At 38.0% G+C, this 57,671-nt stretch carries 40 protein-coding genes; 22 read left to right on the top strand and 18 right to left on the bottom strand.

Going from position 1 to position 57,671, the window contains the following annotated elements; genetic code table 11:
- Positions 1–53 precede the first annotated feature (53 nt).
- Complete coding sequence (locus OM074_RS14660) at positions 54–377, top strand: hypothetical protein (RefSeq protein WP_301200743.1); 324 nt, start codon at positions 54–56, stop codon at positions 375–377.
- Between the two features lie 68 nt (positions 378–445).
- Complete coding sequence (locus OM074_RS14655; protein ID WP_301200741.1) at positions 446–685, top strand: hypothetical protein; 240 nt, start codon at positions 446–448, stop codon at positions 683–685.
- Positions 686–1,166: 481 nt separating this feature from the next.
- Here OM074_RS14655 and OM074_RS14650 read toward each other — a convergent pair whose 3' ends face one another.
- The 4 genes from OM074_RS14650 to OM074_RS14635 all read right to left on the bottom strand — a co-directional run bounded on the left by OM074_RS14650 (position 1,167) and on the right by OM074_RS14635 (position 11,287).
- Positions 1,167–3,098 carry a sialate O-acetylesterase gene (locus OM074_RS14650; protein ID WP_301200738.1) on the bottom strand — a complete coding sequence of 644 codons (1,932 nt, stop codon included), beginning with the start codon at positions 3,096–3,098 and terminating at the stop codon, positions 1,167–1,169.
- A 6-nt stretch (positions 3,099–3,104) separates the two neighbouring features.
- A complete protein-coding gene (locus OM074_RS14645) occupies positions 3,105–5,408 on the bottom strand; it encodes a glycoside hydrolase family 2 protein (RefSeq protein WP_301200736.1) in 2,304 nt (767 codons plus the stop codon).
- Positions 5,409–5,436: 28 nt separating this feature from the next.
- A complete protein-coding gene (locus OM074_RS14640; protein ID WP_301200734.1) occupies positions 5,437–8,070 on the bottom strand; it encodes a glycoside hydrolase family 76 protein in 2,634 nt (877 codons plus the stop codon).
- Positions 8,071–8,137: 67 nt separating this feature from the next.
- Positions 8,138–11,287 carry a family 43 glycosylhydrolase gene (locus tag OM074_RS14635; RefSeq protein WP_301200733.1) on the bottom strand — a complete coding sequence of 1,050 codons (3,150 nt, stop codon included), beginning with the start codon at positions 11,285–11,287 and terminating at the stop codon, positions 8,138–8,140.
- A gap of 365 nt (positions 11,288–11,652) precedes the next feature.
- On the opposite strand from OM074_RS14635, the gene OM074_RS14630 reads away from it, so the two are divergent.
- From OM074_RS14630 to OM074_RS14610, 5 genes are all read left to right on the top strand, one after another.
- Positions 11,653–12,477, top strand: a complete 825-nt coding sequence (locus OM074_RS14630) for an alpha/beta hydrolase (protein ID WP_301200731.1) — start codon at positions 11,653–11,655, stop codon at positions 12,475–12,477.
- Positions 12,478–12,777: 300 nt separating this feature from the next.
- Positions 12,778–13,923, top strand: a complete 1,146-nt coding sequence (locus OM074_RS14625) for an aldose epimerase family protein (RefSeq protein WP_301200729.1) — start codon at positions 12,778–12,780, stop codon at positions 13,921–13,923.
- 22 nt (positions 13,924–13,945) lie between these two features.
- Entirely contained in the window at positions 13,946–15,763 is a 1,818-nt protein-coding gene (locus OM074_RS14620; protein ID WP_301200727.1) for a glycoside hydrolase family 2 protein, read from the top strand.
- A 294-nt stretch (positions 15,764–16,057) separates the two neighbouring features.
- Positions 16,058–16,966: a type II restriction endonuclease gene (locus OM074_RS14615; RefSeq protein WP_301200725.1), complete on the top strand. Its 909-nt coding sequence runs from the start codon at positions 16,058–16,060 to the stop codon at positions 16,964–16,966.
- Positions 16,966–17,949 (top strand): Dam family site-specific DNA-(adenine-N6)-methyltransferase, encoded by a 984-nt coding sequence (locus OM074_RS14610; RefSeq protein ID WP_301200723.1) that lies wholly within the window; start codon positions 16,966–16,968, stop codon positions 17,947–17,949. Before OM074_RS14615 ends, OM074_RS14610 begins: the two co-directional genes overlap by 1 nt.
- 426 nt (positions 17,950–18,375) lie before the next feature.
- Here OM074_RS14610 and OM074_RS14605 read toward each other — a convergent pair whose 3' ends face one another.
- Together OM074_RS14605 and OM074_RS14600 are read right to left on the bottom strand one after the other, a co-directional pair.
- The gene (locus OM074_RS14605; RefSeq protein WP_301200721.1) at positions 18,376–21,789 is read right to left on the bottom strand and encodes a PA14 domain-containing protein; all 3,414 of its coding nucleotides are present in this window, start codon (positions 21,787–21,789) and stop codon (positions 18,376–18,378) included.
- A 204-nt stretch (positions 21,790–21,993) separates the two neighbouring features.
- Positions 21,994–22,866 (bottom strand): AraC family transcriptional regulator, encoded by an 873-nt coding sequence (locus OM074_RS14600; protein WP_301200719.1) that lies wholly within the window; start codon positions 22,864–22,866, stop codon positions 21,994–21,996.
- Between the two features lie 122 nt (positions 22,867–22,988).
- Here OM074_RS14600 and rhaT point away from each other — a divergent pair, with 122 nt between their 5' ends.
- The 6 genes from rhaT (at position 22,989) to OM074_RS14570 (ending at position 30,621) form a co-directional block, all read left to right on the top strand.
- Positions 22,989–24,017: an L-rhamnose/proton symporter RhaT gene (rhaT, locus tag OM074_RS14595; protein ID WP_301200717.1), complete on the top strand. Its 1,029-nt coding sequence runs from the start codon at positions 22,989–22,991 to the stop codon at positions 24,015–24,017.
- Between the two features lie 108 nt (positions 24,018–24,125).
- Complete coding sequence (locus OM074_RS14590) at positions 24,126–25,391, top strand: L-rhamnose isomerase (RefSeq protein WP_301200715.1); 1,266 nt, start codon at positions 24,126–24,128, stop codon at positions 25,389–25,391.
- Between the two features lie 152 nt (positions 25,392–25,543).
- Positions 25,544–26,665, top strand: a complete 1,122-nt coding sequence (locus tag OM074_RS14585; RefSeq protein WP_301200713.1) for a class II aldolase/adducin family protein — start codon at positions 25,544–25,546, stop codon at positions 26,663–26,665.
- Positions 26,665–28,029, top strand: coding sequence for an FGGY-family carbohydrate kinase (locus OM074_RS14580; RefSeq protein WP_301200711.1), 1,365 nt, complete (start codon positions 26,665–26,667; stop codon positions 28,027–28,029). Before OM074_RS14585 ends, OM074_RS14580 begins: the two co-directional genes overlap by 1 nt.
- Before the next feature lie 26 nt (positions 28,030–28,055).
- Positions 28,056–29,210, top strand: coding sequence for an iron-containing alcohol dehydrogenase (locus tag OM074_RS14575; RefSeq protein ID WP_301200710.1), 1,155 nt, complete (start codon positions 28,056–28,058; stop codon positions 29,208–29,210).
- A 112-nt stretch (positions 29,211–29,322) separates the two neighbouring features.
- On the top strand, positions 29,323–30,621 hold the full coding sequence (locus tag OM074_RS14570) for a class II aldolase/adducin family protein (RefSeq protein ID WP_301200708.1): 1,299 nt from the start codon (positions 29,323–29,325) through the stop codon (positions 30,619–30,621).
- An 83-nt stretch (positions 30,622–30,704) separates the two neighbouring features.
- Here OM074_RS14570 and OM074_RS14565 read toward each other — a convergent pair whose 3' ends face one another.
- A complete protein-coding gene (locus OM074_RS14565; RefSeq protein WP_301200707.1) occupies positions 30,705–31,424 on the bottom strand; it encodes a GntR family transcriptional regulator in 720 nt (239 codons plus the stop codon).
- A gap of 162 nt (positions 31,425–31,586) precedes the next feature.
- Here OM074_RS14565 and OM074_RS14560 point away from each other — a divergent pair, with 162 nt between their 5' ends.
- From OM074_RS14560 to OM074_RS14520, 9 genes are all read left to right on the top strand, one after another.
- Positions 31,587–32,924 (top strand): dihydrolipoamide acetyltransferase family protein, encoded by a 1,338-nt coding sequence (locus tag OM074_RS14560; protein ID WP_301200705.1) that lies wholly within the window; start codon positions 31,587–31,589, stop codon positions 32,922–32,924.
- Between the two features lie 17 nt (positions 32,925–32,941).
- Positions 32,942–34,303, top strand: coding sequence for a dihydrolipoyl dehydrogenase (gene lpdA / locus OM074_RS14555; protein ID WP_301200703.1), 1,362 nt, complete (start codon positions 32,942–32,944; stop codon positions 34,301–34,303).
- Positions 34,304–34,469: 166 nt separating this feature from the next.
- Positions 34,470–36,938 carry an alpha-ketoacid dehydrogenase subunit alpha/beta gene (locus OM074_RS14550; RefSeq protein WP_301200701.1) on the top strand — a complete coding sequence of 823 codons (2,469 nt, stop codon included), beginning with the start codon at positions 34,470–34,472 and terminating at the stop codon, positions 36,936–36,938.
- Positions 36,939–37,170: 232 nt separating this feature from the next.
- Positions 37,171–38,388, top strand: coding sequence for a PHP domain-containing protein (locus OM074_RS14545; RefSeq protein ID WP_301200700.1), 1,218 nt, complete (start codon positions 37,171–37,173; stop codon positions 38,386–38,388).
- Positions 38,389–38,397: 9 nt separating this feature from the next.
- Positions 38,398–39,534, top strand: coding sequence for an SDR family NAD(P)-dependent oxidoreductase (locus OM074_RS14540; RefSeq protein ID WP_301200698.1), 1,137 nt, complete (start codon positions 38,398–38,400; stop codon positions 39,532–39,534).
- Between the two features lie 27 nt (positions 39,535–39,561).
- A complete protein-coding gene (locus OM074_RS14535) occupies positions 39,562–40,212 on the top strand; it encodes an HAD family hydrolase (protein WP_301200696.1) in 651 nt (216 codons plus the stop codon).
- Between the two features lie 2 nt (positions 40,213–40,214).
- Positions 40,215–41,495, top strand: a complete 1,281-nt coding sequence (locus OM074_RS14530; protein ID WP_301200695.1) for a zinc-binding dehydrogenase — start codon at positions 40,215–40,217, stop codon at positions 41,493–41,495.
- A gap of 142 nt (positions 41,496–41,637) precedes the next feature.
- Positions 41,638–42,303: a transaldolase family protein gene (locus OM074_RS14525; protein WP_301200693.1), complete on the top strand. Its 666-nt coding sequence runs from the start codon at positions 41,638–41,640 to the stop codon at positions 42,301–42,303.
- A 145-nt stretch (positions 42,304–42,448) separates the two neighbouring features.
- Positions 42,449–43,972, top strand: coding sequence for a phosphohexomutase domain-containing protein (locus tag OM074_RS14520; protein ID WP_301200691.1), 1,524 nt, complete (start codon positions 42,449–42,451; stop codon positions 43,970–43,972).
- 199 nt (positions 43,973–44,171) lie between these two features.
- Here the strand turns inward: OM074_RS14520 and OM074_RS14515 are convergent, their stop codons facing one another.
- The 11 genes from OM074_RS14515 to OM074_RS14465 all read right to left on the bottom strand — a co-directional run bounded on the left by OM074_RS14515 (position 44,172) and on the right by OM074_RS14465 (position 57,149).
- Positions 44,172–45,359 (bottom strand): acetyl-CoA C-acetyltransferase, encoded by a 1,188-nt coding sequence (locus OM074_RS14515; protein ID WP_301200689.1) that lies wholly within the window; start codon positions 45,357–45,359, stop codon positions 44,172–44,174.
- Between the two features lie 142 nt (positions 45,360–45,501).
- Positions 45,502–46,230, bottom strand: a complete 729-nt coding sequence (gene kamE, locus OM074_RS14510) for a lysine 5,6-aminomutase subunit beta (RefSeq protein ID WP_301200686.1) — start codon at positions 46,228–46,230, stop codon at positions 45,502–45,504.
- A 47-nt stretch (positions 46,231–46,277) separates the two neighbouring features.
- Positions 46,278–47,831 carry a lysine 5,6-aminomutase subunit alpha gene (gene kamD / locus OM074_RS14505; RefSeq protein WP_301200684.1) on the bottom strand — a complete coding sequence of 518 codons (1,554 nt, stop codon included), beginning with the start codon at positions 47,829–47,831 and terminating at the stop codon, positions 46,278–46,280.
- Positions 47,832–47,881: 50 nt separating this feature from the next.
- Complete coding sequence (gene kamC / locus OM074_RS14500; protein ID WP_301200682.1) at positions 47,882–49,480, bottom strand: lysine 5,6-aminomutase reactivase ATPase KamC; 1,599 nt, start codon at positions 49,478–49,480, stop codon at positions 47,882–47,884.
- Positions 49,470–50,336 (bottom strand): hypothetical protein, encoded by an 867-nt coding sequence (locus OM074_RS14495; RefSeq protein ID WP_301200680.1) that lies wholly within the window; start codon positions 50,334–50,336, stop codon positions 49,470–49,472. Before OM074_RS14495 ends, kamC begins: the two co-directional genes overlap by 11 nt.
- Positions 50,337–50,421: 85 nt before the next feature.
- Positions 50,422–51,702, bottom strand: a complete 1,281-nt coding sequence (gene kamA, locus OM074_RS14490) for a lysine 2,3-aminomutase (RefSeq protein WP_301200678.1) — start codon at positions 51,700–51,702, stop codon at positions 50,422–50,424.
- 27 nt (positions 51,703–51,729) lie between these two features.
- The gene (gene kdd / locus OM074_RS14485; protein WP_301200675.1) at positions 51,730–52,773 is read right to left on the bottom strand and encodes an L-erythro-3,5-diaminohexanoate dehydrogenase; all 1,044 of its coding nucleotides are present in this window, start codon (positions 52,771–52,773) and stop codon (positions 51,730–51,732) included.
- A 146-nt stretch (positions 52,774–52,919) separates the two neighbouring features.
- On the bottom strand, positions 52,920–53,747 hold the full coding sequence (gene kce, locus OM074_RS14480) for a 3-keto-5-aminohexanoate cleavage enzyme (protein WP_301200673.1): 828 nt from the start codon (positions 53,745–53,747) through the stop codon (positions 52,920–52,922).
- A 214-nt stretch (positions 53,748–53,961) separates the two neighbouring features.
- A complete protein-coding gene (locus OM074_RS14475; protein WP_301200670.1) occupies positions 53,962–54,741 on the bottom strand; it encodes a CoA-transferase subunit beta in 780 nt (259 codons plus the stop codon).
- An 80-nt stretch (positions 54,742–54,821) separates the two neighbouring features.
- Positions 54,822–55,805, bottom strand: a complete 984-nt coding sequence (locus OM074_RS14470) for a CoA transferase subunit A (protein ID WP_301200668.1) — start codon at positions 55,803–55,805, stop codon at positions 54,822–54,824.
- Positions 55,806–55,883: 78 nt separating this feature from the next.
- Positions 55,884–57,149: an aspartate aminotransferase family protein gene (locus OM074_RS14465; protein WP_301200666.1), complete on the bottom strand. Its 1,266-nt coding sequence runs from the start codon at positions 57,147–57,149 to the stop codon at positions 55,884–55,886.
- Positions 57,150–57,671 lie beyond the last annotated feature (522 nt).

The following is a 57,671-nucleotide window of genomic DNA, read 5'->3' as shown; positions in this document are numbered from 1 at the left end:
TCATATTAGCAGGCATTGATGCATAAAATACAATAAATCAAAAAAACATAACCATGAAAAATTGTCCCAATTGTAATTCAGAAATAGAAGAAGGTTTTGAACTATGCTGGAATTGTAACTACAGTTTAACAGAGCAAAAAGTAATTGATATAAAAGACTTATCTGAAAATAAAAAACAGATTGACTGTCTTAGGTGTAAGATACCAATGTTATTTTCCGGAGAATTTAAATTTCATGAAGGTCCAAGAATTGGTTTTTGGGGGAATTTGTTTGAGGCTTTTGTAAACCGCGAGGCATTTGATTTATATGTGTGCCCCAAGTGTGGCAAAGTAGAATTTTTTGCCCCCATAAATAATAGTGAATTTAAACAATATTAACACCTATACAAACAATTATGAAATCATTTTTATTTTTTACTTTCCTAACAGGCATGGCAAAATCCATAATGATCATCTTATTAGGGATATTAATTAAAGATTACATTGAAACTTTTATCTCCATGATTATTCGAAAACCAATTCCTGATAATTTGATTGACGAACAGAGATATAATAGTATTCATAGGGTAATTAAATGGATAGGGATTATGATTATTCTTTGTGGTGTGGGAATGGCACTTTTGTCATTATCAACCTTAATAATGGGATTCAATATGCCGATGAATAATTTTAATTTCAAGTTCTAATAATTGAGCTATATAGTGTTGGCAAGAAGGGTTCAATTTCTTCCTTCCTTACATCCTCTAACTTCCTAAATAATGCTTGCAAGAAAACTCGATTTTATTCCAACCCGCACCCTCCAACTCCCTAAAGGGAGAGTCTCATCCCGCACAGTGCGAGTGGCTTCCCCTTCAGGGGACGAGGGGTTAGCGGAGGGGTTCACTATAAAACAGGAGTTTTCTTGCAGAGACTACAGGGAGAACCTGTCAACCCTCATAGAGCGAGGGATTTCCCCTTTAGAGCCTGTCCCGAACTTGTATTCGGGAGGACTGAGGGGTGAGCGATTGGAGCTTTAATTATTTTAGTAGTTTTCCAGCTGTTACTATGTAGAAATTAACTCAATAAAAAATCAAAGAACACTAAAATTTCATAGTGTTCTTTGATACTTGGTGGTATAACTGAGTTTTAAATGCCCTCAGGTTGTATTGATTTATCCATATTTCACTGCTACCAATCATCCGTTCTGAAAGGAACAGCGGGAAGCCCTTCTGAATTAAATAAATTTAAGTCATCTGGATTGTCGGCCCACCCAAAACGAACAGCAACAGGATCTGCAACTTTATCAGAATAAATAATCACTTTGTTATCATCCAGAAGCTTTCCTTTTGCCCAATGGAATTTTTTATCAGCTCCGGCAATAGCAAAGGCTTTTAAATAGCCATATCTGTCTTTTAACATTAAGCCATTAGCCGTTTCTTTAAAATGGATGATGACAGTACGGTCTTTTATTTCCATGAAATCATACATGGGTCCCGAATGAACTATGTCTTTTGCGTAGGCTGTTTTTAAGGCGTTTAATGCCAGTCTTTTCCCCACATCCTGTTTGTTTCTTGGGTGAATATCAAAAGCGTTCCCTATGTCTATAGCTGAAGCCATACCTGTATTTGCTAGTTCTAATGTCATGGTTTGCGCTTCCCTGAGTTCGGCCCAGTCGCTGTCTTCAGGTTGATCTTTTGCCTGCATAAAGTTGGCCAGCTGAACCCAGAAAAACGGAAAATCGCCCAATTGCCATTTGTTACGCCAATCATTAATCAGGGTCTTAAAAATCCTTCGGTATTGCATGGCCCTGTCGGCATTGGATTCCCCCTGGTACCAGATAGCACCCTTTATACCATATGAGATAATGGGATCAATCATACCGTTATATAAAAGGGTTGGGTATTCGTTGGGATTCAGGTTTTCGTATGTGGGAAACACTTCTGTAAACTTTACTTCCCAGTTACCAGCTAATGAGATGTTTTTTGATCCGGTTTTGACTTGTAATTGACTGTTGTTGCCATAGATGCCTCCTAAACCACCGGTGTCCTTGATTCTTATCAAGATTACATTCTCACCTTCTTTCAGGATGTTTTCTTTGACGTTATAAATCCGGTCGATATTGTACGATTGGGTGGTACCTACAAATTTGCCATTGACCCATGTTATATCCTGGTCGTCGATTGGACCCAGAAATAATGTGGCAGGAAGCATGGCCTCCTCTGCGGTTAAACTAAAACTTGTACGGAACCAGGCAATTCCATCAATATCATTATAGCCTTTATGTTCCCAAAGGCCAGGTACCTCAATAGTTTTCCATTCCTGATCTTTCAGGTTTATTATGGCTTCAGGTATAGTGTTGTCTTGTATCACATGGCTTTTTGATGGTATCGTGCCGTTAAAGAGTGCAGCAATCTTGTTTTTCTTTTCCTGATTTAGTGTTGAAAGGTCAATTTTCTTTAGCTGAGAAAGTGCAGTATGCATATCGGGGTCTTTTTCAATACTTTCCGGACTAATCCATGTTTCTGCAACAGTACCTCCCCACGAAGAGTTGATCATTCCCACCGGTACATTCAAATCTTTTAACAGGTGACGGGCAAAAAAGTAACCTACAGCACTAAAATGTCCAACAGAAGCAGGCGAACACACTTCCCATTCACCTCCGGCTATATCCTTTGCCGGATGCTGGCTTACATGCTTTTGTACATTAAACATCCTTAGGTTTGGATATTGTGCCTCCTGTATTTCCTGGTCGCTGTTGTTCACGTTATCAACCGTCCATTCCATGTTCGATTGCCCGGAGCACACCCATACTTCACCGATTAAGATATTATCCAGTTTAATCTCATTTTCCCCTTTGATAACCATGTTGTAAGGGCCTCCATAACCTAAAGCAGGTAGCGATATTTTCCACTTGCCGGATTTGTCAGCTTTGGTTTTTATCGTTTTCCCGGCAAACTCCACTACTATTTTTTCGTTTTTATCAGCCCATCCCCATACAGGGTTTTCCAACCCCTGCTGTAATACCATATTGGAGGTGAATATTTTTGCAACGGATACTTTCGCGTTAGCATACTGCAATGTAAAAATGATCGATATTAAGATCAGAATCAGTTTTCTCATAATAGTTTATTTATTAATAAAGTCAATTTCTCTTTGCGTATAAGTGTCCAGTTTTAGCCCCAGGTCAAAATACTGTCCCCCTGTTGTTTGTTTGCAGTGGACGGCTACTACATTTTTTCCTGCTTTTAAAGATTTTAGTGCGTCTTTGCTTATGGCTAATTTTTTGTAGTTCGATACATATCCTGTTTGAGTAGTGGCCAGCACACCGTTAATGTAAATCTCACAATCTTCATCATAATATACCACCATCGATAATTTTTCTAACTCGTCAGCAGAGAGCTCTCGCATATCAAAGGTTTTTCTTAACCAGATATCAGTGGTGTTCCAGTTGGTTTGCTCGTTTGTATTTGGAGGATTTCCGTTTCCAAAACCGCTTATGCCTGTTTCCCATCCAGAATCGTTAAATGTTTCCATGTTCCAGCCTGAAAGAGGTTTTTCCATAGTATATTTCCATTCGCAGGGCGATGTAATAGCATCTTTTATAAAATACTCGGTTTTAGCAACATCCTGATAAATCAATTTTTCGTTCAGAGCCCTGATTTTATCCATGTCTACCTTGAGTACCCTGTCGTAGGTAAGCAAACCGTTAACTTCCTGTTCTACATCAGTAAGCTGTGTAAAAACAGCTCCACTCATGGCATTGTAGGTTTTAAACTGCAATAGCATATGGATATATTCATCATATATTTTCTCCAACTCTTCCTGTGAGTGCACCGTAAGCATTCCAACACCCTCGCCAGGTTTCCATTCATGTCCGGTTACTTCCAGGGCAATGGCGCCAAATTCACCACAAACACCTGCCATCCCATATTGCGGTTCTATAATTTTTGGTGGGGGATAGGAGTGGTAATCTAAAATATCCCCTACATAATCGTGATAGTTGTTATCGCTGGCAGCATTGATTAGTCTGGTTGAATCCAGCTTCCGGGTAAGCTCTACCATATGTCGGGTTGGGTTGATCCCGTCAGCTGTTTTCTGTCCCTGAAGTTCGTTATAGATGATCCAGCTTGTTATGGATGGTACGTTGTAAAGACCTTCAACCATCCTGATATATTCTTGCTGAAACTGTATGGTGTCAATTTTTGGTTTGTGGTGGATGTATGAATTGACAGAAGGCATATCCTGCCATACCATTAATCCCAACTTGTCGGCCCAGTAATACCATCTTTTGGGTTCTACCTTTAAGTGTTTACGAACCATGTTAAATCCTAGTTTACGCTGGATTTCCACATCGTAGCGTAAGGCATCCTCCGTTGGATATGTATATAGCCCATCTGGCCAGTAACCCTGATCTAAAAGGCCATAATTGTATACCGGTTTATCGTTCAAATAAATTTTTGTTTTTCCGTTATCTTCCCTGATGTCAACTTTCCGCATGGCAAAGTAACTCTCCACCTTGTCAATAACTTTGTTTTTTTGTTTAACTACTATATCTAAATCGTATAGGTTAGGGGTTTCTGGCGACCACAGTTTTGGGTTGGGAACAGGAAGTTGCATATCTGTTCCGGGTTGTGATTCGGATACTGATATTACTTTACCGTTCCATTTTACCTGAGCTTCAATAGAGAGGTTTTCCTTATTGGAACCATAAGTATTAACTGAAAGGTTCAGCTTTTTATTATCCACATCAGGAGTTATCCTGAAATTTTCGATGCCGTTTTCATCCACTGCCTCCATCCAAACGGTTTGCCAGATACCTGTAACTGGTGTATACATAATGAGTAAGCCATGTGGAGGGTTTTCTTGCTTACCCCTTGGGATACCTTGTTTTTCTGTAGGGTCAAATACACGAACTATTAATTCCTGCGTCTTACCTTTTTTCAGATAAGGGGTGATGTCTATATCAATTTCATCATATCCTCCCCGGTGGATGCAAATGCTTTTCCCGTTTAAAAAGATTTCTGATTCCCAGTCAATTGCTCCAAAATGAAGGATGACTTTTTTCCCTTTCCAGTTTTTTGGTATAGAAAGTTCCTTGCGATACCATAAGCGGTCGTAGTGTTTTTTTATGCCCGAAATAGCTGATTCAACGGCAAAAGGAACCAATATCTTTTGTGATAGGGTTTGACCAAATGGAGTTTTGTCCCCATTTTCTCCGGGTTTAAATTCCCATAGTCCATTTAAGTTTACCCAGTCCTTCCTGACCATTTGAGGCCGTGGGTATTCCGGCAGAGGGCTGTTGGTGTCGATATCCTTCATCCAACGAGTGGGTAATTCTGCCTTTTGCATGGTCCAATCCTGTGCGGCGGACTTAAAACTCAGACTCCCTACAAACAGGGAGAGTATAATTGTAATCGTTTTAAAGCTCATATTTGTTGTTTATTGAAATTGTGGTGTTTTATTTCTTTACGACTTTTATTGTGTGGTTTTTATTGATATTTGTGTTTAGCTGTACCAAAAAAATTCCGTTTGGAAAACTGGATAAGTTTACCTGATACTGGTTTGCATTAATATGGTTAGCTGAATGAACAACCTTGCCATTCATGTCTGAAATAGAAATGGAATCCATGGGTTCTGTACTGCTGATATAAATGCTTTCAGAGGTGGGGTTTGGGTAGATGTTTACTTTTTGTTCCTGAAAAGAGGTTGTTATATCAGTGGGATTAACTGGCGGAAGAAATAATTGGGTAGCAGGTACTATTTTACGGTTTTGTAGCATGCTTTCCCATTCCATCTTTATGTTGGCTCCACCCGATTCTTCAAAATACTCTATTTTAATATCATATTTTTGCCCGGCAGTTAAATCTATGCTTCCAGAGTATTCAACTCCCCAATCATTAATCCATTTATCAATAATTAATTCGTTGTTAATCCATAATCTTCGTCCATTGTCCGAATTTATATAAAAGGTATAAGTGCCGCTGTATAACGGTTCAATTTGACCCGACCAGCGCACTGAAAAATTATCGTAATCTACTCCGGCAAGAGGAGAAGCAACACCCCAGTCAAAATCAATAGCTGAGTCAATTGTTTCACAAACGGGTGAGTTAAAATCCTGTCCGTTATAATAATTGGCTTTTAATCCGTTGTTTTGCTGTTGTGTGGATGATTCAATAAATTGAAAATCTTTTAGGTTAACGGTGGTTCCATTACCTATGTATTTAAGATATATGTGCTGCATTCCAAATATGTTTTCCACCTCGCAATAAACTTGGGTGTATGTATTAAAATCACCGGTGGCAGGGATGTCTGCAGTTCCAAGTATTGGTCCATCCTCGTTATTCATTCGAATTTCGATTTTACCGGTATTGGAACCACTGGCAACGTTCAGGTTTACACCTATAGCACCATTGTAACCAAAATCAACATTAGTAAAACCAACCCAATGGTTATTGCGTATTTGAAGATAGTGTGAATCATCTGCAATTTCTCTTAAAAAGACACTGGATAAAAAATCAAAATGATCTGCTTTAATTAAGCTATAGGCATCTTTTTTATTGGTCAGCTCAATGGGACAGTTTGTTAATAGTGACACAGCCGTTGATGCACTAAAGGCGCCGGGTAATTCTGTTTCTGATGTTTTGCTACCCCATAAAGTGTTAATAAGTCCCTGGCTATTTCGGTTGTTGTAGGATACTTTTGCGTTTAATTGCATCCATGGTATGTAATCTACTCTGTTGAACTCTTTAATATACCGTCGGATATATCGCATGTAAATACCTTTAAACCCATCAAGATCCCTGCCTGATTCAGTATTGATAACCCCGTTGTTAAACATGTCGCGGGTAAACTTGGCAATCTGGTGCGCTTGTTTTAAATATTGAGGATCCCCGGTGTATTGGTAGAGCATAATAGAAGCGCCCAGATAGGTGGCCTGATTATATGTGCTTGCCCAATAGTTTGTTTCAGTTTCTCCGGTTTCATCGTTCACATAAAAAGCATCATAAACGTGCCCGTTATCAGGATTGAACAACCTGTTTTTAGACCATTCGTACAGGCTTATGGCTTTTGTATAATAACTCTCATCGCCTGTTGCTTTGGCCAGATAACAGCAAGCTACCATGGCAGGACCGTTGATACAGGCATTTTTGGTTCGTGTTCCCTGTTTCCATATCAACCCGTTGCCCAGTAAATCATCCTGAGTCAGGGCCCTGTTGTACATCACATCGAAGTTGGATTTGGCAGAGTTAAAGTAGGTTGTGTTCCCCGTATAAAAGTAAGCCCTGATACAGGCAAGGCACATCCAGGTAATATCATCGTTATATTCGTTCCAGCTCCAGTCTGTTCCTTCCTTTTGGATGAATTCGTTATACATGGTAGAAAATAAGCTCATGTATGCAATGTCTCCCGTTGTTTCAAAGGCATCATCTACAATTTCCATCATTTCTGCATTCCCCCAAAAGCCTTCGCCCTTGAATACTTCATTGTCGCCCCGGGTATCAAAATACGCACTGATCCAGTCATTAATTGCCTGTTTTTTGATAGTGGCAGAAAGGTCGGGTTCAGTATTCTCCTGCAGGATAAAATTCCATTTTTCGGTTTCAATATCAGATAGCTGGTCTATTTGAACATATGCGCCATCGTAATCCGCTTCTTTAGCACAAATGGAATATGTATCACTAAGCGACACTTTAATGGTGTAAGCATTTTCTGTGTCAGGGACTTTTGATATAAGCCATTTTTCAATGCTTGTTCCAGCAGGAGTGCTTTGGCAAATATTTGAACCGGAAGGCTTTATTACTTTTCCGCTGGCAACATTGGTTATAGTAAATGTATTATCAGCTTCCTGGTTTACAATCCATTTTTGAGCGTTGGAATTGGTATTTGTCCATATTTGCAATTTTGCATTATCATTCAGCGATGAGTTTTCAACGCCTATAACCTTTCCGTTTAATGAAGACTCAATCATATAAACCGATCCTGATTGCAAACCAATTGCCTGCGACAAGCACCATGAGGAAATTAATGATAGGAATAACAGAAATATAGAATGTTTGAAATATGTTTTTTTGAACAATGCTTTATGTTTCATTTTAAAATGGTTGTATTATTTGCGACTGTATTAAACAATGTGTTAGCTAATTATGATGTTATGAATATTAAAACTGATTCACAACCAATTGCTGAGTTTTGGTATCTTGTTCACCAATAACTTTAATTAAATATATACCAGAAACTAAATCACTGCAGTTACCAGTAAAGTGCATCGTTTTATTTGCCTGATACTGTTTTATTAGCCTTCCTGAAGCGGTATAAATTTCTATCTTATGTATAGAAAAACCTGCTTTAATTTCAAAGATGTCTTTTGCAGGATTGGGGAAGAGATTAAAGCCCTCAACAGTTTTATTCGATGCCATATCGGTGACCAGTTCATCGGGCAATATTCTTTTAAGTCTCCATTTTTGATGGTCATCCCCCTGGTATGTTTGTAAAACGATGTCGCTTCCAGTAGTTTGTGATGCATCTGCTACAGCTAAGGATAAGTTGCTTTGCTTATTGGATATTTTGTACAGGCCTTCCCCGGTGATTTCAAAATCCCAAAATACAGAAGGGTCATTTATTAGCTGGATCAGCCCGGCTTTTGAACCTTCAATGTTATCACCAACAGGTGCCACTACTTTATGGTTGCTGTAGTTTTGTATAATCCAGTAATCGTTTAAATATATAGCCAGATATTGTTGATCCCCACTTGCCGCTAAAGGTTTCTGAACAAGAAAATCAGAGGTTTCGTTTTGCATGGACATCGCCTGTGCGGAATGTTCGGCAATAAGAGTATAATAAACATCATCGGTTAAAATGGAAGAAGGCGAATCAATATCATACACCATAAAATTATCGTACCTGGCAGTTGTAAGGAAATTACGCAAGCCTACTTTTCCTGTAATAAAAGGGGTTTCATCAGTATAATCAATAACCGGGTTTTGCATGTCATCAACGTAAGCTTTTATGTTTGCACCGCGCACCTCAACTTTTAAATGATACCATTTTTCCATTTGATAGGTTTCTGTTGACGAAGCCAGCGTCTTCCAGTTGTAATTGTGTTTTCCGAGTATGGTTCCTGTTGAGGTTAAGCTAAAATAGTATCCCTGTAAAAAGTCTGCTCCAGCCTGGGGATCATTTCCAATGCCTCCCTGTGCCGGGTTTTTAACCCGAAAAATCAGTCCGCCATTCATTCCCTGCGAATATTTTACATCAACTTCAACAATATAGTTGCTCCAGTGTGTGCTTCCTGTTGTTATTTTACCGGTACCTTCAATAGTCGCTTCTTTAGTGCTGATTGCCCAGCCTCCGTCCAGGTAGTTCCAGGATGGGAAAGAAGATTCAAAGCTGTCGGAGAAGGGAACAACCGATTCCCATTGCTCAAATACCATGTGCTTCAGGGCAAGTTCTCCACTAACAACTTCTATTTTGATGGTGCTTAATCCCTGAGCCAGGTTTATAGCTGGTATTACGCATGTTTGGTAGTTTGTAATGCTGCCTGTTGAGGGGATGGTTGCCTCACCCAAAACTCCGTTTCCGTTGCTAAACCTCAATGTGCATTCAGTGTTTGCAGCATATTTTATCCCAATAGTATAATCTGCGCTATAACCCACATTTACATTGTATTGATACCAATTACCCGGTGTTATCATGCCTAAGGCGTAGTCTCCTTCATCCAAGGCTAATACTTGTGCTTTGTCACCCCTGAAGTTTTCTGCATCCAGCATGTTAGACTCATAAAAGCCGGTCTGTTCTTCCGGATTATAATGAATTGCCTGGATGGTGCCCGGAATTGGCTTATGTGAATTAAATATACTCCTGCCATCAATATGGTTTGAGTAAGCACAGAACCCAAAGGAAGAATTTGTTTTATATCCCGTTAGGCCTATGGATCCCAAACTGGTGGTAGCATCTAATTGTGCCTTTTGCATATTATTGACAAACAGCTTGATTTTGTCTGTATGTTTTTCAATGCGGATGGTCTGCCATTTACTATATTCAGCAACACCTGTCAAAGTATAGGTTTTAGTATTAGTCCATGATCCATTTAATTTCTGTTGCGTGATTAGGGAATTCAGTGTAGGTTTTATTGCTATCAAACAATAGTTGTTGTCATCAGTATAATCGTAAACTATACCATAATAAGAATCGGAACCGATAACCTCATTTAGTTTCAGGTTAAATTCGGCAGTATAGGTGTTTTCGGGAGTTTCGGAAATTAGTATAATATCTTCGTTTGAAACCTCAAGATTGTTTTGGTTTAGTTCACCCGTTAAATTAATATTCCAGTTGCCATTTTTTATTTGCCAATCCAACCCTATTTCTGTCCTTTCAAAATAATCATAAAAGTAGGGCATTTCAGGAACCGGTTTGTCGAAAGTTGTTGGTCCCAGGACATGGATGGCTTCTCCATTCCAGGCTATCCGGTCGAAGTTTATATGCCTGAAGGGCCCCACACCAAAGTCACCTGCCTTATTGTGGTAAGTAATATAATGCGAATCTAAATCCGGCCCTAAAAACATGCTTCCGTGTCCTAATCCGATAAAATCGCCTTCAGAGGATACCACAAAGGGATTTCTTTCGTCATAGGCTTCGAATCCTGTTAAAGGCCCCTCGGAAGAGCGGGCATAATTGATACGGTAACCAGGTGAGATAACGTGGTTTCCTGTATATTGTAAATAGTAAACCCCGTTTCTTTTAACTACGCAAGGGCCTTCTGTCCAGCCGTTCATATTTACGTTTAAGGGTTCTGCCGTTCCAATACTTGATGGAGAACTCATTTTATGGCCTATGATTCCGGCATGATCAGCCCTGTAGAAATACAAATCACCATTATCTTCAATAAAAACTGATCCATCAATCTCTAACCCAAGGTTGGGTGTAATTAAAGAAAATGGCCCGGTTGGAGATTCCGATTTTAAAATATAGTGCCCTTTCCCATCGGGTGAGGTGTACATATAAAAGTCACCCTGATAGAATATTACCTCAGGGGCATAGGCAGTTTTTGTTACATCTTCGGTAGTTACCAAACCTTCGTAATCCCAATTTACCAGGTCCTTTGAACTCCAGCATTTGACCCCGATTAAATTATCCCTGGTACTGCTGTATAAGTAATAGCGGCCATTATATTTTAAAAGGTAAGGATCACCAATCCCATAAAGCTCCCATTCGTTTGGAAGGATCAGTGGGTTGTGCCACCATTGGGCTGTCATGTTTATTGTACAGAGCAAAAGAGTCAGCTGCAGAATAAGAATGCGTAGATGTTTCATAAAATAATTTTGTTAATAGCTGTTTATGTTCCGACAAAAAGAACAATTACAGATAATACTGTGACTGTAATACAAGTTGGACCGGCATTTTACTCATAGGCAGAATTTGTTTTGTGAGTGTAAATGCCTTTGTTGTTGTAAATGGTATATGATTAATTTTTTGGCGATTCAATTTGGCTTTTCATGCTTGTATTATGCGTAAAAAGTATTGCGGAGCTTGTGTATGGTAACGGAAAATTGGATCGGATATAGAGTTTTGTTCTTAAATAATTAAAGTATTTTTGAATTGGTTTGTTACATTCCCCTTGAGAGTCTGGTTGTTTCCGGACTCCAGGGGGTGTTTTTTTAATTAAAATTATAATGAGATGAAAAAAAAGAATTTGATACTATCATTTCTGTTTTGTTGCGTTTGTTTTATTGCAGCAGGACAGGGAAGTGGCTATGAAACAGAAAATAATATCCAATATTATCCCGATTCGGTTACTAAAACCGATAGTTATATCAAAGAGAGGTGTGTGTTAGATATTTATTATCCGGAAGGGATTCAGGATTATGCAACAATTGTTTGGTTTCACGGAGGTGGTTTGAAGGGTGGAAACAAATTCATCCCTGATGCCTTAAAAAATAAAGGCTATGCTATTGTGGCCGTAAATTACAGGTTATACCCTAAAATTAAATGTCCGGTATACATTGAAGATGCTGCAGCTGCTGTGGCCTGGGTTTACAACAATATAAATAAATACGGGGGAGATGCTTCCAAAATATTTGTATCAGGCCATTCGGCAGGAGGCTATTTGACAAGTATGGTTGGGTTAGACAAAAAATGGCTGGGCAGATTTGGTGTTGATGCGGATAATTTGGCCGGTTTAATCCCTTTTAGCGGACATGCCATTACCCATTTTACAGTGAGGGAAGAAAGAGGAATAAAAGGAACACAGCCAATAATAGATGAGCTGGCACCCCTGTTTCATGTTCGTAATGATGCCCCTCCATATATGATGATAACTGGCGATAGGGAGCTGGAAATGTTGGGGAGATATGAAGAGAATGCCTATATGATGCGGATGATGAAAGTAGTGGGACATAAGCAAACAGAATTGTATGAGCTGGATGGGTTTGGACATGATATGACCGAGCCTGCATATCCATTGTTGTTACGTTTGGTGGAAAAAATTTTAAAAGCCCAATAACTCTTTGCTTGTTGCCTAACCCCATGCGTTGCATGGGGCTAAGGTAAATTGTGCTTTCAGCACGTAACGCTCAATGCTCTCCAGAACAATCTTTAGCCTTAATGATAAAACCTTATTAATAATTGATTGCCGTAGCCAAACAGCTTATCCTTTAATGACTAAGTATCTTCATGTCATTTTCTCAGAGATATAGAATGTCGATTTTATGTGAGTAAAATCCCTTTTCACATTGTACTGGAATTGTACTAACTGAATTATTCAAGTGGTAGGAAAAGGATTACTAACTTAAATTGATTGATTATGAAATTAGCAGGATCTTTTATCATCTTTGCTATAGTTGTATGTACTTTGTTTACGAGCTGTAAAACAAAGGAAATTGAATTATCATCTTATTCCGGGATCGATGCGCAAAACTTTAAGGGGACTGTTGATGGCAAAAAAACAGATTTGTTTTTATTGTCCAATGGCAAAATAGGTGCAGCCATTACCAATTATGGTGGCCGTGTTGTGGGATTACTTGTGCCTGATAAAGAAGGAAAGCTTGTGGATGTATCACTGGGAATGGCAGGTGTTAAAGCCTATGAGCAATGCACCGAACCATATTTTGGTGCTTTAATAGGCCGTGTCGGAAACCGAATTGCCAACGGTAATTTTAGTCTCGATGGTAAGGAATATCAGCTTTTTAAAAACAATGGGCCCAATACCTTACATGGAGGTAAAAAAGGATTTCAATATGTGGTTTGGGATGCTGATCAACTAAATGATTCAACATTGAAATTGAATTATTTGTCGAAAGATGGCGAAGAAAATTTTCCGGGCAACCTTTCGGTAGAGGTAATTTATAGTTTAAGGGGTACAGGTTTGGATATTCAATATAAATGGAGTTCCGATGCCAGGACTGTTGCCAACCTTACCAATCATGCCTTCTTTAATTTGAACGGTGAAGGGAGTGGTACTATCATAAATCATCAGCTGATGATTAATGCCGATACCTATACCCCTGTTGATGAAACACTCATTCCTACCGGCGAATTGGCAGCGGTACTTTCTACACCATTCGATTTTAATACATTGACTGAAATAGGGGAACGCATTGATACCTTGAAAAATGAACAGCTGCTATTTGGTAAGGGGTATGATCACAACTACAAATTAAATAGAAGTTCAAATGCCCTGGAAAAAGTAGCCAAAGTTATTGGTGATAAATCCGGAATTGTGATGGATGTATTAACCACAGAACCAGGGTTGCAGTTTTATAGCGGAAACTTTATGCAATCAAAAAACAAAATGAAAAATGGAAGTCTGGATGATTTCAGAACGGCATTTTGTTTAGAAACGCAACATTTTCCGGATGCTCCTAATCAACCAGGATTTCCTTCAATTATTGTTGAGCCGGGTCGGGAATATTCATCACATTCGGTTTATAGCTTTGGCATTTTAAAGTAAAAACAATCAAATATTAAAAATAATGAAGAGCTTAAGTGTTTGGGTGCTGGCAATTATGGTGCTGGCACAAATGTCAGGTTATGCACAGTGGCAGCCTGCAGGAGACAAGATTAAAACGGAATGGGGTGAGAACCTTGATCCCCAAAATGTATTGCAGGAATACCCTCGCCCCATCATGCAAAGAGAAGAGTGGAAAAACCTCAATGGACTGTGGGAGTATGCCATCGCTCCCAAATCGTTTCAGGAGCCTGGAAAATTTGATGGACAGATATTGGTTCCGTTTGCTATAGAATCAAGTTTGAGCGGCGTACAAAAACCAGTGGGGGATGAAAATGTATTATGGTATAAAAAGTATTTTTCAGTGCCTTCTGCATGGAAAGGTAAGGATGTTTTGTTGCATTTTGGAGCTGTAGACTGGAGATCGGATATCTGGGTAAACGGTGTAAAAGTAGGCAGTCATGAAGGAGGATATACCCCTTTTTCGTTTAATATTACACCCTTTTTGGTAAAAGGGAAACAGGAAATTAAAGTTAAGGTTTGGGACCCAACTGATGGAGGCCCCCAGCCAAGGGGAAAGCAGGTTAACAGACCAGAAGGTATCTGGTATACACCTGTTACCGGAATCTGGCAAACTGTTTGGCTCGAACCGGTTTCAACAACCCATATTGTTAAGGTTAAAACTACATCAGATATAGACCAAAGCAAGGTGACATTTAATGCATGTATTGCCGGTGGTAAATATGGTGATGTAATTCAGGTTAAGATAAAGGATGGAAACCAGGTTATAAAAACCGTTAAAGCTGAGATTTCAAATAAAGTGGAGGTAAAACTGGATAATCCAAAGCTTTGGAGTCCTGATTCTCCCTTTTTATATGATGTTGAGGTGGCTTTATGGAGTGAAGGGAAGCTAAAAGACAAAGTTGATAGTTATTTTGCCATGCGTAAAATATCCATGGGAAGGGATGAAAATGGTATTATGCGAATGCAGCTCAATAATAAAAATATTTTCCAGTTTGGTCCTTTGGATCAGGGATGGTGGCCTGATGGTTTATATACTGCTCCAACCGATGAGGCCTTGGTTTATGACATCAGGAAGACCAAAGATATGGGCTTTAATATGATTCGTAAGCACGTTAAGGTGGAACCGGCCCGTTGGTATACCCATTGCGACAGGCTGGGTGTTATTGTATGGCAGGACATGCCTAATGGTGACAGGGAGCCGGAGTGGCAGATGTTTAAATACTTTAATGGATCGGAGTTGGTTAGAACCCCACGTTCCGAAGAAATATACCGTAAAGAGTGGAAAGATATAATGGATTACTTGTATTCGTATCCTTGTATTGCGGTATGGGTGCCTTTTAATGAGAGATGGGGACAGTTTAAAACTGAAGAAATTGTAAAATGGACAAAGGATTATGATCCGTCACGTTTGGTAAACCCTTCAAGTGGTGGTAACCATTATCCTGTTGGCGATATGCTGGATATTCACAATTATCCCGGACCTGCAATGAAAATGTATGATGGTCAGCGGGCAACCGTGTTAGGTGAGTATGGCGGAATAGGCCTGGCTTTGACTGATCACCTTTGGGTACAGGATCGTAACTGGGGCTATGTACAATTTAAATCTTCGAAAGAAGTTACCGATGAGTATGTAAAATATGCCAAAAAATTAGCCCAGTTGGCAAAGGTTGGGTTTGCCGGTGCTGTTTATACCCAAACAACAGATGTTGAGGTTGAAGTAAATGGCTTAATGACTTATGATCGAAAAGTTATTAAAGTAGACGAAAAGAGAATTAGGGAGATTAATAAAGAAGTAATCAACTCAATAGTGATTCCATAATAAAAGATAGATAGATTAGTGTTTAAAGGCCGGTATTGTCATTTAGGAAACAAATGACAACTACCGGCCTTTTTATAATCCCCAATTTATAAGTTAATAATGATCAAAAACAGATATTCAGAATGAGGCTTTTACATGTCAATATTAAGTGTGTATAGGGAGTGGGTTTAAGAATGATAAGATAGTTATTAGTGCAGTCCGTATTGAGGAATGTTAGTGGCAATTGAAAAAATTGCTCTCTGCAAATAATCAAACAGTGATTAGTAATTGTATCTTTGTACAAAAGTTTTTAGAATGATAAATAAAACAAAATATAGAAGTGAATTTGAGACTGCATTAGGTGAGTTTATAAATGATTTAAAGAAATATGTATCTACTGAATCAGGAGATTGGTCAATCAAAGGTTTTATTGATATATACAAAAATATATATACTATTTCATCTGATACAAAAATTGTTTCAAAGATTCTTGAAATTCATATTTTTCCTGAATTATTGAGGTTTGCTGATAAAGCTGGTTATAATCTAGTACTTGCAGAAAAGCAAAACTACTATCCTGACTTGACTTTTGTTAATAAGAAGGAAGATTCAATAAAATTTGCCGTTGATTTAAAAACTACATTTCGTAGGAATGATAATTCTGCTGGTTTTACATTAGGTAGTCATGGTGCATATTTTAAAGAGCGTGATAAGAAAAAGAATATTCAATTTCCTTATAATGAATATTCAGGACATTATTGTTTGGGTATTATTTACACACGAGTTGACTTTGAAGATGATTTAGCTGAAACTGAAATATATCAAGTAAATGAACTTGAGGGAAAATATGGGGGTGATCAAGACCCTATTGGAGAACGTAAAGTAACCAAGATTGAAAATCTAAAATCAATAACATCTGTAATCAAAGATTTTGATTTTTTTGTAGCTCCTAAATGGAAAATTGCAAGTGATAGTAGAGGTTCAGGTAATACTGCAAATATTGGGTCTGTGAAAGATATTACTGATTTAAAAACAGGAAATGGGGTATTCAGTAAGTTAGGAGAAGATTGGTTTGATGAATATTGGATTAACTATGGAGTTGCAACTATGATTAAAGATGGAAAATCTATTCCAATTACTAATATTTGGGACTTTTTAGAATTTAAAGGTCGTACAGATTTGTTTGATAAAGTGGGTAATGGAGCTAAAAAGAGGAAAGAGTAATGAGAATATTTGTGCCACCAATAAAATCCCAAGGGATAAAAACTAAGTTAGTAGAATGGATTTCTGCTAACGCTAAAGAGATGGAGTATGATAGGTGGATTGAACCATTTATGGGTACAGGAGTAGTTGCATTTAATGTCAGGCCTAAAAAAGCATTATTGTGTGATAGTAACCCACATCTTATCAATTTTTATAACTCTTTAAAAAGTAAAGAAATCACAAGTGGGATTGTAAAGCATCATTTAATTACAGAAGGTGATAAGTTATTGAAATCAGAAGGTGAATACTATTATGAGTTACGCAAAAGGTTTAATGAAGAGGGAAACCCACTAGATTTTTTATTCTTAAGTCGTTCGTGTTTTAATGGCATGATGAGATTTAATAAAAAGGGAGGCTTTAATGTCCCTTTTTGTAAGAAACCTAATCGATTTGCGCAAGCATTAGTTACTAAAATCACTAATCAGGTGGAGAATATATCTCAAATTATTCAAAATGGGGATTACACTTTTAAGAATCAGGATTTCAAAGTAACATTAGAAGAGATAAATTCAAATGATTTGGTTTATTCAGACCCTCCATATATTGGTCGCCATGTTGATTATTTTGATTCTTGGACAGAAGAGGAAGAAATTGAATTAAGAAACGGTTTAGTTAATTCGAGGTCTAACTTTCTGCTTTCTACATGGTTAAGTAATAAATACCGCATAAACGACTATGTTTTTGACGTATGGAAAGAATGTTACATATCAACCAAGGAACATTTTTATCATGTAGGTGGTAAAGAAACAAACAGAAATGCTGTTTATGAAGCCTTATTGTCAAATATTAAGCTAGATGGTAGTGTGGAAAATTCTGAAATGAAAGCTCGCATTAAATCTAATGAATCTCAATTGACAACTAAAAATAAAGACTATGAAGTTCCGAAACAGTTAAGTCTACTACTGGAACAAGAACAAAAGCAACTAATAATGGCTCAAAAGTAATTGCCAAATAGTACTATATGGGAGGTAATTCTCCCGTTTTTACTTGGTAGTATTTTATGTTTAATTCTCGACATTGGCAACTACTCATGTTGAGCTATTTGTGTGCCAAGAAGCTATGGTTATCCAGAAGGTGCAAGTTCTGCCAAAATAAATTTTTATTAGATTATTGCTTTGTTCTGCATATCCCAAGTAAACTTTGTTCTGCTCTCGCTTATCTCAATAATTTGCTGTTCATTTATTATTAATCTGTAAAGTCAGCATGCAACGAAAAAAGGGATATTGATTTAATTGTTGAATTTTAATATAAACCAAAGGGCAGTATCTCAGAAAGTATATTTATTATTCTGTTGAGATGCTGCCCTTTGTGGTGTTGTTTCAGGTTATCCTGATACAGTATGATTTATATAATAATCATAAAATCTATTTTTATTTTTTTATAAACTTTAGGTTGTGCATAATTCCTTCATGTTTTAGGACAATAAAATACATGCCGGATGGTAGCTTTGTTGTATTTATATAAGTGCCAAATTGTTGAAGAACTTTATTGCCTTGCATGTTATATACATCCATAAATGTTGGGGTTTCTAATCTATCAATATGCAGGATGTCGGTGGCTGGATTTGGGAATACTTTTAAAGAGGACTTGTTGCTTTGAACCGGAATGCTTAAAGGCAAATCAGAGTATAACTGACTCTGAGGAATTATTTCTTTTAATTCGTGGTTGCTGCTCCATTGCAGTTTAATGTTTGCTCCACCTGTTTCTTCAAAATATTCAACTTTAATTTTATATCGAGTCATGGCTTCTAAGCTAATGGTTCCGGTATAAGTTATATCCCAGTCACTAATCCATTTGTCAATAATTAGTTCGTCGTTAATCCATAATCTTCTCCCGTTATCACTGGTTAAATAAAAAGTATACTCTTCAGAGTACCGGGGTTCAATATATCCGGTCCATCTAACCGAGAAATTATCAATAGATACCGGGTAATCAGGTGTTGATTCGCCCCAGTTAAAATTTATTTGGGGATCGATGCGCTCATATTTAAAGAAAGAGAAATTTTTGCTGTTGTAATATTCTCCTTTTAACCCGTTTCCGGTTCCCTCGAGGTTCAGCGTAGTTTCTAAGTACCACATGCCTTCTTGTTGGTTGTTATTGCTGTTCATTTGAACATTGCCCTCAATATTGCTATTGGCAACATTAATAATCATACCGCTGTAAACAGAAATGAATTTATAGCTGTCATCGGAAGCCGGTACGGCTATAAATTGCTGGTTTAATGAATTATGGTCTTTCCATTGGTGGACATTGGCATTTTCCTCCATGCTTGTTTTTTCTACAGAAACCAACATCTTACTATGTCGTGCCATTATTTTATATACGCCATCGCCCAAATGGAAGAAGTTAAAAACCTGGTTGGTTTTGTTGAGTAGTTCATATTGTTGAATAGTGGTGTTATAATCGGTGCTGTATTCACCTCCCCATACATCCATATAGTAATTGCTCTTTTTGTTTCTAAGATGAAAAGCACCACTAATGTTGGGATCTCCGTTGGCTTTAATCTTTATAGAGACAGCTTTATCATCCCAGTCAGATACATTATCGCTCATTAAAAGAGAAGAGAGTTCCGGTACATCAGAAGTAATAGTGATGGAATCGCCAGAGAAATCGTCTTCAGTAAATAGTACCGCTTTAAATCCTTCTTTTAATCGGATAGATGAAATATCACCAGATGAGATACCGTATTTGTTTAATTGTTCCGCATTGTAGTTCCCAATCCGTAAACCTGCCGAAAATCCATCCATATTAGTATCCGTGTAAACTGTTGCCAAGCCTGTTGTTGATATAGGCTCGGCATATAGTTGGGTATAAGGAACTACCTGTCGCAAGTTAGAATTGCTTTCCCATTCTAAAATGCATTGGTTATCTCCGGTACTTTCGGCATACTCTATAGCGATGTCATATTTTTCACCTGCCTGTAGTGTTATGTTGCCTGACTTTGTTGTGATGATTTTTTCATTGGCAGTATCAAACAGCACAATTCCGTTTATAGTTAGCTTTGTGCTGCCGTCAGAAGTGATGTGAAATGAATATTCTTCAGAGTACAGTGGTTGAACCTGACCAGTCCACCTAACTGAAAAATTTTGTCCGACCTCAAGATCTATTGGATTGTTTTGCATCCATTCAAAATCAATTTTTCTGTCAATTTTGGTTTTCGAGAGCGTAGTAAAGTTAAGGTCGTTGAAGTAAGATGCATTAAGGCCGTTTCCTGTTCCCATTGGCAGGCCGCCCAGGTTCTTTTTAATCAACCAAACAAATTCATCAGGAGCAACAACCCTGACGTTTGAATTGAGTTTGCTGATGACGTTGGCTACATCATGGGGATTCATTGTCCAAATATGTACAGGAACCAGGCTATATCCTTCTTCAGAATATATATCTGTAGATTGGTCGTTTAGCAGGTCGGCCATTCTTTGGGAAATCAATTCCTGGGTATCGGCACTTCTATCTTCCGAATTTCCCCAAAAAACATATCGCCCGCCTATGCTGGGTTTGCCCTTGTACCAGCTGATTTCTCCATGCATTCCCTGGTATTGGTCTCCGTAGGTGTAATAAAACAAGGCATCGATATTGCTCTGTTTCAGGTATTCGTCAGGGTTATGGGCACCATCATCCGTATCAATTACATTTACAATATTCATGTCGGCTTTGCGCATAAATTTGTTTAGTTCCTCGCAATGGTAAGGTTGGTTGGGACTTAAGCTTGGAAAATAGTATCCCAGTCCGGAAGGGGAGGCAATGGCTACATTGCGACCTTCTGGTGTTGTTTGCAGACCCTGAACCAGATCGTTATAAATTAAAGGTGTTAGTTCGCATAAGGCAGGAGATAGTGTCCATCCCAGGTTGATGCGGCTTTGGTTGTCGTTTTTCCAGGTCCATAAATCCCAAAATGCGGCACCTACCGGCCATGAGATGTTATCACCATCAGAAATTACAAAACAAACAGTATGAACATCTTCTTTAACTTCAAAGGGTGTTATGGCTTCCTTTTGCTTTTTAATGGGATCAGGGAGATTGGTTAGGGTAGCCAGGTTTTTTAATCCACCCGAGGGGATTATTTTAAAAGACTTTTCAGATAACCTTGCTACCGTTCCGTCTTCGGAAACCCACCAGCCATAAAACATGGCACCGGGATTTAAAAAGTTATATACACTGGTTGATAACGCTCCATTGATGTCTGGATCGTAGAAACGGATCCCTCCGGTATAGGCTGTGTAATCCACTAAACCAACCCAATCCTCTGAGGATTGGAAAAGGGCAACATCTTTATTTAATAAGTGCCCATAATTGTTTAATGCCCAGGTTTCATCTTTTCCTGTAACATCCAGCACCTTTTCCAAACCGGCTGCAATAGCTTTGGGTTCAAGATCCGTGGGTATGGCAACCGCATTTAAAATGCCGGAAAGGGAAGCTGCTACATTTGAACTGCTGCTTTGGGGGTCGCATAAAATATATCCATCAAGCCTTTTAGCAAAGTAAATAAATACACCTGTAAGGCTCGAACTGCTAAAATTAATATACTTAATATCCAGGTCGCTGTTTCTTACAATTTGTTCATGAAAATATTGGCTTTGCAATATCATGGGTTTTGTCCGGGCAAGAATTCCGCTTAAGGAACCAATAGCAAATTGTTCAGAAGCAGTCATGTTTTTATCTGCAATAAACAATGTGTCTGTAACACTTGTGGCAGGGAACGGGCTTCCTTCAATACGGTCGATGGATTGACTTAAAGCCTGGTTCAATATGAAAAACAGACAAATTAAGGTAGTAATTTTGTACATAATTATAGATTTTTAATTCTATAACCAGTACAGTTTTAAATGGTTATTTACTCATTATACCTAAAAAGTAATATCTGTGCTTATTAAGGCAGAACAATAGATATTACAAGAAGTAAATAGTCTTTATACTTGAGTCTGTAATGCCTTTATGTTTTATCCAGATTACGGAATTGTACCCAGTTTATCTCGGGTTGGCTTGTGCTATTACTTAACTGTATTTCTAACCTCAGAAGGATTGTGTCCCATTTTCTTTTTGTACAGCCTGCTGAAGTAATGTATGCTTTGAAAGCCTAATTCATAACTGACTTCTTTTAGTGGTTTATCGGTAGTTAAAATAAGCTCTTTAGCTCGCATAAGTTTTAATTCAAGGTGATACTGATGAGGTGATATGCCAGTGTATTTCTTAAACATCTTTCTGAAATATGAATAACCCACACAATTTTGTTCAGCAAGTTTTTTTAAGTTGATATCATCCTCAATATGTTCTCGCATATAAAAACGGGCATGTTGTATCAGTTTTTCAATTGGTTTACCAAAAAAGTCTTTTTGCTTTTGCCAGGCAACAATATAGCCAAGCAGTTTAATAATTAAGCCGGATGCTATATGTTGATTGCCCGGATCTTCGTTCTGTATCAGTTCAAAGATTTTATAATAGGTGTCAATAATATCTTCCCTTACTCCACAATGTATAACAGATTGGCCTAGCAAAACCTGGTTTTGTTGCAGGTAGTGGTTGGCAAAAAGACCATCAAATCCAATGTAGTTTTCAACCCAGCCATCACTTTTTGTGGGTTTATATCTATGCCACTCATCTTTACGAATAATCATTAAGGTACCGGCTTTTACCGGGAATTTCCCCTTGGAATTCTCTAAAACTCCTGAACCATCAGTAATATAATTAATCTGGTATTCATTTAGGGTTCTTCCATTTTTCCAGTTAAAAAAGTATCCGTTGGGATGATTCTTTATAGGGTATTGTATGTTGGACGGAATAGTTGATTTACCAGCAACATTAATATATAAGCCCCAATTTTTATCCTCTTCACTAACTGTAGTGTATTTAAAAAAGTCCTTCATTTATGGTCCAAAAAGTGCAAATAAAACGCCAATTTGTGTATTGATGACGTTTTTCTTTAAATCTAATTTTGTGTCTAAAATTAAAGTTAGCTGTTTAATTAAACAAAGAAAATCTATCAAATATGAATTTTATAATTGGATTAGTAATTATTGCTTTAGGAAGTTTTGGACAATCTAGTTCGTATGTTCCTATTAACAAAATTAAAAATTGGGCTTGGGAGAGCTTTTGGTTATCACAGGGTGTTTTTGCCTGGTTAATATTTCCTTTGTTAGGTGCTTTCTTAGCGGTGCCCGAAGGTCACTCTTTGGGCGAAATTTTGATGAGTGGGGGTGATGCTATCTGGAAAACATTAGGGTATGGTATTTTGTGGGGTGTTGGAGGTTTAACTTTTGGTTTGAGTATGCGCTATTTGGGAGTTGCCCTTGGCCAGTCTATCTCCTTGGGTACCTGTTCAGCCTTTGGTACCATTATCCCGGCTTTAATGGAAGGACAGGATCTTTTTACAGGTAAGGGACTGGTATTGTTAATTGCTGTAAGTATTGCCTTGGCTGGTATTGCTATTATTGGTTATGCAGGTAGTTTACGTGCCAAAAACATGTCGGAAGAAGAGAGAAGGGCTGCAGTTAAAGATTTTGCTTTAGGAAAAGGTTTATTGGTTGCTCTGCTTGCTGGATTGATGAGTGCCTGTTTTAGTCTTGGATTAGCGGCCGGAAAGCCTATTGCAGATGCTGCTTCTTCTATGGGTGCTGCAAGTTTATATGTAACGTTGCCTGCTACATTTGTGGTTACAGCTGGAGGTTTTTTAACAAATGCAATCTACTGTATTTTCCAAAATGTAAAAAACAAAACCCTTAGTGATTATACATCAGTACCTTCAAAAGTATTTATAAACAATTTGTTGTTTTGCGCTTTGGCTGGAGGTTTATGGTATTCTCAATTCTTCGGACTGGGTGTTGGAAAAAGTTTCTTTGAGGAAGGTAGTGTAATTATGGTGTTCTCATGGAGTATCCTAATGTCTTTAAATGTTACATTTAGTAATGTTTGGGGTATAATCCTCAGGGAATGGAAAGGGGTTGGTTCTAAAACCTGGACTGTTCTGATTGTTGGATTGGTAGTGTTAATATTCTCCACTTTCGTCATTAACTTTTAATAAGAGTCTTAATATATAATTTAATATACAGTATTGAGATTTCATCATGTAATTTACTGCCAATAATTAGGTGAAATCTCTGCTTAAAATCCGTTTAATAAATAAATTATGGCCAATAACGAATTAATTACAAAGGCTTATGAATTAGCCAAAGAACAGTATGCTGCATTAGGAGTTGATACCGACGCGGTTTTAAAAAGGATGAATGATGTAGCTATTAGTTTGCATTGCTGGCAAACTGATGATGTGTCAGGAACTGAAAATCCTGATGGACAGCTTTCTGGAGGTATTCAGGCTACTGGTAATTATCCTGGAAAAGCCCGTAATGCTTCAGAGATTATGGCTGACCTGGAGAAAGTAATGTCTATGCTTCCTGGTAAGCAACGTGTTAATGTTCATGCTTTGTATGGCGATTTCTCTGAAGGAATGGTTGATCGTGATGCGATCACTGTAAAACAGTTCCAGGGATGGATTGATTGGTGTAAAGAACAAGGAATTGGAATGGATTTTAACGGTTCATTCTTCTCGCACCCAAAAGCAGATAGTGGATTTACTTTGTCTTCTAAAGATGAGGAAATTCGTAAATTCTGGGTTGATCACCTGAAGCGTTCTCGCGAAATTGCAGCAGAAATTGGTAAGCAATTAGGTTCTCCTTGTGTATTAAATACCTGGATTCCTGATGGATCAAAAGATACTCCAATAGACCGTAATGGAATGCGTGCCCAATTAACAAAGTCGTTAGACGAAGGTTTTGAGCAAGAGTTCTCAAAAGAGTATATGAAGGATGCGGTTGAAAGTAAAGTATTCGGTATTGGAGCGGAGTCTATGACTGTTGGTTCACATGATTACTACTTAGGATATGCAATCAAGAACAACAAGTTGATTTGTTTAGATAATGGCCACTTCCACCCTACTGAAGTTGTTGGAGATAAGATTTCTTCTTGCCTTCAGTTTGTTGATGAGGTATTGTTACATGTTACCCGTCCTATCCGTTGGGACTCAGACCATGTTGTAACATTGAATGAGGAGGTTCAGTTGATTGCTTCTGAGATTGTGCGTAACGACTTTATCAGCCGTGTTAATGTAGGTCTTGATTTCTTCGATGCTTCTATCAACCGTATTGGTGCATATGTAGTGGGTACACGCGCTGCACAAAAAGCATTTATGATTGCAATGTTGGAACCAACTTCTACATTAGTTCAATATGAAGAGAACGGACAAAACTTTGAGCGTTTAGCACTTCTTGAAGAATTGAAAACCAAGCCATTTGCAGCGGTTTGGGATTACTACTGTTTACAGGAAGGTGTACCTGTAGGTGAAGAGTATATTGCTGAAGTACAAGCATACGAAAAAGAAGTATTGTCAAAACGATAGTTAAATTTAAAGGCAGGTAAAGAAGGATAGGGTTTTAAGCTTGTCTGTTCTTTGCCTGCCTTATTGTATTTAAAATAGAAGAATCCCTTAAACTAATTCTATTATAAAATAAATCCCTTAAAATTTAATGCTGGCATATCTAAGTTTTTAACATGGAAAAAAATCTCAATCAATTAATAAAGTTATCACAGAAATTCGGTCAGAATCCGGATTATATCATAGCAGGAGGGGGCAATAGCTCTTACAAGGATCAAGATAAAATGTGGGTTAAGGCAAGCGGGACATCTATGGCAAACATTGATGAAAATGGTTTTGTGTGTCTTGATCGCGAAAAAATGCAAGTCCTTTCACAGAAAGAATATAGTAATGATGCTACAACAAGAGAGCAGGAAGTAAAACAGGATTTACACAATGCTATTTTATTTCCTGAAGGAAAGAGGCCTTCTGTGGAGGCTAGCATGCACGAAGTGATTCAATATGCGTTTATTATGCATACGCACCCAACATTGGTCAATGGGGTTTTGTGTGCCAATGATTCAAAAGAGGTTATTGCATCTATGTTTGGAGATGATGTGGTATATGTACCTTATACCGATCCGGGCTATGTCCTGTTCAAGGAGGTCGTGCGTGCATTAAATAAATATAAAGAAGAAAAGGGAAAGGAAGCACAAATTATCTTTCTTGAAAACCATGGTGTTTTTGTAGGAGCGGATACTTGTGAGGAAATTGAGGATATATATGCAGAAATAGATGAAAAACTAAAATCTGCTTCAAAAACAAATCCGCTGGAAAATAATTCTTCAGATAATCAGGAATTGTCATCAATAGCCAGTCAGATATCATTGGGAGATGGGACAGATACAGTTTATAAAGTGGTAGATAATAGTGATCTTGTATCATTTTTTGTTAAAGATGAATTAAGCTTTTCAAAGGTCAGTATACCATTTACCCCAGATAATATTGTTTACTGTAAATCTAAATATCTTTATTTAAAAGAGGATGGTAGTGATATAAACGAGCGCATAGAATCCTTTAAGTCATTAGCCGGGTACTATCCTAAGGTTGTTGCAATTGAGGGGAAAGGACTTGTTTGCATCGAAGAAAATATGAATTCAGCACAAATTGTATTGGATGTATATAAAGATATGATGAAGGTAAGCTTTTTATCTGAATCATTTGGCGGGCCTCGTCCTATGACTCAGGAACAAATTGATTTTATTGATAATTGGGAAGTTGAAAACTATAGGAGAAAAATATCTAAACAAAGTAAATAATGAGCGCAGCAAAAGTTATAGCAGTATTTGATATTGGTAAAACGAATAAAAAAATACTTTTATTTGACCAAAACTTAAAAGTAGCCTATCAGCTTGAACAAAAGTTTGATACCACAGTAGATGAAGATGGTTTTGAGTGTGATGACATCAAGCTGATTCAGAATTGGATGGTTGATACGTTAAATGCCATCATAGAAGAGGGTAAATATGATATTCAGGGAATTAACTTTTCAACTTATGGAGCATCCCTTGCATTTTTAAACAAAGAAGGGGAGTTGCTGACTCCGATATATAATTATTTGAAAGAGATAAGTATAGAGGTTCAGGATGACTTGTTTGGTAAAAACGGAGGGGTAAATGAGTTTTGCCGCCGTACAGCGAGTCCTTCGTTAGGTTTGCTTTTAAACTCGGGAATACAGGCCTTATGGGTAAAGAAAGATAAAAAAGAGGTTTGGGATCAGGTTGAAAACGTGCTTCATTTTCCTCAGTATTTGTCTTATGTATTAACAGGTCAGATATCTTCAGAGCCAACTTCAATTGGTTGTCATACTTTTATGTGGGATTTTGATAATATGCAATACCATCCATGGATAAAAGAAGAGGGTATTTCTCTTCCTGAGCCAGTAAACAATGATACTGTATATGCGGCCAATTTAAAAGGTAAGGAAATTAAAACCGGCGTTGGGATACATGACAGTTCGGCTTCTCTTGTTCCTTATCTTGAAAATTCAAAAGAAAAATTCATACTTGTGTCAACCGGAACCTGGTGTATCAGCATGAATCCTTATAATGAAGAACCATTAACCAGTGATCAGTTAAATAACGATTGCCTGTGCTTTTTAACACCCAAAAAACAACAAGTTAAGTCATCGCGATTGTTTATGGGGTATTTCCATGAAAAATTGGTGGAGTTGTTGAACAAGCATTATGATATTGATGCTGATTATTATAAAACAATCAGTTATCAGCCGGAGTTGGAAGAAATCCTGAATAAAAAATTCGGTGAAGGTGAAGTGTTTTTCCCGGATGGGATTGCCGGTTTTGATAAAGGAATTGAAAAAATCGACTTGTCGGGATTTGACTCCTTTGATCAGGCTTATACACGTATGGTGATGGAATTGACCAAAATGTGTATTGCTTCTGTAGAATTGATTATCCCTGCAAATGACGAGACAAAAATTTTATATGTTTCAGGAGGTTTTGCAAGAAACCCAATTTTCCTGAATATATTAACAAATCACTTTTCAGGTAAAACAGTTTACACATCAGAGATAGATAATGCAAGTGCGCTTGGAGCAGCCCTGGTAATTGCCGATAAGGTTGGTGGATTTGATACTGGTTCTGTTGCATTAATCAAAGAGTAGGATAGACTATATAATAAACAAATATAATGAACACATCAAGAAGAATTTATTTGCCACCACTTAGTATTGTGGGGCCTGGCTCTTTAAAAGAACTTGAAGAAGAGTTTAAATCAAGAGGTTTTAAAAAGGCATTGTTAGTAACCGATAATATGTTGGTTGAAATCGGTCTTGCCTCTCAGGTTGAGGATATTTTAAAGGCTGCAAGCCTTGAATATGTTGTTTACAGTGATGTAAAACAAAACCCAACTGTAGAAAATGTAAATGAAGGGCTGAAAGTTCTTAAAGACAATGGTTGTGACTGCATCGTGACTTTAGGTGGGGGGTCGCCTCAGGATTGTGGTAAGGCAATTGGTATTTTAGCAACAAATGGCGGATTTATTGAAGATTATGAAGGGATTCATGTTTCAAAAAAGAAATCCTTACCTATTATTGCAATTAATACAACAGCAGGTACAGCAAGTGAAATTACTATCAATTATGTAATTACCGATGAAGCGCGTAAGGTTAAGATGGTAATGGTAGATAAGAATTGCCTGGTAGATATTGCTGTAAACGATCCTTTGTTGATGCTTAATAAGCCTGCAGCATTAACGGCTGCAACGGGTATGGATGCATTAACGCATGCTATTGAGGCTTATGTTACAGCAGGTGCTTATGAATGGTCGGATACATTGGCCCTTAAAGCAGTTAAACTGATTGGTGAAAGCCTGAGGGATGCTGTTAAAGATGGTAAAAATGTTGAGGCAAGAAGTAAAATGGCCTGGGGGCAGTTTATTGCAGGACAGGCATTTTCCAATTGTGGTCTTGGTTATGTTCACTCTATGGCTCATCAGTTAGGTGGATTTTACAATTTGCCTCATGGAGTGTGTAATGCAGTTTTACTTCCGTTTGTGGAAGAGTTTAATGCAGATGCTTGTGGCGATAAGTTCAGGGATATTGCAGAAGCACTTGGTGAAGATACCACTGGGATGAGTACAGAAGAGGCCAACAAAGCAGCAATTAATGCCATCAAAAAATTATCTTCAGATGTTGGAATTCCAAGTGGGCTAAAGGAATTGGGCGTTGATGAAAAGGATATTGAGTTGATGTCGAAAAATGCATTGTTGGATGTTTGTGCAGGGGGTAACCCAAAACAAGTAACCCTTGAAGATACAATCAATATTTATAAAGCAGCGCTTTAATTTAAAAAGGATTTTTTTATCTATATGAAACGAGCACGAGAAAAGGTTTCTCCATTGAGAATGATTGGCTTTTGCGAGTTTTATGTGGCAACAAAAAGCAATAGATAAACACATGAAACAGTTAGATGTTAAGTTGATGCACCCAAGGGTGCAAATCACTAAAGTGATTAGTAGGATTTATAAAAATGGAATGACAACTACTTCGGGTGGTAATATTTCCATTAAGGATGAAAATGGTGATATCTGGGTTACTCCTTCTGCAGTAGACAAAGGTACTTTAACAGAAAAGGATATCATCTGTGTAAAAAAGGATGGAACAATAATTGGTGATCACAAACCATCTTCGGAGTATCCTTTTCATAAGGCGATATACGATGTCCGTCCGGATATAACAGCGGTTATTCATGCTCATCCGCCTGCATTAGTGTCTTTTAGTATTGTAAGAGACATTCCAAACACAAACATCATTCCTCAGGCAAAAGATATTTGTGGAGAGATTGGATATGCTCCTTATGGAATGCCAGGAAGTGAAGAGCTTGGTGTAAAGATTGCTGCTCAATTTGAAGGTACTGAAACGATGGCTATCATTATGGAAAATCATGGTACTGTTTTAGGCGGTACTGACATGATGGATGCTTATACGCGTTTTGAAACCTTAGAATTTTGTGCGAGAACTATCATTAATGCAAAAACAATTGGTGAGCCAGTAATGCTTACTGATGAGCAAATTAAAGAATTTCAGGACCAGATTCCTTATGATATTGAGCGTAATGATACAGGTTCTTATCCTCCGGAAGAAAGAGAAATTCGTCAAAATATTTGCGATATCGTAAGGCGTGCTTGCGACCAGGGATTAATGATTAGTTCTTATGGTACAGTTTCGGTACGATGGAAAGATAATGATTTCTTAATCACGCCTCCTGATGTAGCTCGCTGGGATATTACTCCGGAAGATATTGTTCAGATTAAAGGTGGTAAAGCAGAGCCTGGAAAAACTCCTAGCCGCTCTGTTTCTTTGCATCAGAAAATCTATGAAATGAATCCTCATATTAACTCTATAATCCTTACTCAGCCTCCGTATTTGATGGCTTATGGAACTACCGGAGTTAAATTTGATGTAAGAACTATTCCTGAAAGCTGGATTTTCTTGCAAGATGTTCCTTGTTTGGAATTTGGTACTCATTTTACAGGAAATGATACTATTCCAAAATTATTGAGTGAATCGGTTCCATCGGTACTGGTTGCTAATGATTCTTTTATTGTTACAGGTGATAAGCTGCTACAAACCTTTGATAGGTTAGAGGTTGCTGAGTTTAGTGCCAAGTCGCTTGTTATGGGAGCTCCGCTTGGTAAGCTATTCCCGATTAATGATGAACAAGTTGAGGCTCTAAGGAAAAAATTTCTGGGCTAAATCAGTTCTTAATTATATTATAGTTTGTAGAGGTGGGCTTATTAGTCCACCTTTTTTTTATATGGGCAAGTTGCTGATTTTGTTTAGAATGTGCCATAGAGTCCATAGTCGTTTGTGTTGCAATATACCTGGCTGTAAAAAGAAAATCCTTCCTTGTTGGTTTCCATTTTCCTGTCGAGGCGCAGGATGGGATGCCCCGGGGGAACATTGAAGAATTCCTGAATTCTTTCGTCTGCCGAAATTGCCAATAGCTTTTGTTCTCCGCCAACTACTTCAATCTGGTAAGCTGTTCGCATGATGCCAAATAAGGAGCGATTCTCAAAATTTCTGCTTGTAAAGCGCGGGATATTTATGTTGGGTATTAAAGTGATGTCATAAAACACCGGTTGCTTGTTGATAATCCTTAATCGCTCTAATCTGTAGCATCCAACTTCCTTTTCTATTTCTTGTAAAGGGAAGCCAAAAGCATCATCCTCCCATTGTGTTAAATGGGGTTTGATTATTATTTTGGTTTGTAGGTTTTCTTTTCCGATGGCAGATGTTGTTCCGGATAGTGACAAAATACCAACTCCCTGTGGCTGGCCTTGCACTATACTTCCCTTGCCTTGTTTTTTTCTGATATATCCTTCATGCACTAATCTGTCTAAGGCTTTTCTTACAGTAGGGCGTGTTACGTGATGCGAGGTGCAGAGTTCGTTTTCAGAAGGGAGTATGTCCCCCTTTGAATAGATCCCATCTGTAATGTGTTTGCGTAACATCTCGTATAGAATTTTGTATGGAGGCAGTTCTTTTTTTGTTGTCATGATATTTTGTGTTTTTGTAAAGATAAGTAAAATAAGGTGTATATACAAGTCACATGTAAATGTGTTTAAAATGTAGAAAATGAGCAAATAAGCTAAAAAGATTAAATTAACTTGTAAATACAAGTTGGTAAAATTAATTTTGGAATAAACATTAAAAAGAATATGGCTACAGTTGTAATAATGCCCCGACAAGGGCAGTCCGTTGAATCATGTATTTTTACCGAATGGTTCAAGCAAGTAGGAGATGAAGTTAAAAAGGGCGAACCTTTGTTTGCTTATGAAACAGATAAGGCTTCTTTTGAAGAAGAAGCTGCTGAGGATGGTATATTATTAGGTGTTTTTTGTGAAGAAGGTGATGAAATCCCTGTATTGCAAAATATTGCTGTAATAGGTCAGCCCGGTGAAAATATTGATGAGTTTATGGCAGATGGATCTTCCGGTACTCAACCTGAAGCTCCGTTAGAAGAGGAGGCTATTTCAGCATCGCCAAATGTTGAATCTTCAGAAGTATCAGAGGAGGTTGTTGTTCAGGTTAAAGAACAGGGTGTTTCTGGAGACGTAAAGATTTCACCCAGGGCTAAAAAGTTGGCAGAGAAAGAAGCTGTGCCATACCAAAATCTGGTAGGTACCGGCCCTGAAGGCAGGGTAATAGAGCGTGATGTTACTGCTTATATTAATTCTAAGCCAAAAATGACTCCATTGGCAAAAGAAGTTGCAAAGGAAGAAGGTTTGCAGACTGTGGAGCAAGGATCAGGTTTGGGAGGTGCTGTAAAAGCCGCCGACCTTACATCGTCAAACCCTGTGTATTCTGAGGACTTTGAAATCAAGAAGTTGCCGAATATCCGAAAATTGATAGCAAAAGCAATGCATACTTCATTGCAAAACTCAGCTCAGTTAACCCACCATCTGGGTGCGGATGCACGTCGTTTGTTAGAATTGAGAAAGCAAGTAAAAGCGACAGAAGGAGCTCCAAATATTACCATTAATGATATGGTATGTATGGCAGTAATTAAAGCATTAAAACAATTTCCTGATGCAAATGCTCACTTTTTGGGCGATAGTGTTAAGTATTTTAATAAAGTACATTTAGGTTTGGCAGTTGATACTGATCGTGGTTTAATGGTTCCTGTAATCAAAAATGCAGATGACCTTTCCATAACTGGCCTGTCTAATCAATTTAAAGAAGTGGCACAGTCATGTCGCCAGGGAAGTATAGATCCTGAATTGTTATCATCTGAGGCAGCGTCATTTACTGTTTCTAACCTTGGAAATTATGGTGTTGAGATGTTTACTCCGGTGATCAACCTTCCTCAGGTTGCTATTTTGGGGGTTAATACTATTGTGCCAAGGCCTGCAGACCTGGGAGGAGGGGCTTATGGTTTTGTTCCGTATATGGGATTGAGCCTTACTTATGATCATCAGGCGCTGGATGGCGGACTGGCAACCAGATTTCTGAAACAGATAGCAATAGAAATAGAAAACCTGGAAATAGATTTTTAATCCTATAGTAAATATATATGTACGATTTAGCAATAATAGGTGGAGGTCCTGGTGGCTATGTTGCCGCAGAAAGAGCCGGAGCCAAAGGGTTGAAAGTGATTCTTTTTGAAAAAAAGGAATTGGGAGGAGTTTGTTTAAATGAAGGTTGTATGCCAACCAAAACACTTTTGTATAGTGCAAAAATATATGATAGCGCCAAAGGTGGTGGGAAATACGGAGTGAATGCCAACGATTTGAGCTTTGACTTTGGTGCAATGATGTCAAGAAAGCAAAAAGTTGTGAAGAAGTTGGTTGGTGGAGTAGGTGCCAAAATGAAGATGTTTAACGTAGAAACCGTAATGGCTTCTGCATATATAAAAGGTCGTTCACAACAAGGAATAATTATAGAGTCGGAAGGTAAAGAAATAAATACTTCTAATTTATTGATATGTACCGGTTCTGAAGCATTTATACCACCTATTCCTGGTTTGGACCAAGCAGGTGATGTAATCCTTACCAATAGAGAAATCCTTGAGCTTCAGCAAAAGCCCGAGTCGTTGGTCATTATAGGAGGCGGTGTGATAGGGATGGAATTCGCCAGCTTTTTTAACAGCCTGGGAACAAAAGTGACGGTAGTAGAAATGCTTGATGAGATTCTAACAGGTATGGATGTGGAGCAAAGTGCCATGTTGCGTCAGGTTTATGCGAAAAAAGGAATTGATTTTAATCTCTCATCCAAGGTTGTGAAAGTGGACGGTGGTAATGTTACTTTTGAAAAGGACGGGAAATCAACTACTGTGTCGGGAGAAAAGATATTGGTTAGCGTAGGCAGGCGACCGGTAACTTCAGGTTTTGGACTGGAGAACCTGGGAGTTGAGCTGTTTAAAGGAGGAATTAAAGTAGACAATAAAATGCGTACTAATATTCCCAATGTTTATGCAGCTGGTGATGTAACCGGCTTTTCATTGTTGGCCCATACAGCAAGCCGTGAGGGTGAAGTTGTAGTAAATAATCTATCAGGACGCGAAGATCAGATGCGTTACAATGCAATACCTGGTGTAGTATATACCAATCCTGAAATTGCAGGAGTGGGACTTACTGAAGAAGCTGCAAAAGCAAAGGGTATTGAATATAAAGTTGCTAAACTACCTATGGCATATGCCGGACGTTTTATCGCTGAAAATGAAGGAGGTTCCGGCTTGTGTAAAGTGTTGGTAGGTGCAAAGTATGGCGAAGTTTTAGGAGTTCATATGTTGGGCAACCCTTCCAGTGAAATGATATACGGAGCCTGTATGGCTATTGAGGCTGAAATGACCCTGAAAGAGATGGAAGAGGTTGTGTTTCCACATCCTACCGTGTCTGAAATTTTTAAGGAGACAGTATTTAGTTTTGGACACTGATACATGTTGAAATATAGAGAGTTGTTAATCAAAAAATAATAATGAAAGAAGATGACCTTGAATTGCAGGTGTTGATTTTAAAGTTTGATCTGAAATAAAACACCTGATATGTTCCCGTCTGATCGTGCAACAGGCAGGTTATCTCTAATCTAAAATCTTATAAAAAATGCCAAAGTCACAATTTATTGATCCAAAAATGGTAAGAAAAGCCAGTAAAGTGGAATTTAAGGATATTCCGGTTAATCAATATGATAAAACAATCGAAGAAGAAAAGGTAAATTTCACAAAAGAGCAGCTGGTTGATATATATCATGATATGGCTCTTATTCGAGAGTTTGAGACGATGTTAAACCTGATCAAAATCAGGGGAGAATATGAGGGTATAGAGTATAACCACCCGGGACCGGCTCACCTTTCTATAGGGCAGGAGTCAGCTGCTGTTGGGATGGCTTATCATTTGGGAGTAGAAGACTTTATTTTTGGTTCTCACCGTTCTCATGGTGAAATTTTAGCGAAAGGCATGTCTGCTATTCATAAGCTTGATGATGAGGCTTTAATGGAGGTTATGAAAACCTTTTTTGATGGTACTATTTTAGATATTGTTTCTAAAAAACATACAGGTGACCTTAAATCCTTAGCGCGTCGTTTTTTAATTTATGGGACTTTAGCAGAGATTTTTGCACGGGAAACTGGCTTTAATAAAGGTTTAGGTGGTTCAATGCATGCTTTCTTTACGCCCTTTGGAGTGTACCCAAACAATGCAATAGTTGGTGGATCAGGGGATATTGCTGTTGGTGCAGCGTTGTTTAAAAAAGTGAACCAGAAGGATGGTATTGTTGTGGCTAATATTGGAGATGCATCCATGGCTTGTGGCCCTGTTTGGGAAGGAATGGTGTTTTCTGCAATGGATCAGTTTGAGCAGTTGTGGGAAGGTGCCTATAAGGGAGGATTGCCTATCATCTTTAATATAATGAACAACCAATATGGTATGGGTGGACAAACCTGTGGCGAAACCATGGGATACGATATTGCAGCCCGTATTGGTGCCGGTATAAACCGGGATAGCATGCATGCAGAAAGGGTGGATGGTTATAACCCATTGGCAGTTATTGATGCCTATAAACGTAAAATGGAATTGTTGAAAGAGAAGAAAGGTCCTGTTTTACTGGATGTTCTTACCTATCGTTACAGTGGCCACTCTCCTTCAGATGCATCTTCATACCGTAGTAAGGAAGAAATTGAGGCATGGGAAGAGCAAGATTGTATTGTTTCTTATGGTAAGGAGCTTATTAAGGCAGGAATTGCAACACAACAAGAGCTTGATGATATAAAGGCTGATATTACAGAGTTGATGAAATATTCAATGACTTTGGCCATTGACGATGAAGTTTCTCCAAGGATGGATTTAATTAAGCATCCGGAATTGCTTGGGGAAATGATGTTTTCGGAGGGGAGTGTAGATAAAATGGAAGACCGCCCGGTTGAGGTGAATCATCCAATGGAAGAGAATCCTCGCGTGCAACAAATTGCTAAAAAAGAGCGTTTTGCTTTTGATAATAATGGAAAACAATTCTCAAAAATTAAGCAATACCAGCTCAGGGATGGTTTGTTTGAGGCTATTGCGGATCGTTTCTATAAAGACCCTACTCTGGTAGCTTATGGTGAAGAAAACCGCGACTGGGGAGGTGCTTTTGCTGTATATCGTGGATTAACAGAAGCCTTGCCTTATCAGCGTTTGTTTAACTCACCAATTTCAGAGGCTTCAATAATTGGTACAGCCATTGGTTATGCCATGTGTGGAGGACGTGTAATTCCGGAAATTATGTATTGCGATTTCCTTGGCAGATGTGGTGATGAAGTGTTTAACCAATTGCCTAAATGGCAGGCCATGTCGGGTAATGTAATTAAAATGCCAGTTGTTATTCGTGTGTCAGTAGGATCAAAATATGGTGCACAGCACTCTCAGGATTGGTCATCGTTGGTGGCACATATCCCTGGTTTAAAAGTTTGTTTCCCTGCCACTCCGTACGATGCAAAAGGTTTGATGAACTCTGCATTGCAGGGAACAGATCCGGTAATATTTTTTGAAAGCCAGCGAATTTATGATATTGGTGAACAATTCCATGAAGGAGGTGTACCGGAAGGATATTACGAAATACCGTTTGGGGAACCTGATGTTAAGAAAGAAGGAAAGGATATTACCATATTATCTATTGGTGCTACAGTTTATCGTGCATTGGAGGCAGCTAAAGAATTAGAAGAAAAATATGGCATGTCGGCCGAAGTGATTGATGCCCGGAGTATTGTGCCATTCAACTATGAGCCTGTTATCGAATCGTTAAAGAAAACAGGACGTATCTTGTTAACCAGTGATGCCAATGAAAGGGGGTCTTTCTTGAAAGATATGGCTCAGCGAATCACAGAGCTGGCGTTTGATGAACTGGATGCGCCTCCAGTAGTAGTGGGTTCGCGTAACTGGATCACTCCGGCTTATGAATTGGAAGAATTCTTTTTCCCTTGTAAGGAATGGATGATTGATGCTATTCATGAGAAAATTGTACCGCTTAAAGGTCATGTAGTATCTGGTAATTTTACAAATGCCGAAATTATCAGGCGGAGTAAACTAGGTATATAGTCTCTGCGATAAAACTATATAGTCAATTTTATATATCAGTAATAAAAATGAATGCAAAAGCAGGTTATCCCAATGTAGTTTAATACGATTGTTGCTGTTGACAACAGAGGAAATTCTTAGGAATTTTCTGGATACAAATACCTATGATCCAATAAGGGCGCTTTGTTTATAAAGCGCCCGCTTATCTTGCAAAAGTTAGTTGTTAAATCCCCTTTTAAAATCAATGAAAAATATGTCTACAATATCCGAAAATACAGATGTGACATCTCCGTGGAAAGAACCCAAAGGTGCTAAAATACTTAACGTTAATGCCCATGTTCATACTCCTTATTCGTTTAGTGCATTTAAAAATATCACTGAAATTTTCCAGTTGGCAAATGAGCAAGATGTAAAAGTTTTAGGGATTAATGATTTTTATTCTACTGATGGTTACGAAGAGTTTAGCCAAAGGGCAGGAGAGTTTAAAATATTCCCCCTTTTTAATATTGAGTTTATCGGTGTAAACCAAAAAGACAAGGAAAAAGGATTAAGACTGAATGATCCGGGTAACCCGGGAAGAGTTTATATGTCGGGTAAAGGACTCAATTATCCTCCTAAACTGGATGAACCCTATGCAAGCCAGGTTAATGAGATTAAACAAGAAGTGATTAAGCGGGTTAGCCAGATGCTTGATAAAACAAATATTTTGTTATCGGAAATTGGTTCAGACATCAAGCTTTGCATGGATGAAATTTTTGAAAAGTATGCTGTTGATTTAGTAAGGGAAAGACATGTTGCCAAAGCGCTACGAATAAAGGTATTTGAGAAATTTGTTTCGGTTCAGGAGCGAACTGAATTTTTTAAGAAATTGTATGATGGGCAAATGCCGGGTGCAGACCTGGAAAGTAACGTAAGTGTAGAAAATGAAATTAGGAATATGCTTTTTAAAGCAGGTAAAAAGGCCTTTGTTGAGGAAGGAGCCAAAGCCTTTTTGCCCATTAAGCTTATTAAAGAAATTATACTTAATGCCGGGGGAATCCCAACTTATCCATTGTTGGCTGACGACGCAAAGGGTGACTATACCGCTTTTGAAAGAGATAAAGAAGTGTTGTTGAAAGAATTGAAGGATAGGAATGTTCATTCAGTAGAGTTTATTCCAAATAGAAATAATTTAGATTTGCTGAAGGAATATGCCATGTTTTTCTGGAAAAATGGGGTGTTGGTAACTTTTGGTACGGAACACAATTCGCCTGATATGATACCAATGAAGGTGGAAACAAGGGGCGGTGTAGATTTAGATGATGAGTTAAAATCGCTGTCTTATCAAGGTGCCTGTGTGGTAGCGGCACATCAGTATTTAAAGTCAAAAGGACAAGAGGGGTACGTAAAAGAAAATGGAGAAAGAAATGGAGACAGTTTGCAACCTTTTGTTGAAATTGGGCATGAAGTGATCACAAAATTTATACAATAGAATTGAGATATGACATTCGATAAAAAAATAGTTGAAATACTTCCGGCACTTCGTATGATATTGTCTGAAGAAATAGTTAAAGTGGCCAGGCTATCAGTTGATGCAGATGCATCAATTGCTTGTGTAAGTGTGGAGGTTGAAGGGCATCAGGAAAGTGATATTGAAAATATAAAGAGTGCTATTGCCAAGTATAAAGCGTCAGAGGGAAAGCTTCCAGGTATTATTAACCTGAAAGGTGTTGGAGTGGTTGCGGTTGCCAATACTCCATATCAGGCGGATATCTTGTTACAGGGTGAAGAGGTTGTAGATATAAAGAATGAAGGCCGGGTTGCAGGGAAAACTGCGATAATAACAGGTGGAGCGCAAGGCTTTGGAGGAGGATTGGTTGAAGGCATGTTTAAGGATGGTTGTAATATAGTTATAGCCGACTTGAATGAGGAAAAGGGAAAGGAATTTGCACAAACTCTGAATAATATGGGAAAACCAAATCAGGCAGTTTTTGTAAAGGTGGATGTTTCAGATGCGGAGTCGGTACAGCAGTTGATATTTGAAGCAGTTTGTGCTTTTGGTGGGTTTGATGTTTTTATATCCAATGCCGGGGTACTCCGGGCAGGAGGATTGGATGAAATGACTCCGGAGACATTTGATTTTATGACAAAGGTAAACTATAGCGGTTATTTTAATTGTGCTAAATACGCCTCGTCGGTGCTGAAGCTTCAAACGGCTAACAGAATTGGTTATTATGGAGACATTATTCAGATTAACTCTAAGTCGGGTTTAAAGGGAAGTAACAGGAATTTTGCATATGCAGGAGGTAAGTTTGGGGGTATAGGTCTAACACAGTCTTTTGCCCTGGAGTTAATGCCCTCTAGGGTAAAAGTTAATTCTATATGTCCGGGTAATTTCTTTGATGGCCCTTTGTGGAGTGATCCTGAAAAGGGGTTGTTTGTGCAGTACTTGAATGCTGGTAAAGTAAAAGGAGCTGAAACAATTGAGGATGTAAAAGCCTTTTATGAAGCTCAGGTGCCTGCCGGAAGGGGTTGTACGGTAATTGATGTATTACGTGCTGTCTATTATATTATGGAGCAGGAGTATGAAACAGGACAGGCTGTTCCTGTTACAGGTGGACAAGAGATGTTGAAATAGAAATGGTAAGCAAGCAAATTATATTTAATGGGAATTAAGGCTGTAATATTTGATTTGGATGGTACTCTTTTAGATTCTATTCAAGATATAGCGGATGCCAATAACCAAATGTTAAGTGAGTATGATTATCCACTGCATGAATTATCGGCGTATGTTAAGTGGATTGGAAATGGTGCAAGGAGATTAGTAGAAGCATCGCTTCCTCCTAATCTCAGAGGTGGGGATTCCGTGCCATATATAGATAAATATCAGGATTGTTACAAAAATAACATTAGCAATAAGAGTAAAATATTTGAAGGCATGGATAGGGTTTTGGATTATTTAACTGATAAAAATATTCCGATGGCCATTATTACCAATAAACCCCAAAACTTAACTGATATTATTGTTAAAAAGTATTTTAAAAATTGGTCATTTAAAAACGTTATTGGACATAGCAATGCTTTTCCTCATAAACCAAATCCTAAGGGTGCGTTGCATTTTGCAAAACAGATAAATTGTGATCCTAAAGATATATTGTTAGTTGGGGATTCGGTGGTTGATATCCAAACCGCAAAGGCAGCAAATATGTTGCCGTTAGGTGTGAGTTGGGGGTATGGAAAACCCGGTGCGGAAGATAGATGTACGGTTGTTGTTGACCAGGCGCAAGAAATTATTGATTATATTAAAATTAATTAGATATGAAGACTAAAGCAGTACGTTTATACGGAAAGGCAGATCTTCGCTTAGAAGAGTTTGAATTGCCTAAAATTAAAGACAATGAAATATTGGCTAAAGTAGTGTGCGATAGCCTTTGTATGTCATCGTATAAAGCAGCAAGTCAGGGGTCTGACCATAAGAGGATTCCTGATGATGTAGATAAAAATCCTATTATTATAGGGCATGAATTTGCCGGGGAATTGGTTGAAGTTGGTTCTAAATGGACTTCAGAGTTTAAGCCCGGAGATAAGTTTTCTATTCAGCCTGCGTTAAACTATAAGAATGGGCCTGTTGGGGTTTTAAGTGCTCCGGGTTATTCTTATCATCATATAGGGGGTGATGCCACATATGTTATTATCCCTAACGAAGTTATGGAACTAGGGTGTTTGTTACCCTATGAGGGAGAGGGTTTTTATCCGGCATCCTTATCTGAACCATTGTCGTGTGTTATTGGAGCTATGCATGCAAATTATCATACAACTCCGGGATCATATATTCATAATATGGAGATTGTAGATGGGGGTAAAATGGCTTTGCTGGCAGGTGTTGGCCCTATGGGACTAGCCGCCATTAATTATGTTCTTCATCGTGACGACCGGAAGCCATCGTTACTTGTTGTAACCGATATTGATCAGGATAGGCTGGATAGGGCAGCTACTTTATATACGTTTGAATTTGCGCAATCAAGGGGTATTGAATTAAAATATGTAAATACCAGTGTAATGGCTGATCCTGTAAAAGGATTGAAAGATATATCTGGAGAAGGGGGATACGATGATGTATTTGTATTTGCCCCGGTAGCCCCTGTTGTAGAGCAGGCAGATAAAATCCTTGGGTTTGATGGGTGTTTAAACTTTTTTGCAGGCCCTTCCAATCCTGAGTTTTCAGCTACAATGAATTTCTATAATATTCATTATGCTTTTACCCATGTTGTTGGAACAAGCGGGGGTAATACAGATGATATGAAGGAGGGGCTGGCTGTAATGGCTAAAGGCCTTGATCCTGCTGGATTGGTGACTCATATTGGTGGTATGAATGCAGTTATTGATACTACATTGAACCTGCCCAATATACCAGGGGGAAAAAAGCTAATATATAATCATGTTGAGATGCCTTTGACAGCAATTGCTGATTTTAAAGAAATAGGTAAAAATAATAGCGTTTACAGTTTATTGGCAGAGATTTGTGACCGCAATAAAGGGTTATGGAGTGTGGAAGCAGAAGAAATGCTGCTGGCTAATGCAAAGTCCTTGGGTTATTGATTAACAGGTTAATAACAATCTGTTACAAAGTTGATGTGGTAATATTAATATGGTTGAAATTTTAGTAATGTGTTTTTTTTGACATTTTGTGCAAAATTCTATTATCTTTTGGCAATTATTTAATGATTTAAAATATTAAGAGATGATTTATTTAGCAGATACTGCCAATATTGAAGAACTAAAAAAACTTTTTTATTATTTCCCGATAGAAGGTGTTACTACCAATCCAACCATTATTGCTGCAGAAAACAGGCCAATGTCAAAAATATTGCCCGAATTGATTGAAATAACTGGCAACAGGATGCTACATGTTCAAATGATTAGTAGTAAGGCTGAAGATATGGTTCGCGAGGCTATTGCTTATAAGAAAATGTATGGTTTGGGCGATAATTACTTTGCCAAAATCCCTGTTACTGCCGAAGGTTATAAGGCAATGCCCATTTTAAAGGATAAGGGTATCAATGTAACAGCCACAGCTATTTTTACTCAGCAACAGGCTTTGGTAGCTGCCAGGGCAGGTGCTGATTGGGTAGCTCCTTATGTAAATCGATTGGATAATATTTCTTCGCATGGAATAGAGGTTGTTGGAAATATTGTTGAAAATATTCAACAGTACGGATTAAATACTGGTGTTTTGGCAGCTAGTTTTAAAACTGTGGATCAGGTTCATCGCGTAAGTATGATGGGTAGTCATGCTGCAACAGTAAGTTTTGAAATTTTAGAGCGTTTGAGAAGCCACCCAATGACAGATATGAGTGTTGAGTGGTTTGAAAGAGATGCTGAAGGTTTATATGATATAGAATTTTAATTTAAATAGTTAGTTAGTGGTTTTTTAGAAACATAATGCATTACCGGTTTTTTGTTCCGGTAATGCATTTGTTCGTTATTATACCCTTTGATTAAGTTTGTTAATTGCATTTTAATGTCGCTGTTGTTTAAATAAATATATAGTAATGGAGAATCAATCAAATACATGGAAAAAACTACAAAACGGTTCTGATATCAGAGGCGTTGCCATGGAAGGGATTCCTGGCGAAAATATTAACCTGACAGAAGAAGTATCTGAAATTTTGGGAAAGGCTTTTGCTCATTGGCTTTGCAAAAAAGAGGATAAGGAATCTTTATGTGTTGCAGTTGGTATGGATTCCAGACTAACGGGACCATTGTTAAAAAAAGCATTTATATCAGGATTAACAAGTGTAGGGGTAGATGTATACGATTGTGGAATTGCCTCGACACCGGCTATGTTTATGGCAACTGTTGATAAAAATTATTCCATTGATGCCGGCGTAATGCTTACAGCAAGCCACTTGCCATATAACCGAAATGGATTAAAGTTTTTTACTGGCGAAGGTGGAGCCAATAAATCTGATATTACAGAGATTTTAACTTTGGCAGCTGAGGATGCTTTAAATTCATTGCGAGAAAAGGGTACAGTTCAGGAATTGGATTATATTTCTATCTATTCAAAAACATTAGTTGAAGGTATTTTAAATGGTGTTAAAGAGGGAGTTGATAGGGCAAAACCTCTCAAAGGTCTAAAAATTATTGTTGATGCCGGAAATGGTGCCGGTGGTTTTTTTGCAAATAAAGTATTGAAAGAACTGGGTGCTGATGTTTCAGGAAGCCAGTTTTTAGATCCGGATGGAAAATTTCCCAACCATGTTCCTAATCCGGAGGACAGTGAAGCGATGGCTTCCATCTGCCAGGCAGTGAAACAGGAAAGGGCAGATTTGGGTATTATTTTCGATACAGATGTTGATCGTTCTGCTATAGTTGATAATCAGGGAAATCCGATTAACAGAAACGAATTGATCGCACTTATTTCAGCAGTTGTTTTAGAAGAGCATCCATCTTCCACCATTGTTACAGATTCAATAACTTCGGATGGGTTGGCATGGTTTATTAAGCATCACCTGAAAGGAAAACATAAAAGGTTTAAGCGCGGCTATAAAAACGTTATTAACGAATCGTTGCGCTTAAATGAGGAGGGTGAAGAAAGTTGGTTGGCTATTGAAACCAGTGGTCATGCAGCTTTAAAAGAAAATTTCTTTTTAGATGATGGGGCTTTCTTGGTGGCTAAGTTGTTAGTGAAAATGGCCGATTTGAGATTGGAAAACAAGAATCTTTCCCAATTAATCGAGGTTTTACCCCGTCCTGTTGAAAGTAAGGAATTTAGGATTAAAATAACAAAAGATGATTTTGTGGCCTACGGACAACAGGTTATTGATGAGCTTGAAAACAACTTGCTGGAATCATGGTCTGTAGTTCCTGAAAATTATGAGGGTATCCGGGTTCAGTGCAAATCACCCGACGAGGATGGTTGGTTTTTGGTGAGGTTATCACTGCATGATCCTGTAATTCCTGTTAATATTGAATCAAACACAAAGGGAGGGGTAGGTATAATTGCATCTAAGTTGAAAGATATTTTAACTCAATTCAAAGATCTGGATTTAAATCCTTTTGATAAAAACTAATTTCTTACAAATTGTAATTGTATTAGTAAAATGTCTTTTTGGTTTATTTTGATTGTTACCTCTGAACAAAGGAGTCACAAGGAATCGCTTATTAACTATTGGTGATTCGATGTGTCTCCCTGTTTCTTTGGTAATAGTGTTGTAGTAGAAATTGACTAATGGTGTCATTCTTAATAACCTAACCCTGGCGTTCTGTTAGCTATGAACTAATATTTTCAACACACATCGCAATTCCCATTCCTCCTCCAATACATAAAGTAGCCAATCCTTTTTTTACTTTTCGCTTTTTCATTTCGTGAATAAGAGTTGTTAATATACGTGTTCCGCTGGCACCAATAGGGTGACCAAGAGCTATGGCGCCTCCGTTTACGTTGGTGATTTCAGGATTGATGTTTAATTCTCTCATTACAGCCAGAGATTGCGATGCAAAAGCTTCATTGGCTTCAATTAGTTCAACATCATTTAGTTTCCAGTTTGCTTTAATAAGAGCCTTTTTTACTGCTTCTACAGGGCCAATACCCATGATGGATGGATCGGTACCGTGCCATGCATAGGATACAATTTTTACCATTGGTTTCAGCTTGTATTTTTCGCACACTTCTTTGTCAGCCACAATTACAGCTGCTGCTCCATCATTAATGCCTGAGGCATTTGCTGCAGTTACTGTTCCATCCTTTTTAAAAGCTGGACGTAACTTTGCCAGGGATTCCGCAGTAACTCCCATTCGAACGAATTCATCATGTTTAAAAATGATAGGATCTTTTTTTCGTTGAGGAATTTCAACGGGTATGATCTCATCATTAAATCGTCCGTCTTTTATCGCTTTTTCGGCTTTGTTTTGTGATAAAGCAGCAAAGGCATCTTGTTCTTGTCGGGTCAGGTTATATTTTTCCGCGAGGTTTTCGGCAGTGATGCCCATGTGATAGTGGTTAAATATATCCGTTAATCCGTCATGAACCATTGAGTCTACTATGGTGCCATCGCCCATTCGATAACCTGTACGTGCTTCTGGAAGCAAATAAGGAGCCATGGACATGTTTTCTGCTCCCCCTGCAATAATCAGTTCGCTATCTCCTGCAATAATGCTTTGTGCTGCCAAGGCTACTGATCGTAAACCGGAACCACATACCATATTAATGGTCATAGCAGTTTTTTCTATAGGAATCCCCGATTTTATGGCTATCTGGCGTGCTATGTTTTGTCCCTGGCCAGCCTGGAGAACACATCCCATCAGTACTTCATCAACTTCAGATCCCGTTAAACCATTTCTTTTTAATAATTCTGTTACTATAGTTGCTCCCAGTTGTACTGATGGAATTGACGATAATGTACCCCCGAATGTTCCAATGGCAGTACGAGCAGCATCAATAATATAGATTTCTTTCATTTCTTTAGATTTTTATTATCAATTATTATGTTAGGCATTTGGGTGGGGTTAAAATTGTGTTTTATAAGTATTTCCTGAACGATAATAACCTCAAGCTATCTGCTATTAGCAAAGCTACTCGCTATCCGCTACTCGCTACTCGCTATCCGCTATATCCTCCTCCTAATCTCTCTACAATAAACGAGGCTACATTTTCTGGATAAGTTCCTCTGCCAAACCCGGCATCATAGCCTAACTCTAAAGCCAGCTTATTGCTTATTCGTGGACCTCCTGCAATTACAATCATATCAGAACGGACTCCTTCAGCTTCCATAATTTCAATCAATTCGGTCATATTATGAATATGTACCTCCTTTTGTGTTACAACCTGTGAAACCAGAATGGCATCAGCCTTTAGATTGATTGCCTTGCTTATCAGCTCTTCATTTGTTACCTGAGCTCCCAGGTTGTAGGCCTCGATCATTGGGTATCTTTCAAGTCCGTAATGTTGATCATAGCCCTTCATATTCATGATGGCATCAATGCCTACGGTATGGGCATCGGTACCGGTACATGCACCTACCACAACTATTTTTCGTTTGATGTTTTCTTTAATAAAATCGTTTACCTGGTAATAATCCATCGATTTTTTTACTTCTTCTACTTCAATCTTATCGTAGTCGAGTTGAATATTTGTTTTTCCATAAACCACAAAAAATGAAAAACCTTCAGATAAAGGATTGGACTGAACGACTTCAACTTCGTTAAAGCCGAGTTTATGAGCATACTGTTTGGCGGCTTCATCAGCTTTTATGGAGTGGGGGACAGGTAAAGTAAACGAGAGCTGTATGGCGCCATCATTTAATGTGTCTCCATAGGGTTTTATCATCATTTTAAATTCCTCCTATATTAAATTAGTCAATAGTCAATAAATGTTGGTTATTTAAGATTTAATGTCCTTTCTAAATATTCATAAACGGGGTTATAATATTCTTCAGATTTTTCAAATACGCCACCAAAACCTTTGCCTCCATTTTTTGGTCGGCTGACTTCGGCAAACATCTTTTGTTCAATGGCATCAAACAGACCTATGTGGTTTACTTCTTCCAGAAATTCAATAGTTTGATTTAAAACATCTTTGGCACGGGTTTGCATAATGCCATTCTTTTTAAATTCTATATCGTTAGCAAAATCTTTTGTGGTGTTTAAAATATATCGGGCATTTTCAACAGCTAAAAATCTATCTTGCATAAAAGGTGTATGAATGGCTTCAGTGAGCATTCCCAGTAATAAGATACCTTGGTTTGTAGCTTTGGCCACAAAATTGAACATGGCATTCATAATATATCCTTTAAAAATATCGCCAGTCATGTATTTGGTTGGAGGCATGTATTTTAAAGGAGCCTCAGGGAATATTTCCCTGGCCATTTGAGCTTGAGCCATTTCGTATAAAAATCCATTTTCTTTTTCCGGGTTCATTTCAAAGGCATGCCCTAAACCCATTAACCTTGGTGGTAAACCTGAATCAAAGGCAAACTGCTCGTTAATAAACTGGGACGCCGTAACAGTAAAAGCCTTTTCGTATGCATCAGAAGTAGTTAAATAGTTGTCTTCACCTGAGTTGATAGTTATATCGGCAAAGGCATTGATCATTCGTGAAAATTTCTGGTCAACAAAGGTTCTGTACATATTAATATCGCGAAATAGAATACCGTACATGGAGTCGTTCAGCATCATATCTAAACGTTCAATTGCTCCCATGGCGGCAATCTCGGGCATGCACAAGCCTGAGCAGTAATTTACCAAACGAATATACTTGCCAATTTCGTCGCCCACATCATCAAGAGCCTTACGCATAATTCTAAAATTTTCCTGTGTTGCATAAGTGCCGCCAAAGCCCTCGGTTGTAGCGCCGTATGGCACAAAATCAAGCAGGCTTTGTCCTGTAGTGCGAATTACAGCAATTATGTCAGCCCCTTGACGAGCAGCGGCCTGTGCTTGTTTAATGTCTTCGTAAATATTGCCTGTAGCTACAATAAGGTAAAGGAGGGGACTGTTTTCTTTATCCTTATATTGGTCGATCTTTTTATTTCTAAAGCACACATTTTCTTTAACTCTTGAAGCAAAAGCTTCAACCAGTTCCCTGGCCTTTTTGTCAATTAAATCCTTATCTGTAAAATTTAAGGTTGTAATGTCCAGTCCGTCTGCAATTTTCGAGTTTAGTTGTTGTGGGTTTAAATTCTTCCTAACCAATGCGTTAATGTAGTGTTTGGCTGCTCCATGCTTGATTTTATCAGCAAGTGCATCCACAATAATATTGGGTACTGGTATTTCATCTTTATTTACACCATCGGCTCCCAATGTACGTAGTGTTGCACGTTCAATAGCAACAGTAGTGTGTTTGTTGATATAATCATGTACAGGTTTTGTAATCTCTTTAGAGAGTTCCCTGGCTTTTACAATTTTGTTATTATCTAGATTTAGTTTTGTCATTTTGTTTTCAATTTTAAGGATCATCAAAGGCATTGTAATTAATAATCTACTTACTTCGTTTTTCGTATCTGTAAATAATTTCTGGCTCTCGCAATTATTCTTTTATCCATTCCCAGTAACTCGGCAATTGTCAATGCATCAAATTCCTTGGTTTTACCATCATCAATCTCTATTTCATATTGCATAAACTGATTTATCACCATTATCTTTTCCTGTATTTTGTTCTGTTTATTGGATACATAGAAATTGCTGAATTTTTCCCGATCTAATCCCTTCATTTTAAAGCGGGAAACTCCAACGATGGGGGGCATATTTATAAAATGAGTTGAAAAGAATCCCAACGTATTTTTTCTTGTTGTAATTTCTGTTAAAAGTGCATATAAAATGGCCTTTGCCTCTGTGGCATTGGTTGTTTTTGCTAGTTCATCAACCAACAATAGTTTTCTGCTGGTGTCTTCTTTAAAGACTTGAGAGAGGTTATGGATTTCTTGTCCAAAAGAGCTTAGTCCTTCTATATTTTGAAACTCTGTGTCGCCATGAACATGAATTTGATCAAATAGTTGGGTTTTGAACTGTTCAGCGGGTACCCAGAAACCATACTGCGTTAAAAGCTGTAGAAAACCAATTGTTTTTAAGAGTACAGTTTTTCCTCCCATATTGGAGCCTGAAAGTAAGGTGGCTTTATCCCTGAATTCTGCATTCAGAGGAGTGTAATTCATGCCTTTATTTTTGTGCTTATGTTCTAATGGAAGAAAAACGCCATTTTTTATGCTTATGCAGGATGAATCAATTTGTGGACAGACCAAATTATACTCAATGGCCATTCGGGCTTTTGCCATGAATGTATCAAGAAGTTGGATGCTGTATGTATATGATGCAATATTTTCTTTATGCTTTGTTGCTTGTTTTGTAAGGAATTGAAGTACTTCCTTTTCAACTTCCGATTCATCGATGAGTAACTGATCCTTGATCTGCATCAGGTTCAAATATTCATTAGCAAAAACAGGTTTCACCATCATATATGTAGCATCATAATATTCGAAATATAAGAGAGGGTCATCCAGGCAAGTAGCGTTTGTTTTTTCAATTAATAAAAAATCGCGACCCCAAAAATCCAGATTGTATTTGTTTTTTAACTGGTTTAATGTAGCTAGCTTAATAGAGTTTAACTTCAGGTCTGCTTCTGAAATTTGACTCCTGATAATACCAAGGTTTTTATCAAATGAAGATGATAAATAAAATGAGTCAGATGTGTCATTGTCAGGCATTAAAGTGTTTAAAAGGTCTGCTGATTTGAATTTAAAGCCTATAGGTTTTTTTATGGATTCAGGGAGAATTGTTTCAATAGCTTTGTAGTGAATTATCAACCTTTTTATCAAATATAAATCTGTGGCATCATATAAAACTTTGTCTAAACTATTTAGCAAGTCTATTTTTTTTAGATGGTATTCAATTTTATGGGATATCTCCTGGTTTACAGTAATAAACCGGATAAAAGCTTTTGTTGTTTTATGAATATGAATCAGTTCATTTTTATCCGCAATAAAATTGAAACTATTTTTATGTTCAAGTCCATAGGGAGTCAGTGGTTTATACAAATTGTAAAACCACTCAAATTCTGTAAATGCTATGGCTCTTTTAATTGACATATGGATTAATGATTAATTCTTCTTTTATATTGTTTTTCTTAAATCGTTCTTTGAGTTCCCTGATGTCAATATCTTTTAATATAGCAACAAAAGCATGAAGACTAAATTGCTTTTTTACCATCAGTTTTTTATAATTGGATAACCTGATAAGTTGTTTGTAAGTGATAAAAACGGAACTTAAATTGTCGATAACAATAATGTCGTATTCTATTGGTATCTTATTGAGTTTGTTAGTTGTAAATGCGCCTTCAACTACATATGGATCCAGTTCTGTTTTAGGATTGTATGTTGGTAGTGATGCACAATAGGACAATAAACGGCACGTTTCCAATACTTTATTTAATGTTCTTTTATTAGCCTGAAAAACATAAAAGAATCCGGAGTTGTCAATTGAGCTCAAAGGTGTTTTTCGGTTGGCTGCACCATCAATAATAATATGCTTGCACCCTAGCACACCTTTTAAATATGCAATAACCTCTGTTAATTGGGTATTGTTTTCTGGTCCAACCAGCTCAATACAACCAGCTCTTAGGGTTTCTGCTATTACAAGTTGGCCAAGTACTGTATGGTATGGAAATACCTTTAACAACTTATACTTACCTTCACTTTTCTGAATCATGGGGTAAGTAGTTACCAAAATGTCTCCGCATAAGGTCCTGATCTGAGGTTTAGTCCTGCCATCAATCAAGTCCAGGGGTTCACCATCAATGCCAATTGATAAAAATGCAGGAGTAACTACCTCCCGAACCCTGTTCAATGCAAGATTCATAAAGGTAGTTTTACCCGCATTTTTGTTGTTACCCAAAATAAATGTGGTATTATCTAAAAAATGATATGTCCATACAGGTTTGTCCATTGGTGCATTTATTTCAAGCTGTTTTTACATTTCTTCATCACTTTCCCCTTTTTAACTCAGCTCTCATTTGCTCATCTCTAATATATTATCCCTTGTCTCCGTTTGTTCTCATTTCCCTTCTTAACTCTCGTGGTCTCAGGGTTCCGCCTTCATTTAGTAGTTTTGCAACTCCATCTTTAGCCCATAAAAATTCGTTTTGACAGAATTCACAATCTTCACGATTATGGCCATGATAATCATCGGGTTGTTCGTAGCTCGAGATCATTCCTTCATAGTTCCTGAGCACTACCCGTTTTTCAGTTTGTGAAATGAGGTAATCTGGCATAACAGGAATCTTTCCTCCTCCTCCCGGAGCATCAACAACAAATGTAGGTACCGCCATACCTGAAGTATGCCCGCGTAAATTTTCAATGATCTCAATTCCTTTTGAAATAGTTGTTCTGAAATGCGATATGCCTTCAGATAAATCACATTGATAAATATAATAGGGCTTAACTCTAATCATAAGCAAGTCGTGCACCAGGCCTTTCATAATATTTGAACAATCGTTTATGCCTTTTAATAAAACCGACTGATTGCCTAACTGAATTCCTGCATCCGCCAGTTTTTCGCAGGCACGCTGAGCTTCAATAGTAACCTCCTTAGGATGGTTGAAATGCGTGTTTACATATACGGGATGGTGTTTTTTTATGATCTGGCAGAGGTTATCGGTTATGCGTTGTGGAAGAACCACTGGCATACGACTTCCAATGCGAATAATCTCAACATGATCAATTTTGCGAAGTTCTGTTAATATGTAATCAATCTGATCGTCGCTTAATACCAAAGGATCACCACCGGATATAATGATGTCCCTTAACTCTGGGTTATTTCGGATGTATTCAAAATCTTTTTGTAATTGATCTTTCCCGGTATTAGTATCTGTTTCTCCAACTATCCTGCGCCTTGTGCAATGTCTGCAATACATTGAACACTCTCGTGTTACCATTAACAATGCCCTGTCGGGATAGCGGTGCGTTAACCCGGAAACCGGTGAATCTACATCTTCGTGCAACGGATCACTTAGATCCGAAGGTGCTACATAAAGCTCTCGTAATTGGGGTACGGCCATCATCCTGACAGGGCAATCGGGATTTTCCTTGTCCATTAAAGCTGCATAATAAGGAGTGATGGCCATCTTAAACTTATCGAGTGTCTGGGATAGATGATCGCGCTCTTCATCTGTTAGCTTTATTACTTTTTCCAGTGTTGGAATATCGCGGATAGCATTACGCATCTGCCATTTCCAGTTATTCCAATCATCTGTAGTAACATCTTTAAACAGAGGTATGTGTTTGTATTCAACGTTTTTAAATTCTCTTTTCATATTGTAGATTTTTTTTGCTTAGATTTATTATCCATATAGCTCATCATACAAGGCTCTTATTTTGGCGTTGCGTCTTAATAAATCCATTGCTGTTTCTGCATGGCCTTTGGCATAGCCGTTTCCAATGAGCATGTTAATATCTTTTCCAACCCCCTCGGCACCTAAAGCTGCTTTTGTAAATGAAGTTGCCATGCTAAAGAAATAGACTGTTCCTCGGTCTTTACACATTAATACTGAACCCATCTCTGTATTTGGGATATTGACATTGTTAATAACAACATCAGCCATGTAACCATTGGTGAGTTTGTTGATTGATTCGTAGCACTCTAATGCATTGGCGGCATTTAGTTTTATAACATGGTCGCAGACGTCAATAAATTTTAGCCTTTCAATGCTTTCATTACTGTAGTCAGCACCAATTACAGTCCCGTTTTCTCCAACCACTTCTTTGGCAATAGCACAGCATAGAAGACCCGATTTTCCTCCGGCACCAATAATTGCCACTGTATCGCCTTTTTTTACCAGTCTGGCAGTTTGCGCGGGAGCCCCACAAATATCCAAAACAGCTAAAGAAAGTGTTTCCGGGATATCAGGGGGGAGTTTGGCATAAATGCCGCTTTCAAAAAGAATGGCTTTGGCTTTAACTTTAACCTGGTCTATTTCAGGACGGATCTCAATAATTTGCTCAATTTTCAGGGGTGTTAGCGAAAGTGAAACCAAAGTGGCAATTTTATCTCCAGGCTTTATGTCGATGTTTCCGGCCAGTGAATTACCTATGTTTTTAACAGTTCCAATTAACATACCCCCGGAACCGGTAACCGGATTCTTCATTTTACCTTGCTTGGCAACTAGGTTTTTTATGATGGATTTGATGAGGTCGATATTTCCATTTGCCTGTTCTTTGATCTGGGTAAAACTTGCCGAATCGATATTTAATATATCAACATCAATTAATATTTCATTGTCGTAAAGTATGCTCATATCATTATCTACAACAGAGGCAGGTTGAGGTAAAACTCCCTGGGGTTCTATTACCCGATGTGTTCCGTATTTATTTCCTTTTGGTTGCATGCTTATAAATTATGTATTTTGTGATTTTCCTGCGTATTCCCAGGATTCTTCTCTATTCCCCTTCTTTATATTGTTATTTTTATTGAATCATTATCAATATTGACGGATTTAACCCTCTTGATTATAGCTGCTAGCAAAATAAAGAGTCAGCTAATACCTTTTAATTCAAATATTTCTCTGACATCAGCAGGAGAGGCAATGTCGTACCCGGCATCTTTAGCAAGTTTGGCTGTTCGTTCAACCAGTTGGGCATTGCTATCAGCCAGTACTCCTTTTGAGTAGTAAACGTTATCTTCAAAGCCAACCCTGATAAAACCATTTCCAATAGCAAACACTCCATAATGAGCAGGAAGGCAGGCTTTACCAACCCCCATAACAGTCCAGTTTGCTCCCTGTGGCAATCTGTTTACCAAAAACTGGAGTATCTCAGCATCATAGGGTAAAGCCCCCGGTACGTTCATTACAAATCCATAATGGTAAGGAGGTTTTAAAAGACCTTCCTTAATTAGTGCATCAGCAGCTATAACATGCGAAATATCGAAACACTCAAGTGTTGGGCGAACATTATATTTCAGCATTTCTTTGGCAAAGCGCCTCATGGTAGGTAGCGTATTTACAATGTAATCGTTACCAAAATTTACAGTGCCGCAGTCCAGTGATGCCATTTCTGGTTGGATGGCTTCGATAACAGCAACACGTTCATCGTCGGTCATGCCTACTGCACCACCCGTTGTAATCTCAATTACAATATCACACCTTTCCCTTATCAGTTTAATAGCTTCCTTAAAAATTTCAGGATCCTGTGTTGGGGCCCCGTTTTTATCGCGAACATGCAAGTGAACTATTGAAGCACCTTTCTTGTAGGCTTCATAGGTTGATTCTGCTATTTCCAATGGTGTTAACGGTAAATTGGGGTTGTGCTCCCGAGTGGTTTCCGCTCCGCATACAGCACATGTTATAATCATTTTTTTCATTGTAGTAGATTTTAAAAGATGAACATAGAGACACCAGGTCACAGAGTTTTTTCTTTTTCTAATCCTCACAGGTTTTTAAAACCCGTGAGGATTGGTTGAGAAACGTATATTTATTAACAAGACAAATCAGTAATCAATTATTAGTGAGGAGTTAACATTTGTAAAATAAATAAGCGCTTACTATTTCTCCAATTTCGTGGGAGATTGAGAGGGCTTATTCACCTCGACCAATAATTACTCCTGACGGATCAACTTTTTCTCTTAATATCTTTAATTCATCAGCAGTTGGTTCAACTGTTGTTTCGAAATTGTCAGGAATCAATATTTCAAATTCCGCATTTTCTTTTACATCTTCTAAAGTTTTACCTGGATGTAGCGATAGCAACATCATTTCTTTAGTTTTTGGGTGATAACCATAAACACCTATATCTGTAATGACTTTATATGGGCCGGTATCTTTTGGTAATCCAGCTTCAACCCTTGAAGTTCCTCCTTTTATAAAACCCGGTGTGGTAATGAAATCAACTTTGTTGGCAAACCGTTTTTTGTTTTGAGGGGTAACCACCAAAGTCCTCCAGCAGAGTGACGCCAGATCGTTTGCGCCTCCACTTCCCGGAAATCTGGTTGTTGGTTTTTGGTAATCCTCACCAATCATGGTAGAGTTCAGGTTTCCATACTTATCGATTTGAGCACCTCCTAAAAAGCAATAGTCTACAACACCGGCCTGGCACAATTCCATTATTTCTGCCATTGAGGTTGCTTTTAAACCTTTGTGGGTGGTTCTGGAATCTCCTACTGAAATTGGCATGGTGGGTAGGAGAGGGGCAATTCCTCCAGCTTCAAACATGATTGTTAGATTAGGAGATTTTGTTAGTTGTGCCAGCATGGCAGCAGCACAAGGAACCCCGGTTCCTACAACAACCATAGCACCATCTTCCAGATTTCGGGAAGCGATGGTTATCATGAGCTCCATTGCGTTATAACTAGTTTTCATATTTGTAGATTTTATTTTTCAATTATTAGTATCCTCAAATCAGGTTAAACTTCTATGTAAAAGGCATTGAGGTGTATGTATTAATAAAGATGCTCTGCTTGTATCAATTCCTTTATCTTATTCATCCCTCCATTTTTCTCAATATATTCATAGAAATCAGTGCAGGAATAAATGTTTTTGTAAAGAAACTTTTCTAGTTCATCAATATCCTTTTCAACCCTAAGCCACTCTTTTAGGTGTTCTTCATCAGAGAAATATTCACCAGGCATATTTCCCGGGTATGAACCATAGGGCATTTCAATAACTGCGTCTACACACCAGTATGGGATTACTGTTTTTCCTGGTTCTCTTCTAATCTCTTCGTTGGAAATTATTTTTTCAGTTGTTACAATCACACGTTTTGAAGCCTTGGCAATATCGTCATCAGCAACCAGAATTCCATCAATTTGACAGTTTCCGTAAATATCAGCCCGGTGTACATGGAGTAGGGCTACGTCAGGGTATAAAGCAGGAAGAGCTGCCAGTTTTTGGTTTGTAAACGGGCACTCGATTTCTATGGCTGCAGAGTGTTTAAAGGTGTCGGTGCCAAGCATTACCCTCGATGGCAGGTATGGTAGTCCCATGGCTGCTGCTTTAAAACGCCAGGAAAGTGCTCCGTTTGACCATTCGGTTACTTTTACCTTTCCAGATTCAAACATTCGACGTGCATTTTTTGAAAGCCCCCTGGCTTCCAATCCTACGATATAAGCAGCGTCGCACCTGTCAAAGCACTTTCCAGCACTGAGTAATTGACAATCGTGGGTGGATACATGGCCTGCAAAACCAAGATTCTTTTTGTTGCTTTTGATAATTTGGTGGATTAGAGCGGTAGGTATCCTTACTCCGCCAAAACCTCCTATTGCAATGTAATCACCATCGTGTAAGTGAGCTTCAATAGCCTCCGGGATGGTGGATAGCTTACTTTTCATTTGTTTGTTTTTAGCCCTGAAAAAGGCCCGCATCTCATCAGCATTGGGCGGAGTGAATAAATCTCCAATTCCTTTATTTGATTTATAGTTTTCCATCTCTTTGTAATTAGTTAATGGTTTTTGGTTTTCATGCTTGTGTTCACTAGTGTCAAGTGTGTGCTTGCTCACCATTTATTACACACTTCTTGCCTGATAATATTTTTCTTTCAAATAAATTAATGCTTCCTCAATTGCATTTACAGTATAATCCAAATCTTCCTGAGTATGTCGGTGGCAGATATATCCATGGTGATAAGGTTGCAGGAATACCTTTTTCCTTATTAGTTGGGTATAGAAGTCATTCCTTTTTGCTTTATATGTTCCTGTGTCATCCTTATCAAAAGTGATAAACATCATGGGAGGAATGCCGCTGATTTTTGCACCGATAGGATATTTTTTTAAAAGAGACTCTATTTTATTGTTGAAGGCTGTACCTTTTTCCCAGATTTGATCCAGGATGTTATCTCGTTGAAGTATTTCGATGGTTTTGAGAGCGGCTACATAACTTAAGCTGTTGGGGAAGAATGTTGAAGAAATAAACACATTCGATTCTCCCTCTTTCATTATTTCAGCTCTTCCGGTAACTGCGCCTATCGGATATCCGTTCGCCATCGCTTTGCCAAAAACTGCTAAATCAGGGGTTACACCATAATATTGCTGAGCACCGCCTAAGGAGACCCGGAATCCTGTTCTGATTTCGTCAAAAACAAGAACAATCCCATATTGATTACATAGTTCTTTAACTGACTCTAAGAAGCCTTTTTTAGGTTCCTGTATTGGCGCTGCTAATGGATGTCCAAGTGGCGTTATTATTACAGCTGCAGTATCGTTTCCGTGCTCTTCTAATAGTGTTTTTAAAGAATCAATGTTGTTGTATTTAAACTCGTATACATCTTCATACAGTTTTTGAGGTACCCCGCCTTTAACTTCCACACACCAGTCGTGCCAGCCGTGGTAACCGCATCGCATTACTTTCTTTTTCCCTGTATAGGAGCGTGATAGGCGGATTGCAGTTGTTGTGGCATCTGATCCGGTACAAACAAACAAACTCATTTCGGCACAAGGAATCAGTTCGTTCATTTTTTCGGCAAGTAGGTTTTGGTATGTTTGAGTGAGTGAAAAACAGAATCCTTTATTTTGGATTTGATTTATAACAGCGTTGTCAATTTCTTCCTCACGGTTTCCTATAATCATTGGGCCGTAGGCACATAAAAAATCAATGTATTCGTTGTTATCTATGTCTTTTACCCGTCCACCTTTACCTTCGTCAAAATATATAGGGAATTCACCTTGTACAAAATTATATGGGCGACGAATACCTAGTACACCTCCCGGAATCAGGGATTTACCTTTTTCAAATTCGTTGAGAGATTTTTCTAATTGAAGTTTTTTTTCTTTCATTTCCGATATATTTGGGCGTTAAACAATAATACTGGATTGTATATGCCCAACAATGAGGAATGAATAATTGATGGAATAAGATTTTAGTACTATCAAAGAGGGCAATACAAATTATGAGTTACTCAGGTAGTCAGTAACTTCAATCCTTTCGAATTGATCAAATAGTAACTTGTAAATCCAGCTCATTGCAAAATTGCATGTTAAAAATATAACACAAAGATACGAAAAGGTTAAAAATATAACATGATATTTTGCATGCTATTTGAGTGGTATGAAGATAATGATGCTTTTTTAGTACGGGGTTTGTAGTTGGAAGTGGCTAAAGTAGAAGGGGTATAAGGATAAGCTCCTTGTTTTAGTTTATTTGATAGTTTAAACGGTGGTGCAAGAAAATAGAGCCGGAATAATCCAGCTCTATTAGTAACAATAGTTAGTTAGTTTTTTATAAGTGTTAGATTATGAGATACTTAATAAAATCAACTCAAGTTAGGTAAAGATCTTATTTTAAGCATCTTGCAAATA

It is taken from the genome of Plebeiibacterium marinum (genome assembly GCF_026013615.1).
Classification (GTDB): Bacteria; Bacteroidota; Bacteroidia; order Bacteroidales; family Marinilabiliaceae; genus Saccharicrinis; species Saccharicrinis marinus_A.
Note: the sequence above shows the minus strand (reverse complement) of the source record. Positions and strands in the feature narration are given on the sequence as shown.

Coding starts and splice junctions, on each gene's coding strand:
- OM074_RS14660 (WP_301200743.1), top strand. CDS start 54: ATGAAAAATTGTCCCAATTGTAATTCAGAAATAGAAGAAGGTTTTGAA.
- OM074_RS14655 (WP_301200741.1), top strand. CDS start 446: ATGATCATCTTATTAGGGATATTAATTAAAGATTACATTGAAACTTTT.
- OM074_RS14650 (WP_301200738.1), bottom strand. CDS start 3,098: ATGAGAAAACTGATTCTGATCTTAATATCGATCATTTTTACATTGCAG.
- OM074_RS14645 (WP_301200736.1), bottom strand. CDS start 5,408: ATGAGCTTTAAAACGATTACAATTATACTCTCCCTGTTTGTAGGGAGT.
- OM074_RS14640 (WP_301200734.1), bottom strand. CDS start 8,070: ATGAAACATAAAGCATTGTTCAAAAAAACATATTTCAAACATTCTATA.
- OM074_RS14635 (WP_301200733.1), bottom strand. CDS start 11,287: ATGAAACATCTACGCATTCTTATTCTGCAGCTGACTCTTTTGCTCTGT.
- OM074_RS14630 (WP_301200731.1), top strand. CDS start 11,653: ATGAAAAAAAAGAATTTGATACTATCATTTCTGTTTTGTTGCGTTTGT.
- OM074_RS14625 (WP_301200729.1), top strand. CDS start 12,778: ATGAAATTAGCAGGATCTTTTATCATCTTTGCTATAGTTGTATGTACT.
- OM074_RS14620 (WP_301200727.1), top strand. CDS start 13,946: ATGAAGAGCTTAAGTGTTTGGGTGCTGGCAATTATGGTGCTGGCACAA.
- OM074_RS14615 (WP_301200725.1), top strand. CDS start 16,058: ATGATAAATAAAACAAAATATAGAAGTGAATTTGAGACTGCATTAGGT.
- OM074_RS14610 (WP_301200723.1), top strand. CDS start 16,966: ATGAGAATATTTGTGCCACCAATAAAATCCCAAGGGATAAAAACTAAG.
- OM074_RS14605 (WP_301200721.1), bottom strand. CDS start 21,789: ATGTACAAAATTACTACCTTAATTTGTCTGTTTTTCATATTGAACCAG.
- OM074_RS14600 (WP_301200719.1), bottom strand. CDS start 22,866: ATGAAGGACTTTTTTAAATACACTACAGTTAGTGAAGAGGATAAAAAT.
- rhaT (WP_301200717.1), top strand. CDS start 22,989: ATGAATTTTATAATTGGATTAGTAATTATTGCTTTAGGAAGTTTTGGA.
- OM074_RS14590 (WP_301200715.1), top strand. CDS start 24,126: ATGGCCAATAACGAATTAATTACAAAGGCTTATGAATTAGCCAAAGAA.
- OM074_RS14585 (WP_301200713.1), top strand. CDS start 25,544: ATGGAAAAAAATCTCAATCAATTAATAAAGTTATCACAGAAATTCGGT.
- OM074_RS14580 (WP_301200711.1), top strand. CDS start 26,665: ATGAGCGCAGCAAAAGTTATAGCAGTATTTGATATTGGTAAAACGAAT.
- OM074_RS14575 (WP_301200710.1), top strand. CDS start 28,056: ATGAACACATCAAGAAGAATTTATTTGCCACCACTTAGTATTGTGGGG.
- OM074_RS14570 (WP_301200708.1), top strand. CDS start 29,323: ATGAAACAGTTAGATGTTAAGTTGATGCACCCAAGGGTGCAAATCACT.
- OM074_RS14565 (WP_301200707.1), bottom strand. CDS start 31,424: ATGACAACAAAAAAAGAACTGCCTCCATACAAAATTCTATACGAGATG.
- OM074_RS14560 (WP_301200705.1), top strand. CDS start 31,587: ATGGCTACAGTTGTAATAATGCCCCGACAAGGGCAGTCCGTTGAATCA.
- lpdA (WP_301200703.1), top strand. CDS start 32,942: ATGTACGATTTAGCAATAATAGGTGGAGGTCCTGGTGGCTATGTTGCC.
- OM074_RS14550 (WP_301200701.1), top strand. CDS start 34,470: ATGCCAAAGTCACAATTTATTGATCCAAAAATGGTAAGAAAAGCCAGT.
- OM074_RS14545 (WP_301200700.1), top strand. CDS start 37,171: ATGTCTACAATATCCGAAAATACAGATGTGACATCTCCGTGGAAAGAA.
- OM074_RS14540 (WP_301200698.1), top strand. CDS start 38,398: ATGACATTCGATAAAAAAATAGTTGAAATACTTCCGGCACTTCGTATG.
- OM074_RS14535 (WP_301200696.1), top strand. CDS start 39,562: ATGGGAATTAAGGCTGTAATATTTGATTTGGATGGTACTCTTTTAGAT.
- OM074_RS14530 (WP_301200695.1), top strand. CDS start 40,215: ATGAAGACTAAAGCAGTACGTTTATACGGAAAGGCAGATCTTCGCTTA.
- OM074_RS14525 (WP_301200693.1), top strand. CDS start 41,638: ATGATTTATTTAGCAGATACTGCCAATATTGAAGAACTAAAAAAACTT.
- OM074_RS14520 (WP_301200691.1), top strand. CDS start 42,449: ATGGAGAATCAATCAAATACATGGAAAAAACTACAAAACGGTTCTGAT.
- OM074_RS14515 (WP_301200689.1), bottom strand. CDS start 45,359: ATGAAAGAAATCTATATTATTGATGCTGCTCGTACTGCCATTGGAACA.
- kamE (WP_301200686.1), bottom strand. CDS start 46,230: ATGATGATAAAACCCTATGGAGACACATTAAATGATGGCGCCATACAG.
- kamD (WP_301200684.1), bottom strand. CDS start 47,831: ATGACAAAACTAAATCTAGATAATAACAAAATTGTAAAAGCCAGGGAA.
- kamC (WP_301200682.1), bottom strand. CDS start 49,480: ATGTCAATTAAAAGAGCCATAGCATTTACAGAATTTGAGTGGTTTTAC.
- OM074_RS14495 (WP_301200680.1), bottom strand. CDS start 50,336: ATGGACAAACCTGTATGGACATATCATTTTTTAGATAATACCACATTT.
- kamA (WP_301200678.1), bottom strand. CDS start 51,702: ATGAAAAGAGAATTTAAAAACGTTGAATACAAACACATACCTCTGTTT.
- kdd (WP_301200675.1), bottom strand. CDS start 52,773: ATGCAACCAAAAGGAAATAAATACGGAACACATCGGGTAATAGAACCC.
- kce (WP_301200673.1), bottom strand. CDS start 53,747: ATGAAAAAAATGATTATAACATGTGCTGTATGCGGAGCGGAAACCACT.
- OM074_RS14475 (WP_301200670.1), bottom strand. CDS start 54,741: ATGAAAACTAGTTATAACGCAATGGAGCTCATGATAACCATCGCTTCC.
- OM074_RS14470 (WP_301200668.1), bottom strand. CDS start 55,805: ATGGAAAACTATAAATCAAATAAAGGAATTGGAGATTTATTCACTCCG.
- OM074_RS14465 (WP_301200666.1), bottom strand. CDS start 57,149: ATGAAAGAAAAAAAACTTCAATTAGAAAAATCTCTCAACGAATTTGAA.